Consider the following 55,223-nt stretch of genomic DNA (forward strand, 5'->3'; position numbering starts at 1 on the left):
CTTCGCGGCGATTTTTGAGACTGCGGAGATCAAGGACGAGATGACCCGCAGCCGCGCCTTGACGCGGTTCGAAATCGAATCCGCTGACACGGGGCGGGCGCCTTAGAATGAGCTGACACGTATCCTCCATGGCTCTCGGAGCTTTCAGATCCGCTTGAGGACACATGGCGGTCTTTCGACACTCCGGCCTGGGGTCAACACGCTGCAGACACCAGATCGCAGGCGAACCACAGGCGCATTGACTACGAAAAATCTGTCTCGTCAGCTGTGCGGCAGGGCCAGAAAGTCCTTTGCATCGTACCTGCGGGGGCGCACATGTCGCCGGTTGAACGTGCGGTGTCTGAACGAACCGTGCAGCTACCGCAACTGACAGACGACATCTGCATCGAATTGCTCCGGACAACCCACTCTACGACCGGCCAACTCGCTGAAGATGAAATCCGGAAACGCCTTCCGACGTCGGCCGAGCTTTCCAATTTGCCTTTGGCCGTTCTCGAGGGTGCATTCCGTGAGAAGACGACGATCGCTGTTGCGGACGCTCTCGCCCTCTCTGCTCAAAGGCTTCAAAAACCATCCGGAACCACTCTGAAAGACATCGTGCTCAATGCGGATGTGCGGGAACATGTCGACCGCTTGGTCCATGATGTTGCACTTTGGAAGGACGGGAACATGAATTGGAAAGACATCTCATCATCGATCCTGCTCTTCGGCCCGCCAGGAAACGGGAAAACGCTGCTTGCCTCCGCGTTGGCCGGGTCGCTCAATGCCGCATTCACCGCGACCAGCTACTCGGATTGCCAGAAACACGACCACCAAGGCGATATGCTGCGGGCCTTGTCGGACAAGGTTGAGGAAGCAATCCGGATGCGACCATCTGTGTTTTTCTTGGATGAACTGGACAGTTTTACCCATCGAAATGCACCGAAGCGGAATTCCGATTACATCGTCGGAGTGGTCAATGGCCTACTGGAGCACCTGAGCCGGCTGAATGAAATGCCTGGCGTAAACGTCCTGGGTGCCACGAACTATCCGGACACCATCGATCCGGCGGTCATCCGGCCCGGACGCTTCGACGTGCATCTCGAGATCAGCAATCCGGATAGAAGCGCGATTTCACAGATCCTTCGACATGTCATGGGCAAGGCCAACGTCCCCATTGATATGGGCAATGTGGCTGACAGTCTTCTGGGCTCTTCCGGCGCGCAGGTCGTTGCCCTCGTCAAGGAGGCCAAGGGGCTTGCCCGTCGCGAGGGGACCTCACTGGAAAATCGTTATCTCGTTGCAGTCGTTGACCGGATCCGCCGACCTTTGGATGGTGATACGGAATGGCGCAAAGCCGTCCACGAAGCCGGGCATCTTGTCGTAGCCCAATGCCTCGGCCTCCCTGCGCCCGTAAAGGCGACCATGTCGCGCTTCGGTGGTTTCGTTGATGTGGCATCCCGTCCTCTGGAAAGCAGACAATCCGCACGAGACCGCATCGCGGCTCTGCTCGGTGGTCGGGCGGCAGAAATCATCCTTCTCGAAGAAGCCATGAACGGGGCCGGAATCGGAGCGCAATCGGATCTCGCCTTCGCAACCAGGATTGCTGAAAAAACGCTGTTTGAGTGGGGGCTCGGCGATCAGCTGGCCTTCACATCGGTCGACCTCGCTAACCCTGCAGGCGTCGCACCGAGCGCGATCAAGGAAATTGATGCGCTCCTCCATGAGCAACAGGAAAGCGCAATCCGGATCGCAGACCAGCATCAGGATGACATTGTCAGGATCGGCGAGGCGCTCTTGAAAGAACGAGAGCTGTCAGCGGCAAGGCTTCGGGAGTTGCTCAGCCCGATCGAAAATTGCGAGACAAAACCTGATACATGTGGAAAACCGTCCAAGTGCGTTTGAGTTCCGGTTCTCCAAGACCTTTGTCGTCGGTCCAGACACCTGCACGACGAGACTTCCAATGCCCATCCGCGACAATCTGCGCCTGCTCACCGTTGAACAAGTTGCCGAGATTTTCGGCCGCGATCGCACGACCATCGACAGGTGGTGCCGTGAGCGCAAGGATTTCCCGCAGAAGGTTCAACTTCGACCTGTCGGCTCCCGCTTTATCGCCGAAGAGATCGAACACTATTTCCAGAAGTCCATCGATGATCGGGACGCAGGCACGTCCTAGCACCTCGCAACACCAACGTTTCAAGACACATCTGCCCGTCCGGCAGCACGGTCATTCACCGAGGGTTTCCGATAAAGCTGGGGTTTCCATCCCCGTTCATGGAAAGCCCGTGCCTCCAGCATGCGATGCAAAAAGTTGCCCCATGGTTGCCCCGAGGTCCAAATTACCCGCGAGGCACCATTACAAGTAAAGCTTGAGGGCCAGCTTTGATCAATCTTTTCAGATAGTTGAAATGGTGCCCGGGGGCGGAATCGAACCACCGACACGAGGATTTTCAAACGGTCTTGCAATCCGTGCGTACTGGCTCAGGGTCGCTCAATCCGTTGCGTAGGTGATTGAAACCTTTGATCTTTGAGCTTGGCAGATCGTCTCGGCCCATCTCACACCGGAGCAATCAAGCACACCGCTCCTGCTACCCGAGTGATACCCACAGAGTGTTTTGATGTCACAACCTTTTCAATCGAACTCAAGCCACGCGAAATCCCTGCAAACCGTCTAGGGTTGTCCCTGACGCAGCGCCTCTGCCCGTCTTATTGTGGCAGCATGATACGCAAACTCACATCCAAGTTCATCGAAGCCTTGAAACCCGATCCGTCGAAACGCCTTGAGTTTCGAGACGAGTTGATGCCGGGACGGGTCCTTCGCGTAAGTAAGACGGGCACCAAGACCTTCTGCCTACACAAGCGTGTCAACGGGAAGATGCGGCGACTGACCGTAGGTCGCTTTGGCGTGCTTTCGCTTTCAGAGGCACGGGAACAGGTGCGACAGGTCCTTTACGAAATCGAGACAGGGCGTTTTGAAGACCACACAGGGATTGAAGCCGACAGGAAACCCTCTTTGGGAGAGGTGATCCCCGACTACATCGAAAAGTATGCCAAAATTCACAACCGGGACTGGCAGCGCAAGCAAGCCCTGCTTGCCAAATTCACTGGCCTACATGGCAAGCGGATTGACGAGATCAAGCGCGCCGATGTCGTGAAAGCCTGCGACGTAGTCCAAGAAACCGCCCCCATCAGCACGAACCGCGCGCTCGCCCACCTAAAACATCTCATGGGTTGGTGTGTGGAACGCGGCATGATCGATGCGTCCCCCCTTTCTGGTATGAAACCGCCATCAGAGGAAAAATCTCGCGAACGGGTACTATCTGACGATGAACTGGGCGCACTATGGGCGGCCTGTGACACCGAAGGCTATCCTTTCGGGGATTGCATGAAGCTATTGATCCTCAGCGGCCAGAGACGCGCCGAGGTCGCCGAGATGCGCTGGTCGGAACTTGACCTTGAAAAACGCCTTTGGACCCTTCCGTCCCAGCGCGCCAAGAACGGCAAACAGCACACCGTACCGATCACGGACGAAATGCTGGACGTGCTGCGCAAAGTGCCAAGGTTCCTCAATTCGGATTTCGTGTTCACGACAACTGGCAAATCGCCAGTGTCGGGTTTCGGTCGCCTGAAAGAGCGGCTCGACAGGGCCATGCCCGAAGGCACAGAGCCCTGGATCAACCATGATTTGCGCCGTACGATGTCCACCAACATGGCGCAACTCGGCGTCCCACAGCCCGTGACTGAGGCGCTACTGAACCACAAAACGGGTGTGGTCTCAGGCGTAGCGGCAATCTACAGTGTTTATTCATATGCCGACGAAAAGCGCGAAGCACTCAGCGCATGGTCAAAGCACGTAATGAATTTAGTCAGGTCAAAACATGACGCAATCAGAACCGAAATTGCGAAAGCGTCAAATTGACCTTCTATTGCTCAGCATCATACGTGCTTATGAACATCCAGATGGCAAAAGCGAAGTGGACCGACTTGCTCAAGCGCGTTCTGCCATATTTGGCGAAAAGCGCGGCCGTGGGCGAACTGATGCCTTCGATGATTTGGCGCTCTTCAAAATACTAGACGAACACAGGAAGCGCGAACCCGACGGTTTGCGTGGTGCTATCGCGAAGAAGGACAAAGCGCTTCAAACGCCCGAATGGCATGACGAGATTGCTCGTGATCCCATGAAAGTTCGTGAAGCGGCGAGGCACTTCGCACAATTGGCCGGAACAAGTGGCAACGTGCGTGATGACGCTGTTGAAGACCGGCTGCGCCGGAAAGCTCGAACTCGACTTAGCAATCGAGAAATGGCTCAGATCGAAGCGCTGTTCGATCCTGACGCACCGCATACTCGAACAATTATCTCCATCCTCGAATTACTCGAAAATCTCGGTGTTCAGTCTGAAACGATCTGGGACGAAAACACCTGATTTGTGTCCCGCGACTGCGACCCATGTGCCTGCTAATCAGTAAGCACGAGAGGAAATGACCTCTCTTACAACACGATGGGGTCGACCCCTTCATCAAACCGATGGAGGACCATTATGAAACTCGAAGACGGTCGCAAGACCTTAGCTACGCGCAATGACTTGAAGCGCATGGGCATCAATGTGAGCAATACGTCCCTGTTGCGGTGGGAAAAGCAAGGACGCTTCCCAAGGCGTATCAGGATGGCTGGGACCACAGTTGCGTGGTTCGTGTCAGATCTTGAGGACTGGCTCGCTGACCGCGCCGATGAGCGCACCCGTACACATTACGCCGAATATTAAACGGCACTTCCCCTAAACGCCGCCACAGCTATGCCGCGCGCCTTTGCGTGCGCCTTGTGGCGTGCCCGCAAGAAAGAAAAGCCAATGATAAAATACACCTACAGGACTGAGTTTCCTTCACTAATGGCCGAAGGCGCTCCAAGGCATGAAGTTATTCACGACCAATATGATTTTCTCTGTGACCTCTGGCACAACCCCGGAAATGCGAGGTCCACAGTGTTCGGAAACCTCTGTTTTCGCCGCAAAGGCTCATCCAAGATGATCGACAAGTTCTTTCCTCTACGAGGTGTAGCCGATTTTGACCGCATTCTTCAGCGCTTCGACAGACATAGGTTCGACCAGTATTTCAGCCCGAACGTTTATTCGCGCCCCCGTAGGTTGGTCGATTGCGTCGTCACGACGCGCCTCGGCTGGTCTGATGTGGACGAAGCAGACCCCTTCGACTTCGATCCGAAGCCATCCTTGATATGGCAAACCTCGCCGGGTCGTACTCAGGCACTTTGGCATTGGGATCGCCCACACAGCGCAGCGCAGGCGTCCGCATTTTCCAAGGCTCTGGCCTATAGGCATGGCGGCGATAGCGGTAGCGCGGCCAACAAGCTGCTTCGGTTGCCGGGTTCATTCAACCACAAGCCCGGATACGACAAGCCTTTCATCCCACTTTTGCATTTCGACCCGACACCGATCACGGAACGTCCGAAACTACTTACTGAAGGCAACGAAACCCATGTGGCGGAACCGAAGGCGTTGGAAATGAATCCTCATGGGCATGACCGTATCTCTGTTTGGAAGAAATATAGACCAAAACTGAAAGTCACGACGGGCCATCTCTTGAGGCACAATGTGGCCCAAGCGCAGGATCGTTCGCGTCGCATCTTTGCCATAGTCGCAGGTCTGCATGAAGTGGGAGCGTCGATTGACGAAATCGCTGGTGCTGTTTGGACCAGTCCGTACTTCCGCGAAAAGTATGGAGACGACCTAGACGCCTTGGAGACAGAAGTTTCGCGCATCATCGCGAGAGTGGAGGCCGCGCAATGACGAAGAACGATATATTTCGTACGCTGGACGAGATCGCCGCCAAGGAAATCGATTGGCTTTGGGGATCGCTGATCCCTTAAGAGAAAACAACCATTCTCGAAGGTGACCCCGAACTGGGGAAATCATATCTATGTATGCACCTTGGCGCATTGGTGACTACAGGTGGAAAACTGCCCGATGGATCAAGGGTCGACAAAGGCAATGTCCTCTACATCAGTTCAGAGGATGACGCCGCCGACACCATTAGGCCGCGCATGGAGCAAATGGGGGCGGACCTTAAACGGGTCCGTGTCCTCGATGATTTTCTACTGTTCGACGACAAAGGTTTAGTACGGTTTCGCGAGAAGTTGGACGAGCACACCCCGGACCTAGTAGTGATCGACACGCTCTATTCCTTCCTCTCGGGCAAAGTCGATCTAGGCAAACCCACTTCCATCCGCGCCGCGCTTCATGAACTTGACCGACTGTTCAAGGAATATGGGCCTGCCGTTATCGCGATGAGGCATTGGACGAAAGGCGGCAAGGGTAAAGCCATATATCGCGGAGTCGGGTCAATAGACGTGATCGGCGTGGCGCGAACTGCGTTGGCGGTGGCAAAGCACCCCGAGAACGAAAACTTGCGCATCCTTGCGCAGGTGAAGAACAACATCGGCGCAAAACCAAAAAGCTTCGTCTACGAGATTGTCCCACAGCCCAAGGGCCTCCCGATCATTGAATGGCGCGGTACAACCCACTATTCCGCTGATGATCTGGAACGGCAGGGGCAGGACGACCAGAGCGAGGAAGCGTGCGCTGTAGAGTTCCTGCGGGAGGTGCTGGCAAAGGGGCCGTTGCCCTCATCCGAGCTAATCATAAGGGCGGCTGATGCGGACATTTCGCGTCCGACACAGAACCGTGCGAAGCGCGAGGCGGGGGCCAAGTCGGTAAAAGAGGGAAAGGCTTGGATTTGGAAACTCGACAAGTCCTGAACCCAAAGTTTCTCAAGCTGATCAACTTTCTCAGAAATATCGTGAGCAACATCGAAATCCAAGGTTGTCACCATTTTGATGAGAAAGATGAGAAGCTTGAGCATCTTCATTTCGGGTGGCAGCAGCGGCTCAGGGCCAAAAATCGCGGCAGTCGATATGACCCCTCGTCTGTCCGCAGGGTGCGCGCCGTTAAAAAAACGCCTCCCCCATCCCTCTGTGGTCGCCCGGTGCCAGTATCGCATCGGGCACCGCGCGGAACGCCTCAGACCGACACGGTGATCATGTATCAGTCTGTCGGGTTCGAGTCGGAGCCAAATCACCGAGTCTTTCCATGCAGTCCGCGTCGGCAGTGGTGTCCCACATCGCCCGCTGGGTTCCACTGGGGTAACAATCTGCTTGGTTAGGTGCACTCAATGTCATTCCTGCACCCAGCCCTTACGGTGATAGTGCCGCAGCACGATGGCACGATTGTACAGCGGGAAGCCGACCCAAAGGCCGTTGGCTGTGATCAGCGACAGGATCGCCCACAACCACATCCCCTTGAACAGGTAGTAGAGCGGGCCTAACAGCAGACACCAGAGCCGGTGCCAATTCCCCAAGATGGTTTTTGTCTGGCCGTTGCAGGCCCATGTCGCGCGTATCGTCATTACCGATTTCCTCGCTGGTTGGTTTCAATGCCAGCGCAATAAGATCGGAGACCGTCGCCCGTCAGGGTAATTCCCGCGCGGAGGGGAGAGACCACAGGGCGAAATATGCTGGGGACAACCGAGGGGCGCTACACTCAAAGTCGTTGCTCTCGACGCTCTGCGCGGCGCACAGGGGCCAGCACTGGCGTCAGCGGCGCGTTCGTCGCAACACGTCATTTGCCACGGTCATGAGGCCCTTTGGCTCAATGTAACGCCGCCGCGCGCGCCTTAGACTCTCTGCCCTCGGGGTTATTTACAGGTCACTCTGAGTTGCACGCGGGCAACCGACCATGGACGCGGACGAACTCCCAAATCAGCCGCCGCTCGGCATAGGCGATGTAGGGGCGTAAGATTTCCGGCTTAGTGTCGATACCATCCGGTAGGTGTACAGATACGAGCAGATCGGATGTGTCGCCGTTGAACACCCCGTGGAAGGTAACTCCACCAGCATGTCCTTTTAGTCCGGTCATGGCTGACCTATTGAACGTGCGGATACGGTTGCGGATTCCTTTCGCACCCCAAGTCCGCCCGATGTAGACCGTGTTGTCTGGATTGCCACGGGCGATGACGTAGACACCTGCACGATCTGGCAGGGTCTTGCGCTCAACCCAAGAAATGGGATTGGACAGTGAAAGCTGCAACGGTCCCCGATCCGCGAGCGCCCTCGCAATTGACTGGTGATCGGGGTGTTAGAAAACCGCACGTACACAGTCCCTGTGCCTTTAGCCGGGGCCTGTTGTATAACACAGGCACCCCGACCATAGGGTCAAAGGTGTTCAGCCGATTTCTCGACCTAGTACGTGAGGGGTTTCTAAGCCCCAACATGGCCGCGTCTGCCATGTCGATATCTGTGGTAGCACCAATGCGAGAAAAGCTAAAGACGTTCTGGGGTTATCCCTGACAACCCACTGGCGGGCGTCTTATCGATCTGCATCAGAAACTAGGAGATCGACATCACCGACATCATCACGCTGAAAGCCCTTTGCGAAGAACTCAAGCTCGAACCGCGAGAGGCCCGTGAACGCCTGCGCGCTGCCGCCAGTGATGCTAAGGCAAATCCAGAACTGGCTAAGGCACGCAAGCCGCGCTCGCCATGGCAGTGGGTGAAGGGGTCCACCGCCGAGAAACAAGCGCGTAGGGCATTGCAGCCAAAGATGCCTATATAGGCCTCCACCAGGAAACGGTCGACCGAAGAGAAGAGCGCTTATAGCGCTCTTTTTTGTTTCCAATTCCTGTGGATGAATTGCTGAAATTGGACCGATGCGATCCTTAGACGACGTCTCTATTACGAGGTAGCGCGTGGAATTTGCTTTAGGCGTCTCTTCCATTGGCACACTTGTTTTGTTGGTTGGTGCCCCGTCGATCAAACTTGGACAGCACAGCCTTAAGAACCTTGGGCTTTGCCTTGCTAGCAATCCAGCAAGTGTCTAGCGTGAGGCAAGCTGACCGCAAGGACGGCAATCCAAACGACCAAACATCATTGAAAAGGCTCACGTTTGAAAACTCCTGTTTTATCCGTACTGAATATGAAGGGTGGAGTTGGCAAGACCACCATTTCCGCACATGTTATGCGCGTCCTGTACCACCGCTGGCAGAAACGCATTCTTCTAATTGATTTAGACGCACAGTTTAATCTTACTCAAACCATCGTACGGCAGAGCGACTACGACACCTTGTTGGAGGAAGGGAAAAATATTATCGCAACCTTCGAACCAACGCCATCTAACGATTTCTTTCAAATAAAAAAGAGTGATCAACCACCACCACTACCATCCGCTATTGGAAAGCGCATAAGGCGTCTTGGCCGAAATGATGAGAGCCATCTTGACCTCATTCCGGGTTCTTTTGAACTTATGAAGTACTCGATGATCGACGACGGAAAACAATTAAAGTCGGCGGCGAACTATTTCTCAAGATTTATTTCGCAAGCCCGGGCACACTACGACCTAGTGATTTTGGACTGCAATCCGAGCAGTTCGTTTGTGACTAAGTGTGCTCTGGAAAACTCGACTCACGTAATTTCACCAGTTCGCCCAGACAAGTACTCGATACTTGGCGTTGGCATGGTGGACAAGCTTTTCACTCATCTTGGCGTGGACGTCGAACACATGGTCATCTTTAACGGGGTCCGCCGTAACGGGCCACGCACCACTGTAGAGAATGAACTCAGAACACACAGTACGTTCGGTCCCAAAACGCTCATCGGGCGACTCGTTACGAGCAACCTATTAGCTGCAGACCCCAGTTACACCGGATTTGCCACCGACAAGCAAAGGCCTTACAGTCATACTTTGCGGCGTGAGATCGAGGCGATATCCGACGAAATAGCGCAAAAGTTGGGCTTCCAAAGATGACAATACCAAGTAGATACCGAGGCATAACAGCTATCGCCCTTCAGAGACTGAGCGAACGAGAAATTCGATCTTTGCACGAAGAAATCTCATCAATGAGTCCTGGCGCATTTCTTGAGCTAGTAAGGGACGTAGAGGATGAGATCGAAAACTCTGTTGGTATAACTCTCCACCGCGCCCGCGAAAGTCACGCATTCTCAAGTAAAAATGAGAGCTTGTTTCGTGAGTTGGATGCTCTGAGAAAAAAGCTCAAAGTTCCGGTGTACAGGTTCGCAGACTTACTTACTGACAGCATCTCGAAGGTCGAACACATACGGGTTTCTGAAGTGCCGACTTTTGATTCACGTCGGGGGCTGCAAGCATGGATAAACAAGCTGTCGAAGAGTTTTCCCGAGCAATTGATCTATCATGCTGCGCTCAAATTAGATGATGAACTTGATAGCAACCGCGATAGTGAATGGAAGCTGCGATGAGCCAAGAAGCTTTTGAAGAGCTTATTGAGGCTGCTACAGCGCAACTACCGGACAGTTCAGCTATAGCAGAAAGATGCAAGGCAGAGCTTCAATTGCCCCTCTGTTGGACATCAAGATTTCTGTCCAATGGCACAGGCACCCACTGCGAAGTATTGTTGCGAGGCTGCTATGGTTCAGCGGTCGAAGCCGTTTCCTTGATCGCCTTGGGATTGCTTCGCCCCGCCGTTCTGTCGCTAAGATCTTACTACGAACTATCGCTTCAATTTCTATATTATAAAGATCATCCGGTCGAGTGGAGGAATGTTCTCGACTATCGCTCGCAGCCAACACTACCCGGCGTCAACAAAAAGTACCTAAAAGATAACTATTGTGATTTTGAGCTCCGCACAAAGGAATTGCTTAAAAAGAAACTGCGCGAGCACGATGATTGCTATGATGTGCTTTCAGGTGTTGCGCACGGAACTGCCTACAATTCCATTTCGCAAGCCGCGTCTCCCAAAGAATTGTTGGTATCTTGTGACACGCTAGAGCAATCAGAACAAATCTTCCTTTCGACTTCGGAATTTTTGAGTGATATTCATGTGGCATCTTTTGAGGGAAATTGGCTATCGCTCCCTGACGAGGTCCGAGGCAATTTGGAAACGCGTTTTGGGGCAGGTTCCGGCGCTTCGGTACTCAAGATGCAGTAATCCACTTAATAAAGTTTGAAAGATTAGAGACGAAATAAATTTGCGGAGTTTCCAACAAAACTATTCAGCGGCAACTTCTTCTGCGTCTAGTTCGGAAATTCGCTCTTTGACTTCGTCGCTGAGATAATCGACGTTAATTGTGCGCAAGTATCGAAGCGATTCTTTGTCATTAGCCTGATACTCAAGGCGGCGTTTGTAGAATGTCAGCCGTCCTTCGGCTTCTTGGATGATTTCACCCCAGGTCTTTGCCCAGACGCGAATTTTGATTGGGTCATCAAGCTCGAGCACCAAGCCGCGCGGCTTACCAGATTGTCGCGCTTCAAGCTCGGCGTCGTTAGTGAAACGATTAGCAACAGCTACAAAGTCCCATTCGACACTTGAGTGTTTAAATCGATCATCGAGTGCGACAGACTTGGCGTATTTCTTGATCTGGTTGATCACATCTTCGTTGAGGCTCTGGCTCGGCCGTTTCAGTTCGACAACGAGATGTTTGCGTTCTTCGTCCGTCGCCGTCGGAACTCGGCAGGATAGCATCAGGTCAACGATAGCAGCTTTTCCGTTTGCGTCTAAGACAGGCTCCCTCGGCGCTATCGAATCTCGGGCGGTGCCATCGTCGTTGTCGCTTCCCAGCAACTTGATATGGCTGCGCAGAACAGCCGACAAGTCTTCGTCATCGTTCAATAGATTGAATTGCTCACCAAAAATCCATGTTTCTTGGGCAATGATACGGTGAAGTTGGGAGCGTTCGAGCAATTGGCGTTTGGAGTTCGGCTCAAACACCAGAATTTGCAGGGCGCGCAAAAACTCGAGGCGATCTGTTACACTCTTTGCGGCATTGATGATGGAAGTCAGCGAAGTTTTCCGGAGAAGCTCAGCCAGTTCCTCTTGCTTGGCCTTTGGAAGATCAACGACACTTTCGAGAATAGCTGGCAGTGCGCCGGGACCGGACTCAATGGCTGCTTTGACGAGCTGAAGGATCAACTTCTGCTGTTTCGATGGGGCTTTCTCGAAATCAGGGCTGTAGTCTGCCAGATTCAGAGCGACGACATCAAACACCTGTCGTTCATTCATCTCGATGAGATCAGAAGCCTTACCTTCGTAAGGATAGATTTTCGCCTCTTTCCATTCGTGAATCTTGCCACGGGAGCGCTCTGCTTCCCGTTCGCGGAAGTGCTGACGCAACTTCGCCTTCGAAGCCTCCACGATTGCCATTGACGGCGGGTCAAGTTCAACCAATCCTTCGGTGTTGTCGTCTGCGAGTGATTGGAAATGATCGGCAGTCAAATAAGCGGTGAAGTCGAAACCTCGCGCATGAATGCCGGGAGCAATTTCGTTGAAACTAAAGCGGCCGGGAAGACAAAGCATCAGTTTCCGTTCAACTTTTCTCTTCCATTCGATGATTTCCAATGTCGCTGTGTATTCGTGACCGTCTTCGGTCATCGCGGTTACCTCATAAGGCGTTACAGCCCTGATGGCTTCTCGTGCGTCGATATGCACACCGTCGTAAATGATACAAAAATTGGGGTCTTCATAAAGTTGAAGAGCGAATACGTCGCGCACCTGTTCCGCGAAACCGTCTTCGGTCCAAATCTCAAAATCGCGAACAACATTTTCAATCTCGACAGTGCAGCCTAAGTTTGTTGCTGGTACAGTTTCGGAAATCGAGAACCGTTTTAAGTTCGACTTGTCGCCGCTAATCGAGAATTTCTTTCCCGCATTGTGCGATATCCAAGTCACTCGCTCACCGAGAGCAAATGCTTTGAAGCGGCCCTGACCCTTTTCACCGTGGATCGATCGGCCACTACTGGTCTTGACCGCGCGTTTTTTCCAAGAGCCGCCTAGCGACTGGAAGAACGTTTCTACTTCGTTTGCAGGAATTCCCGTCCCGTCATCGACAATTCGGATTAAGCCTAGCTTGTTAAGTTGGCCCTCTTCGAGTTCAACATATACTTCGCGCGCATCGGCATCATAGGCATTCCAAATGAGTTCTGAAATGGCGGCAAGCGGTTTTGCGGTGGTAATCCGCTGAATATGATCGTTTTCAACCTTAACTTCTATTTGCTGCACGGATGTTGCCTCGGTGAGCTTTCAATTCTTGGATTAGTCCCATGCACAGCAGACGTTTTCAACTGGAAAGGGTGCCTTGTCGGGTACCGCATGCAGATTATCACACTTCAAGCCATCGTTTCTGCGCGCTACTGGCCATCGCGAACAGACAACGAGCCTGAGCGGATGGCGCATCGCCTAGCATCAACGGAAATCGGCATACGAAACGCTACCCCAATGATACCCACAGCAAACCAAGCCAACGATACGCTATCACACGAACGTCGCAATCTTTTGTTTTCATTAAGTTTAAATGGTGCCCGGGGGCGGAATCGAACCACCGACACGAGGATTTTCAATCCACTGCTCTACCCCTGAGCTACCCGGGCACGGGTGAGGACGTATCCTCTGGGTAGCGGCTAACTAGGACAAGGGGCACAGGGTGTCCAGACGAAAAACGCACCTTGTGTTGGAAAAGACAGGGCGCGTTCTGCGCCCCGCCAAGTCAGGCGAAATCGACCGACCTTGCGAAGGGCATTTCCCGCAGGCGCACCCCTGTGGCCGCATAGATCGCGTTGCCGAGGGCGGGGGCGGCGGGGGGGACGGGCGGCTCTCCGATCCCACGCACGTGACCCAGAGTTTCCAGCCCGCGCACATGGATGCGCGGCGCTTGGGCATGGCGCAGCCCCGGATGATCCCAGTAGTTCTGCTGTTGCGCGGCTCCGCCCTCATAAGTGATTTCACTGGTCATGGCATGTCCCAGTCCCCAGATCACACCGCCGGAGACCTGCCCCTCGAACCCCACCGGATCCACCACGCGGCCCACGTTGGCTGCTGCCCAGACGTCCGTGATGCGCAGGCTTCTATCGGTTTGCCGTACCTCGACAATTTCTGCGCAAGGCACACCAAAAGACAAGCTGAAGGCCACGCCACGTCCCACACCCGGAGCGGGATTGGGACCGGTCCAATTGGCCATCTCTGCCACCGCCTCCAGCACATCGCGAGAGGGGGTATGGGACAACAGGCGCAGACGTTCGGCCACGGGGTCAAGGCCCCCCTCGACGCACAGTTCGTCCAAAAAGGTTTCCAGCGCAAAGGCGTTGGTCGTGGCCCCAACGGCTCGCCAACTGCTGATCCCCGCCAGTTCCGGCGCGCGGTGGCCCGTCACGCGAAAATGCGGCACGGCGTAGGGCTGTTCCCACAGCCCGGTGACGATGATCTGATCCGGTCCGGGCAACGACAGCCCCTGCCGCCCCATCTGGCTGGCGATCACCGATGGCATGGCGACGCTGGCATCCAGCGCTGTGATCCCGTTCGGCCCTACCTGCCCCCGCAGACGCGCCATACTGATCTGGCGTGGGGTGTCTTGGGCGAAATCCTCTTCGCGCTTGTAGGTCAGTTTGACGGGTGTGCCAGGCAGGGCCAAGGCGACTTGCACCGCTTGGCGCACCACCAGATCCTCCAGCCTGTGGCCAAAGCTGCCGCCCATGGGCAGGACGTGAATATGCACATCCTCTGCCGGGATGTTTGCCATATCCGCCACGGTGGATTGTACAAAGCGCGGGATCTGTGTGCCGGTCCAGACGTCCACGCGCCCGTCACCCACAAGAACGGTGGCGTTCACTGGTTCCAGCGGTTGGTGGGCCACATAGGGCATGCGGTATTCAGCGGTCAGCGGCGCAGTAAGGGCCGCATCCACGTCCCCGTCGTCCCGCTTGCGGCTGTCGGGGGCGGTGTCAAAGCTGGCCTCGAGCGCAGCCCAGTGGCCTGCCATGGTGTCGGGCATGGATACGGGGGCCCATTCGGCCACCACGGCCTCCGCCCCCTTGAAAGCCGTCCATGTGTTGTCCGCCACGACCGCCACGCCGCCTTGCACGGGCACGACCTGCGACACCCCCGGGATTGCCAGAGCGGCGCTGTCATCGTAGCGGACGATGCCGCCCCCTTGGGCCGGGTTCAACTTGACCGCCGCGTGCACCATACTGGGCAGAACCATGTCGATGCCGTAGCTTTGGGTGCCCGTGGATTTCGCAACGGCCTGAATGTTGCGGGTGGGTTTGCCGATATAGCGCCACTGGTCCGGCGCGCGCAGGGCCACATCCGTGATCGGGGTCAGCGCGGCGGCCCGCTGTGCTAAGGATTGATATGTCAGCCGCACGCCGCCCGGCGCGATCACTGCCCCGGCCTCGGTCCGCAGGTCAGCGCGGTCCACGCCCAACTGCTCGGCCGCGGCCTGCTTCAAGGTCTCGCGGGCACTGGCCCCTGCTGCACGCAACTTGTCCCAGCCATCCGCAACAGTGGTAGATCCGCCGGTGATTTGCAGGCCCATGAACTTCATCATCGCGTCCATGACCGTGCGGGTCGCTTCGGCAATCCGGCTGTCGTCGGTGATCGGGAACGGTGCGCCCTCGGCCGCGATGGCGGTGTTGTAGTAGGCGGGGGACGGCGGGCCGGGGTCGACGCGAATGGCGTCCAGATCCACGTCCAACTCCTCTGCGATCAGCAGGGCCTGCACGTGATACGCCCCCTGCCCCTTGTCCGCGCGCGGGGTGATCAGGGTCACGCCATCCGCGTCGATCCGCACGTACGGGGTCAGCGCCGCCTGCCCCGGCTCCAAGCCTTGGATCAGCGGGTTGGCGGGGTCGCGGTTGTAGGCATAGACCCCGAAGGCTACGCCCCCGACCACAGCCGCCGAGCCGACCAGAAACGTGCGACGTGCGATTTTTGCGATACCCATGGCCTATCCCTCCGCCAGGGTTTTTGCGGCTGTCTGGATCGCCGCCCGGATCGCCGGGTAGGTCCCACAGCGGCATAGATTGCCGTCCATGGCGGCGTCGATATCATCCGGGGTCGGGTCGGGCGTGGTGGCCAGCAGGTCCGCCGCTTGCATGATCTGGCCCCCTTGGCAGTAGCCGCATTGTGCCACCTGATGTTCGATCCACGCGGCCTGCAGTGCATGCAGGGCACCCGGCTGGCCCAGCCCTTCGATCGTGGTGACGGCGGCGCCAGCCACATCGGATACCGGCACTTGGCACGACCGCACGGCAACCCCGTCCAGATGTACGGTGCAGGCCCCGCAGGCCGCGACGCCACATCCGTATTTGACGCCCGTGATGTTCAACGCATCCCTCAGCACCCACAACAGGGGCATGTCGCCGGGTACATCCACGTCGTGGTCGGTTCCGTTCACGGTCAATCTCATTGCAGCGCCTCCGGCCAGTCTCATTTGTGCCTTTAAAGTGGGCCGCAGCCCGAGATTTGCAAACCCGCAATCCGCGCCTGACGGCCTGTGCGACGCGACGTTCCGCGAAGCCCGCGCGATCACCGGCCCATTGGTAATAAAAAAGGTAGCGTAAGGGCTTGGGGCAGCGGCCTCGCCCGTGATATCAGCGCAGCAGTAGGGAGACACTCATGACAAAACGCGAATTGCGCAGCCAGAAATGGTTCAACAACCCCGACAACCCAGAGATGACAGCGCTCTACCTAGAACGCTACCTCAACTACGGCATGACCCGGGAAGAGCTGCAGTCGGGCAAGCCCATCATCGCCATCGCCCAAACCGGTAGCGACCTAAGCCCGTGTAACCGTCACCATATCGAGCTGGCCAAACGGGTCCGAGACGGGGTGATCGCCGCCGGTGGCACCGTGATCGAAGTCCCTGTGCACCCCATCCAAGAAACCGGGAAACGGCCCACGGCCAGCTTGGATCGCAACCTTGCGTATCTGTCGCTCGTCGAGTCGCTCTATGGCTATCCGCTGGACGGGGTTGTCCTGACAATTGGCTGTGACAAGACCACGCCCGCGCTTTTGATGGCGGCGGCCACGGTCAATATCCCCGCCATCGCCCTGTCCGTGGGTCCCATGCTGAACGGCTGGCACGAGGGGGAGCGCGCGGGCTCCGGCACGGTTGTCTGGAAAGCGCGGGAATTGCTGGCAGAAGGCAAGATCAACGCCGAAGGGTTCATGGAAATGGCGGCCTCCAGCGCGCCGTCTGTGGGCTATTGCAACACCATGGGCACGGCCACCACAATGAATTCGCTGGCCGAGGCGTTGGGGATGCAACTGCCTGGGTCCGCCGCCATTCCCGCCCCCTACAGAGAGCGCGGCCAGATTGCCTACGAGACGGGCCGCCGGATCGTCGACATGGTGTGGGAGGATATGAAACCGTCCGACATCATGACCCGCGCGGCGTTCGAAAATGCGGTCGTCGTGAACTCTGCCATTGGCGGGTCCACCAATGCGCCGATCCACCTGAACGCCATCGCGCGCCACGTTGGCGTCGAATTGTCCAATGACGACTGGCAAGCTTTGGGCCACGACGTGCCCCTGCTGGTGAACCTGCAACCCGCTGGCAAGTATTTGGGCGAGGATTACCACCGCGCAGGTGGCGTGCCTGCAGTTGTGGGAGAGCTGATCCGGGCCGGCCGCCTGCCCCACCCGGACGCGCAAACCGTCAACGGCCAGTCTATTGGCGCCAATTGCGAGGCCGTCGTGACCAGCAATCCAGACGTGATCTGGCCTATGGACGCGCCCATGACCGCGGAGGCAGGCTTCTTGAACCTGTCAGGCAACCTGTTCGACAGCGCCATCATGAAAACCAGCGTGATCAGCCCAGAGTTCCGCCAGCGGTATCTGGAAAACCCCGACGATCCCATGGCCTTCGAAGGGCGGGCGATTGTGTTTGACGGGCCCGAAGATTTCCACCACCGCATAGACGACGAAAGCCTTGGCATCGACGAACACTGTATCCTGATCATGCGCGGGGCGGGTCCCATCGGCTATCCCGGCGCGGCAGAGGTCGTGAACATGCGGCCCCCGGCCTATCTGTTGAAAAAGGGCATCCATGCCCTGCCCTGCCTTGGCGACGGGCGGCAATCGGGGACCAGTGGCAGCCCCTCGATCCTCAACGCCTCGCCCGAGGCTGCGGCAGGTGGAGGACTGGCCTTGGTGCAAACCGGGGACCGTCTGCGCATTGATCTGGGCAAATGCAGCGCGAACATGCTGGTCGATGACGCGGAGCTTGAAGCGCGCCGCGCTGCCCTGCCAGAGCGTCCCCACACCCCCGAAAGCCAGACACCATGGCAGGAAATCTTCCGCGAAAAGGTTGAACCCCTGTCCCATGGCATGACCTTGCGCGGGGCGGACGCTTATCGTGGCATCGCGCAAAAAAGCCTGCCGCGCGACAACCACTGAAACAAAAAAAGGATGCACCCTCCCAAGTGCATCCTTTTCTAGCTCTCGCGGCACGTATCGGACCCCTCTCCGATACCCAACACGACTTTTGTCACGCAAAGCTAAAGCGCCAGTATCAGAGCCCCCATACACGACTCTGCTTCGGCGCTTGTCTTTGCAGCGAGGGGTGGCCGCCTGGACGCGCCACCCCTCAGTCCGACAATGTCGGAGGAAGCTTGGATCGAAGCCTCCCAGTCGCCGTCATCATCCTTGATTTGCTGAACCGAACGATGATCGCGACAAACATGTCTTGCCAAACAACAGCGAATGAATAAATTTCGAAAATATAAATCTGCCTGAAAGAAAGTGTATATCTGATGGACCCCAAATCTTTGGTACACTTGGCGGCGGTGGTTGAACTGGGCTCTCTGTCGCGGGCCGCGAACCGCCTGAACCTGACCCAGCCGACCCTGACGCGCACGATCAAGCAGATTGAAGATCGCGCCGGCGCCCCTGTTTTAAGGCGTGAACGCTATGGTGTGGTGCCGACACAACTCGGCGAAGTCCTGGCAGAGCGGGGGCGCGTGATCGCCGCCGAGATGGATGTGACGTTCGAAATGGTCAAACTTTGGCACGCTGGTTTGACGGATGAAATCAATTTGGCGATGACCCCATCGTTGTCGTTTCTGGTGGGGCGCGACTTTTTGGCCCTATCCCTGAAGGAAGACTGGCCATATTCGGTGGCCTTAACTGTCGGCACGTCGGCCTCGATCATGCAGCAGTTGGCCCAAGGGGACGTCGATTTAGCCATTTCCCGGTCGGGTGTGCGCACCGCCAACGAAGGGCTGGAGGCCTTGCCCTTCCTTCAAGACGAGGAAATTGCTATCGCGGGACGGTATTCAGCCTTGGCCGATCCCAATGCCGATGTCACGCCCAGCACAGTCCTTGAAGCCCGTTGGGTCAGCCAAGACGACAGCCCAGCCAGTCAGGACGGGGATTTGCGGTTCGTGTCCCAGTACGCGGGCCAAGCCGTCCGCCCGGTGGCGCGCATCCAAGGCGACATGACAACAATCCGATCCTTGTTAGAGAATACGGATGCCTGCGTCGTCCTGCCCCGACGGTTATGGCGCAGGCTTGGTCGGATCGAAAGATGTCGGGTCTTGCCCATTCAATCGGACCGCCAATTGCAAAAGTGTATCTGGCGGGTACGGTCCCAAGCCGATCGGCCCGAGGTGCAGCATTGCATTGACCGTCTGCGCTTTGTCCTGAAATCACAAATGCCAGAGTTACACGCCGACAGCTAGGCGCGTGGCCAGCGTGTTCTGGCGGCGGATCGCGTGACCGACATCAAATGTCGTGATCCGCCCGTCGGCCACCACGCGCGCCCCTTCGACAAACAGGTCGCGGACCTGCGTCGGGCCCGCCAGTAACAGCGCAGCCGGATCCCAACTGCCGGCAGATTGGAGCCCGCCCATGTCCCAAATCGCTAGGTCCGCGCGAAAGCCCTTGGTGATCTGTCCAAGGTGATCGCCCCGGCCTAGCACCTCTGCCCCGCCGCGGGTGGCCACGCGCAAAGCAGCGCGCGCAGACATGGCATCCGCGCCATAGGCGACCCGCTGCAACAACATGGCCTGCCGCGCCTCGGACACCAGATTGCCCACGTCATTGCTGGCGGACCCGTCCACGCCAAGGCCCACAGGCACGCCCGCATCCACCATCGCCCGCAGGGGCGCGATCCCGGATCCAAGGCGGCAATTGGAACAGGGGCAATGGGCCACGCCGGTGCGGCTGCGCGCGAACAGGTCAATCTCTCCGACATCCAGTTTCACACAGTGGGCGTGCCAAACGTCATTCCCGGTCCAGCCCAGATCCTCGGCGTATTGACCGGGGCGACAGCCAAACTGATCTTGGGAATAGGCCACATCCTCGTCGTTTTCGGCGAGGTGCGTGTGCAGCATGACACCTTTGTCGCGCGCCAGGATCGCGGCGTCACGCATCAACTCACGACTGACCGAGAACGGCGAGCATGGGGCGACGCCAACACGCACCATGGACTGGGGGCTGGCGTCGTGGTGGGCGTCAATCACCCGTATGCAATCGTTCAGGATCGCGGCCTCATCCTCTACCAGGGTATCCGGGGGAAGGCCCCCGCGCTTTGCCCGATGGACATGGCCCCGCGCGTGGGGTGGAACCGCAGGCCAACCGTGCGCGCCGCATCAATCGTGTCATCCAACCGTGCCCCATTGGGGTAGAGGTACAGATGGTCAGAGGTCATCGTGCAGCCCGACAACGCCAGCTCAGCAAGCCCGACTTGGGCAGAGACAAACATCTCTTCGGGGCCGAACCGCGCCCAGATCGGGTAGAGCCGTTGCAGCCACCCGAACAGCAGCGCGTCCTGTGCCCCGGGCACAGCGCGGGTCAGAGTTTGATACAGGTGATGGTGCGTGTTCACGAGGCCGGGGGTCACAAGGCAGCCGTCTGCAAGGACCACCTCCGCCCCGTTCACGGCAAGGTCCGCGCCAATCTCGGTGATCACGCCTCCGGAAAGCCGCAGGTCCATCAGCCCTTCGGCCCCGGCGTCGTTCATGGACAGAACGTAGGCCCCTTTAATCAGCGTGTCAGAGCGCATCGGACAGCACCTTTAGCGCGGCGGCATGGATTTCGGGATTGGCGGCGGCCAAGGCCCGCCCGCCCCCGTGCGCCGGACCACCGGTCCAATCGGTCACAATGCCCCCCGCCCCTTGGACCACGGCAATCGGCGCGCTGATGTCGTAGGGGTGCAACCCGGCCTCGATCACCAGATCAATTTGCCCGGCGGCCAGCAGCGCATAGGCATAGCAATCCATGCCGTATCGGGTCAGCCGACACTGGCGGGCAACGGCGTCGAACGCCGCACGCTCGGCTTGGGCACCCACTTCGGGGAATGTGGTGAAGATCGTCGCCTCTGCAAGGGATCGGGTGCCCCGGGTCGCCAGCGCTTGCGTCCCCTGGGGCCCGGTGCAGGTGGCCACACCCAAACCCGCCTCGAACCGTTCGCCGATATAGGGTTGATCAATGATGCCATAGATCGGCCCGGTCGCGTCCTGCAGCCCAATCAGGACCCCCATGTGGGCGTCCCGCTGATATAGCCGCGCGTGCCGTCGATGGGGTCCAGAACCCATGTCAGGCCAGAGGTGCCCGGTACGCTGCCATGCTCTTCGCCCAAAATGGCATCATCCGGGCGCAGCTGTGAAAGAACCGCCCGCATCGCGGCTTCGGCGTTTCGGTCTGCAATGGTGACAGGGTCAAAGCCACCGGCGTCCTTGTTGTCAGAAGACAATCCAACGGATCGAAAATGCCGCAAGGTTTCCTTGCGTGCAGCATCGGCCATTGCGTGTGCCGCGCCTTGCAGACTGCCCATCAGTTCTTGATCCATGATACCCTGTCCCATTACCCCGCCCGAAACAGGTGGCAGGCGTACAGGCATCGGTCAAGGCAAAGCGCTAGGCTGCGCTTTCGCTCAGCACTCGCGCCAGTTCAAACAATCGGCGGCGCTGGTTTTCGGGAATTGCGTAATAGGTGCGCACCAGCTCCAAGGCTTCCTTCTCCGCAAAAAGATCAGCCTGACCTTTGGGCGTCTCGGCTTTCTCTTCATCAAGTCCGTCAAAGAAGTAACTGACGGGTACGGACATCACGTCTGCTATGTCCCACAGACGAGAGGCGCTGACACGGTTCATGCCCGTCTCGTACTTCTGGATCTGCTGGAATTTGATCCCAACCTTTTCGGCCAGCTGCTGCTGCGTCATGCCCACCATCCAACGGCGATGGCGAATACGCTTGCCAACATGGGCATCCACGGGGTGTTTCATCTATTTTCCTCAAAAGGCGCAGTGCCCTGGTTCAGCATGTCGACGATACACCAGTTCCGCCGGCCTTACCTAGACAAAATGCATCAAAAGCGGCGTTAAGGCAGAGTTTGGCGTGTTTCAGGCCGGATATGGGACAACGCGGCCCCCGCCCGTGCGTCCCAACCGCACCTGTGTGCCCTGCGACTCACCCCTTGCATAAGCGGCCTTGGCGGTGTCACGTCACCCCATGCGTGCCTTTGTTCAATCCGCCCCCGATGCCGCTCTTGCATTACAAACGGTTGCCTCCACGGTCCCCGGTCCGGGACAGATCAAGGTACGCATCCATGCGTGTGGGTTAAACTTTGCGGACCTCTTGATGTTGAAGGGCAGCTATCAAGACACGCCCCCGACCCCCTTCAGCCCCGGGATGGAGGTCGCAGGCACTGTCGACGCCCTTGGCCCGGATACGGACGGCCCCGCCCCGGGCACCCGCGTCGCGGTGTTCGGGGGGCACGGAGGCCTTGCGGAATACGGCGTGTTTCCTGCGGATCGGGCTGTGCCCCTACCAGAGGCCATGCCCTTTGACATCGCCGCCGGGTTTCAGATCGCCTATGGCACCAGCCATGTGGCCCTGACCCACACCACGCACATCCGCGCCGGGGAAACTCTGCTGGTTCTTGGCGCTGCGGGGGGTGTTGGCTTGACGGCGGTCGAGCTTGGGGCGGCCATGGGTGCCCGCGTCATCGCCTGTGCGCGGGGGCAGGACAAGCTGGCCGTGGCCAAAGCCGCCGGCGCACATCACCTGATCGACAGCGCGCAAGAGGATATTCGGCAGACCGTCAAAGCCTTGGGCGGGGCCGATGTGGTCTTTGACGCCGTAGGCGGGGATCACTTCACCGCCGCCCTGCGGGCCACGAACCCCGACGGCCGTATCCTGTTGATCGGCTTTGCCAGCGGCACGGTGCCCCAGATCAAGGCAAACCATCTGCTGGTCAAGAATGTCTCGGTGCATGGGCTTTATTGGGGCGGCTACCTGAAATCCAAGCCCGGCATCGTGACCGACAGCATGTCCGCGTTGTTCAAGATGTACGAGGCCGGGCAGATCAAACCCCATATCAGCCACGTCCTGCCCTTCGACGACACGCTGAACGCGTTGGATCTGCTCAGGTCACGGCGCGCTACCGGGAAGATTGTCGTGCGGATGATCCCATAACCTCGGGGTAGATTTGACGCAGAAGGTAGGCAAGGTGATCCACCGCCGCCCCCTCGGCCCCGCGTCGGTAATACATGTTGATGTTGTAATCGCCCAAGTGGGGCAATACGCCACCGTGGGCAATCGGGGCCACGCCCTCGGGCGCCGTGCCCAGCAACAGGGCGTGCACGGCAAGATCAGCGGCCAACACAGCCTCGACCGCGCGCAAGGACTGGGTGTTCAGGGTGTTCACCCAAGGGATACCCGCCGCGTCCAGCGCCTCGACCGCTTGGGGCTTGAAGACGCACTGCTCTTCGAACGCCAGCGGGATCGGGCGTTGCCGCCACGCGGTCCCGTCCGGGGCCCCCACCCAGGTGATGGGCACCGTGACAAGGGTTTCGCCGCGCCGCCCCCGCCCCTGCTCCGTGGTCAAGATCAGATCGCAAGCGCCCTCTTCCACAAGGTCCAACAGGTTCAACGTCCAGGTGGTTGTCAACTCGACCCGCATGCGAGGAAATTCGGCGTTAAACGCCCGCAACACCAGCGGAATAGCGCGCGGGACGATGTCATGGGGCACGCCCAAGCGGATCTCGCCCTCGTATTCCTGAGCGGTCAGCTTTTCGATCGCCTCGTCGTTCAGGGCCAACATGCGGCGGGCGTAGGACAACAACTGCTCTCCTTCTGCGGTCAGGGCGATCCCACGGCCAGATCGGTCCAACAGGGCCACATCCAACGACACCTCCAGACGTTTGAGCTGCATTGAGACCGCCGATTGGGTCAGGTTCAGCACCCCTGCGGCGCGGGTCACGCCGCCTGTTTCGGCAACAACCGCAAAGGCCCGCAGGGCTGTCAGATCCAAGTTTCGCGGCATATCACAATTCCTGATGTCTCATTTCAAAATCATTCGTTTTAAAAATGTACTGCAAGGGTCCATATACATCAACATCGAAGATCAAAAGGGAACAACAGTTCACAAAACGCGAAGGATTATCCCATGGCCATGCTCACCACCTCCTCCATCCACATCACCCCCCGTCGCCAAGTCAACCTGCTTGGCTTTCTGAGCAAAGCCGTAGCGGTCGCGCGTCAACGGCGCGCCCTTGCAACCCTTGACGCCCGCATGCTTGCAGACGTTGGGATTTCCGCCCGCGACGCCGATGCCGAGCAAAACAAGCCATTTTGGGATATCCCCAACACATGGCGTGGATAATCCCACATTCGTGATAGAAAAAATCAATCGCAATTGGCCTCATTGAATGGCTTTGCGTGCTTGAAATATGCCCCCGTCGTGACGATATTCCTAACAATCGCGGCGGGGGTATTCCGTTCGCGGCCCAAACATTAACGCTTGGAGGATTCCATGGCACAATACGAACAGCTGCGGCAGGTCGGCATCTCAGGGGCCCGCGCCGCCGAAATCGATCAGGGCCTGCGCGCCCACATGAACAAAGTCTACAGCACCATGTCCGGTGGCATGCTGATCACAGCGGCCGCCGCTTGGGCTATCGCGGGTCTGGCAGTCACGTCTGATCCGACCGGGGCGACCGTTGCCCTGCGCGAGGGTCAGTATCTGACCGGTCTGGGCGAGGTGATCTACACCACGCCCCTGCGTTGGGTGATCATGTTCGCACCGTTGGCCTTCATCCTGTTCGGCTGGGGTGCCTTGATGCGTCGTGGGTCGGCAGCGACTGTCAGCTTGGGCTTCTTCGCCTTTGCGGCGGCCATGGGCCTGTCCATGTCCTCGATCTTTCTGGTCTACACCAGCGTGTCGATCGTACAGACCTTCCTTGTGACGGCCATCGCCTTTGCAGGGCTGTCCCTGTACGGCTACACCACCAAGAAAGACCTGTCCGGCATGGGCACGTTCTTGATGATGGGCGTGATCGGCCTGCTGGTCGCTATGGTCATCAACATCTTCCTGCAGTCACCTGCTATGATGTTCGCCATCTCGGCCATCGGCATCCTGATCTTTGCCGGTCTGACAGCGTTCTACACGCAAGACATCAAGAACACCTACGTGGCCCATGCCGCGCACGGCGACCAAGACTGGCTTGAGAAAGCTGCTATCGACGGAGCCTTGTCGCTCTACATCAGCTTCCTGAACATGTTCCAGTTCCTGCTGATGTTCATGGGCTCGCAAGAGTAACACTGTCGAAGTCGTGCAAAAGGGCCGTCCCTCGGGGCGGCCCTTTTCTTATGTGCAACCGGTCCCTAATGTCCCCGGTGTAACGGGAGGATACACCATGACACACCCAACGGGCCTGCGTGCCAGAATGCTGAACGGCGACGTACTGGCTGGCACATTTCTAAAAACACCGAACCACACCGTGATCGAAATCATGCGCGACACCGGGCTGGATTTTTTGTGCCTTGACGCGGAACACGCCCCCTATGACCGCGCCGCCACGGACGCCTGCATGGCCGTAGCGCGCGCGCAGGGCACACCGTTGATGGTCCGCGTGCCCTCGGGCAGCGCCTCGGACATTCTGAACGTCATGGACATGGGGGCCACGGGCATCGTCGTGCCCCACGTGGACAGCGTCGAGAAGGCGCAAGCCATCGCCAAGGCCGCGCGGTTTGGCCACGGCGGGCGCGGCTATGCCGGGTCCACCCGTTGGGCCGACTACACCCGCTCCAACATGCCGGCGCTGCTGGAAAAGTCGGCGTCCGAGACTATCGTGCTGGCCCAGATCGAAGAGCCAGAGGGCGTGGAGGCCGCCATGGACATTGCCGCCGTCGAGGGCATTGACGGGTTGTTCATCGGTCCTGCCGATCTGACTGTCTGCTATGGGCACACCAGCCTGGACAACCCTGACCTTGCCGCGGCGATGAAATCTGTGGGCGCGGCGTGCCAGGCCAACGGCAAGGCCTTTGTCACATGGGTCCCAAACCCCGAAACCGCCGCCCAATGGATCCGACACGGGTTCAATGTGTTTTTTGTGGCGTCAGAGCAAAGCTGGATGATGGCCTCGGCCAAATCGGTCGCGACTGGTATCCACGACTTGGGCTAAGTCCTTCATACGCCGTAGGTGTTAACGCTCCCAAGGGTTGCAATTGCTGCAACGCGGCATTGCACTCTTGGCGGTGGTTCAGCGTCGCGCCATGCCCCACATATCAGTCATCAACCCAGAGGACTGACCATGCAACATATCGACGTCACCGCCATCGAAAACGAAGCCCGCCGCCTGCGCGCCGAAGCCCTGCGCAACGCCTTTGCCAAACTGTCTGCCCGGATCAACTCGCTGTTCACCGCGGCGCCCAAGGGCACGACAGCGCACTAAGCGCCTTTCCCATTGGCCCCCGGCCTGCTACCGGGGGTCATGGATGAAACGACCCTCCCCCTCCGCCTGAAACCCAAAGCGGATGCCAAGCGCCTGCGCCATGGCCACCCTTGGGTGTACTCCGATGATCTGGTTCTGGACCGCCGGTCCAAAGCCATCGCGCCCGGCACGATTGTCGCGCTGCAAGATGCAAACCGCGAACCTCTAGGCCTTGCGGCCGCCAACCCCGCCAGCCGCATCGCCGCCCGCGTTCTGGACCAGGACAGCACCGCCACAATCGACGACGACTGGCTGCGCACCCGCCTGACCCGCGCGCTGGCCTTGCGCGAGACGCTCTTTGATGCCCCCTTCTACCGATTGATCCATGCCGAGGCGGACGGCCTGCCCGGTGTCATCATCGACCGCTTTGGCGACACGCTGGTCCTGCAACCCAACGCCGCCTGGTCCGACATCCGCGCGGACCAGATTGCCCGCATCGCCACCGAGGTCACGGGCTGCGCCCATGTCTGGAAGAACGCCCAAGGCCGGGCCCGCACGCAAGAGGGATTGGACGACGTCTCTGCCCCCCTGCTGGGCACGCCACCCGACACGGTGCAGGTGCCCATGAACGGTGCGATCTATATCGCGGACCTGAAGGGCGGCCAGAAGACCGGCCTGTTCTACGACCAGCGCCCGAATCACGCCTTTGCCGCCCCCTTGGCGCGCGGAGGCACTGTGTTGGACGTGTTCAGCCACGTGGGTGGCTTCGGCCTTGCGGCACTGGCCGCAGGGGCGCGCCATACGACCGCTGTGGACGGATCGGCCCCTGCCTTGGACCTAGCCGCACAAGGGGCCGCCGCCATGGGCCGTGCAGAGGCCTTTAGCGCACGCCAAGGCGATGCTTTCAAAACCATGGAAGCCCTCGCCGCCGAGGGTGCAACCTTTGATCTGGTCGTCGCGGATCCCCCGGCCTTTGCCCCCTCCAAGACCGCTATGACCCAAGGTCTGCGCGCCTATGAACGGGTGGCGCGGCTGGCGGTGCCTTTGGTCAAGCCGGGCGGGTTCCTCGTGCTCTGCTCCTGCTCTCACGCGGCGGACTTGGGCCGCTTCCGCGCGGCATCCATCCGCGGCATGGGTCGTGCGGGGCGTCCGGGACCGCTGGTCCATACGGGCTTTGCCGGGGCAGATCACCCGACCCATCCCCTGTTGGCCGAGTCGGGCTATCTGAAATCGCTGGTGTTCCACTGCCCATGAAGGCGCTGTTGGACGCCTGTGTTCTGTACCCCACGGTCCTGCGGGAAATCCTGCTGGCCGTGGCACAGACCGGCGCCTACCGCCCCTATTGGTCCCCGCGCATCCTAGAGGAATGGGCCCGCGCCGCCGCCCGCAATGGGATCGAGAGCGAGGCGCGGGCCGACATCGCCCTGTTGCCTGTGCGCTTTCCAACCGCCAGCCGTGCCGCAAACCCGGGCACTGAGGCGCGCCTGCACCTGCCCGACCTGAACGATATTCACGTGCTGGCCGCCGCTCTGGATCACGGGGTGGATCGGCTGATCACGCACAACCTACGGGACTTTCCCAAGGGCGAGTGCCGCATCCACGGGGTGCTGCCGCAAAACCCGGACGCTTTTCTGATGGACCTGTGGCTTAGGGACGCGGACCCGGTCGAGCAGGCCGTCATCGCAACCCATGCCACCGCGCAGGCCATTGCAGGACAGGACATCCCCCTGCGTGCGTTTCTGAAACGCGCCAGCCTGCCACGACTGGGCAAGGCCCTTGGCGCGCTGTGACGTGACGTGACCGTGGCCCGAACCTTAAGCTCGGGCCGCTCGTTTACTGAAGATTGGTTTCCAACCACTGTTCCAGCCAGTGGATGGTGTAGTCCCCGGACAGCACCGCCGGTTCCTCCAGCAAGGCATGGAACAGGGGCACGGTCGTGTCCACACCGTCGATGATCAGCTCCCCAAGCGCGCGCTTCAAACGGGCCAGCGCCTCGGGCCGGTCGCGGCCGTGCACGATCAGCTTGCCGATCAGGCTGTCGTAGTAGGGCGGAATGGAATAACCATCATACAGCGCGCTGTCCATCCGCACGCCAAGACCGCCGGGGGCGTGGTACTGAGTGATCCGCCCGGGACAGGGGCTGAAGTTCGGCAGCTTTTCGGCGTTCAGACGCACCTCTATGGAATGGCCGTTAATGATCAGATCGTCCTGCGTGAACGACATGGGCAGGCCGGCGGCCACGCGGATTTGTTCGCGCACAAGATCCACGCCAAAAATCGCCTCGGTCACGGGGTGTTCCACCTGTAGACGGGTGTTCATCTCGATGAAGAAGAACTCGCCATCCTCATACAGGAACTCGATGGTGCCCGCGCCCGCGTAGTTGATCTTGGCCACAGCATCGGCACAGGTCTTGCCGATCTGGGCGCGCATCTCGGGCGTGATGCAGGGGCCGGGCGCCTCTTCGAACACCTTTTGGTGACGCCGTTGCAGGGAACAATCTCGTTCCCCCAGATGCACGGCGCCGCCTTTGCCGTCCCCGAACACCTGCACTTCGATGTGGCGAGGGCGGCCGAGGTAGCGTTCGATATAGACCTCGTCATTGCCAAAGGCCGCCTTGCCCTCGGCGCGGGCGGTGCGGAACGCGGTCTCCAACTCTGACGCATCCTTGGCCAGCTTCATGCCGCGCCCGCCGCCCCCGGCGGTGGCCTTGATGATCACCGGATAGCCGACCTCTTCGCAGACTTTCTGCGCGGTCTCGTAATCGGGCACCCCCGGCAGAGCCGGGAACGCAAGGCACCCCGAGGTCTTTCATCGTGTCCTTGGCGGTGATCTTGTCGCCCATCACCCGGATGTGTTCCGCCGTGGGGCCAATGAAGGTCAGGCCGTGATCCTCGATGATCTGCACGAACTGCTGGTTCTCGGACAAAAAGCCGTAGCCCGGGTGGATCGCCTCGGCCCCCGTGATCTCGCAGGCAGAGATGATGGCAGGGATCGAAAGGTAGCTGTCCGTGCTGGACGCAGGCCCGATGCAGATCGATTCGTCCGCCATGCGCACATGCATGGCATCCGCGTCGGCCGTGGAATGGACCGCCACCGTGGCCACGCCCATTTCGCGCGCAGCCCGAATGACACGCAGGGCAATCTCGCCCCGGTTCGCAATCAGAATTTTCTTGAACATCAGGCCTACTCCAAAATGATCAGAGGGGCACCGAACTCCACCGCGCTGGCGTCTTCCACCAAGATGCGTTTCACCTTGCCCGCACGGGGGCTTGGGATCTGGTTCATGGTCTTCATCGCTTCGATGATCAGCAGGGTCTGCCCTTCGCTGACCGTATCACCCACGCTGACAAAGTTGGCGGCACCGGGTTCGGCGGCCAGATAGGCCGTGCCCACCATGGGCGAGGTCACGGCACCGGGGTCTTGCGCGGGATCACTTGTCCCCGTGGGGACAGCGGCGGGCGCAGAGGCGGCGGCAACTGGCGCAGGCGCTGCCACTGGGACGGCTGCTGGGGCAGCACCGGCCACAACCGTGCCATTCACCTGCCGCGAAACCCAGACGTTCAGACTGTCATCCTCGCCGTAGGACCGTTTGACCTGCAATTCCATCAGGTCATTGTCCTGCAGCACCGCAGCCAGCGCCTTGATGAAGGCAACGTCGTTGTCGTGTTTGGTCTCGCCCATGTCCCCGTTCCTTTGTCTGTTGTGGCCCGTGGTCCGGACCTGATCTAGGACCCATATACGTCAGGCGGCGGGCAGTGAAAAGAACCCCTGAGGCCGTTCCCATGACTTAACGGCATCCCCGCGTCGCACCACGGTCGCAAGGGGGCGCTCAAAAAATGGCGTGCGGCGCAGCCGCTCCGTTGGGTCAGACCGCTGACAGAGGCGCCGGGTCTCCCGCGCCTTGCGCCCCCACCCGCTCAGCGCCGCAAATGAAGCAGCGTCATCAACCGCGACTGGCGGGCAAAGGGATCGCGCGGCGGGGCCTCGCCGCCTTGGGCAATGACCCGCAGGGCCAGCCAACAGGACAATCCGCCAAAGAACACGCCCCCCACCGCCTGTCCGATCAACACCCCCGGCGCGCCGAACCACGCGGCGCCGAGGGCCACAAGGGGCACGGTGCCCAACGTGTGGCGGCCCCAATTCAGCCCCGTGGAATAGAACGGACGCCCCAGATTGTTGAACGCCGCGTTCGAGACAAACAGCATCCCGTTGAAAAAGAACGCCAACGCCAGCGGCCCGCAGAACAGATACACCAGCGTCAGCGTCACCCCCTGGGCCCCGAACAAGGCCCCAATATAGGGCCGCGTCAGGAACAGGATCAGGGACACAAGCGTGACCACAAGGGCCGTGAACAGCAGCCCGTCCAGAAAGGCGCGGCGTACCCGGTCCAACTTTTGCGCGCCGAAGTTCTGTCCGATGATCGGCCCCACAGCCCCGGACAGGGCAAAGATCACGCCAAAGGCCACGGGCGTCAGGCGGCCCACGATGGCCATGCCCGCCACGGCCTCTTCGCCGAAGGCGGCCATGGACCGGGTGACCCACGCCTGCCCCACTGGGGTCGCCAGTTGGGTCAGGATCGCGGGCAGCGCGATGGCGAACAGGGGGCGCGCGTCGCGCACGAAGGCCCCGGCATAGGGCACCTTGAACCCGCCGTAGTGGCGCAGGATCGGCTGCATCGCCACCAGCGCGATGGTGATCCTTGCCGCGACAGAGGCCAACGCCGCCCCCGTCAGTTCCAGATCAAGGCCAAAGATCAGGATCGGGTCCAGCACCGCGTTGACCACCGCGCCCCAGATCGTTGCCATCATGGCCCGGCGTGCGTCCCCGTGGGCGCGCAGGATCGCGCCCCCCATCATGCCGACCATCAACAGGGGCAAGCTGGGCACGATGATCGCCAGATAGCCGACCGCCAGCGCCTCGGTCTCGCCGCTGGCCCCCACCAGCCGGACCAAGGGCCCCAGGTTGACCCAGACCAAACCCGCAAAGATCGCGCCGAACACTGCGCCCCAGACAAGGGCCGTGGTGGCCCGTTGGCGTGACAGGACCTCGTCCCCGCCGCCCACAGCGCGCGAGACCAAGGCCCCCGCAGCAATCGCCATGCCAATCCCGAAGGAGGTGGTGAAAAACAGGATCGCGCCCGCGTATCCGATGGCCGCCGCCAGCTCTGCCTTGCCCAGCATCGCGATAAAGATCATGTCCACGAAATCGACGATGAACACCATCATCAACCCAACCGAGGCGGTCAGGCTCATGACGCTGACGTGGCGAAACAGGTTTCCTTCAAGGAATTTTGCTTGGGGTTGGGCCATGGGCTCTCCGATCTTGCGACGTGGTACGCCCTATGACCGTGATTGCCTAGACCTATCGGACCGGGGCCCGCGCGGCGTCGATGGCCGACAGCACCGCGTCCGGGGTCAAAAGTTCTGGCAAAACAATACCTTGGGGCGCGCCGGGGCCGTAGACGATGTTGAACGGGATACCGTAGCGCCCGTTGGAATTCAGGAACGCCTTGATCGCGGGGTCGGGCCGGGTCCAATCCGCCTGCAACAGGGTGACCGTGTCCAACGCCTGCGCCACCTCGCCCCGGTCCAGCACGAGGCGTTTGTTGGCGATGCAGGTGATGCACCAATCGGCGGTGACGTCCACCAGGACCACCTCCCCCCGGCCCACACGCACCGGGATAGCAGCCGCATCGAACACGCCCCAATCGGTGCTGCTGGCACCGACGGAAGGCGCGGGCGGCACGACCATTAGCGCGCCGATCAGGGCGGCGGCAGCGACAGGGGCCACGGCCACAGAGGCCCCGCGCCACAACACGACCGACAGGGCCAGCGCCGCCACACCGGCCACGGCGACGGACCAAAGCCCCCCGTGATCCAAAGCACAGAGGCCAGCCAAAGCGCCGTCACCAGCAAGGCGACCACCATCCCCCGCTTGACCCAGACCATCCACGGGCCGGGCTTGGGCAAGCGGGCAATCCACGCAGGCCGCGCGGCGATCAAAAGGTAAGGCGTGGCTAGCCCAACCCCCAGGGCCGTGAAGATCGCCACGACCTCGCCCGGGCCGCTGGACAGGGCATAGGTCACGGCGGTGCCAAGGAAAGGCGCGGAACAGGGGGTGGCCATAACGGCGGCAAAGGCCCCGGTCAGGAAATCCCCCGCGACCCCGTCCCGCCCCTCGGCCTGCGCCATGCGGGTCGTCCAGGCTTGGGGCAGTGTGATTTCGAACAGGCCAGCGGTGTTGGCCGCGAACAGCAGGATCAGCGCCAGCATCACGCCCAGAAACACAGGCGACTGGAACTGCACGCCCCAGCCCACGGACCCGCCCCCGGCCTGCACCGCTAGAATGATCGCCGCCAGAACCCAGAAGAACACCATGACCCCGGCGGCAGACGCGAGGAACCCCGCCCGAACCTGCCCGCGCGATTGGCCGGCGGCCGACAGGGCCGCGGTCATCTTGATCGACAACACCGGCAACACGCAGGGCATCACGTTCAGGATCAGCCCGCCCAGCAGCGCGATCAGGATCATCGGCCACAGGCCCGGCGCATCGGGGGCCGCAGGGGCCGCGCCCAAGGGGGCCGCCATGGTCGCCGCACGCGCCCCGTCCGTCAAGGTCAGGGTCAGGGCGCCCTCGCCCGCCGACAACACCGGGAACGCGGCCCAGACGGTCAGGCGGTCACCGGACAGGCGGATGTCGGGTTTGCCGTAGGCGGCCAACGCGCCCCGTTCGGGAAAGATGTCAGGCGCGGTGAAGGGCGTGTCTGACGTGACCGCAACCTGCAACATGTCGCCCGCGACACCGGCCTGCGCTGTCATGCCCGCCTGTTCGCCCGACAGGGGCACCTTGCGCAACCACGTTGCGATCAGGTCCGCGTTGCCCGCGTCCGTGGCCCCTGTCCCCATGGGGACACTCAGCGACAGGTCAAAGGTCTCGGGGATGCAGACGTCGGCGCAGACAAGGATCGTGACCTCCCCCACCAGCCGCACGGGCGCACCGGGGGTGGTCAGTTGCACTGACAGCGGAAAGACCACCTCGGTGCCATAGCCGAAATTCTCGATCTCGAAGGCGGTGAAGCGGGTCGGTGCGGGGTAATCCAACACCACATCCGCCACGTTTTCGGATCCGGCCCACAAGATTTCGGGCGGCAAGCCGACCTCGCCGGGGCTGCGCCAATAGGTCTTCCACCCCTCCTCAAGGGTGATGTGGATGCCCGCCGACAGGATCGCAGCGCCCGGGGCCACACTGTCTTGCACCGTGATGATCCGCGCGGCAGAGGTCGGCCGCTCCACCCACGGGCCGGAGGCCGCAAGCCCGGCCACAGCCGTCGCACACACAAGGATTATCGCCAGACAGAGTCGCTTCATCCCGCATACCTACGCCACCGCCCTGCCCGCGCAAAGGGCCGCCCGCGCCGCACACACGCAACTGTGAGCGACCGCGGCACCCATTCTCCCCTTGCCCCGCCATGCCCCACCCTGTTCAATAGGAGAACCCCTATGACCGGAGCATCCCATGTCCATCCTGCGCCCCCTGCTGTTGTCCACCACCCTGGCCCTGACGCCCATGGCCCTTGCTGCGCAGGAATTGACCGATGATCGGATCAAGCAACTGGCCCTTGAGGCGATCCTCGAAAACCCCGACATCGTGATGGAGGCCGTCGCTATTATCCGTGCGAGAGAGGAGGCCGCCGCCGCCGCAGCAGCAGAAGCCGCCCTGTCGGACGAGCGCAACCTGCTGGAAAACGACCCCAACGCCCCCGTCATCGGCAACCCGGACGGGGACGTCACCATCGTTGAATTCTTTGACTATAATTGCCCCTACTGCCGCCGCGCGGGCGAAACCGTAACCGAAGTTTTGGCGGCGGACACCAACATCCGCGTGGTGTTCCGCGAGTGGCCGATCCTGGGCGAAGGGTCCGTGTTCGCGGCCCGCGCGGCCCTCGCCGCCCGGGAACAGGGCAAATACGAAGACCTGCACATGGCGATGATGTCCCAGCGGGGACGCTTGGACGAGACCAGCGTGTTGCAACTGGCCGCCGAGGTGGGCTTGGACGTTGCACAATTGCAGGCGGACATGGGGGACGAGGCGGTGACAAACCACATCGACACCTCGATGGAGTTGGCCACGACACTTGGGTTCAGCGGCACGCCCGCCTTTGTCATCGGCAACGCGCTTGCGCCGGGGTTGGTGTCCGCTGAACAGATGCTCGACATGGTGGCCGAGGCGCGCGGCACACCGGAGTAAGCGTTTCAGGCGTCCAGGAAAACCCGCACGGCGGCCTCGAACTCACGCGGTTTTTCTGCGTGTAACCAATGGTTTGCGCCGGGTATCTTGGCAAATCGGGCGTTCGGGAACAGGGCGCGGATGTGGCCCCGGTGTTCGGGCAGGACGTAAGCGCTGTCCCCACCCGACAGGAACAAAGTCGGCCCGTCATACTGCGCCGCGACCTCTGGAAAGCCCAGAATGTGATCCATGTTGGCGGCCAGCGCATCCAGGTTGAACCGCCACCGCTGCCCGGTAACATCCAGAGATTGCAGCAAAAATGCGCGCACCGCCGCCTCGGGGATGGTGGCGCTTAGGGCGGCGTCTGCTGCGCTGCGCCGGGTGATCCCGGACAGGTCCAGCGCGCGCATCGCCTCGATCAGGTGCATCTGCGTGTGACTATATGTGACCGGCGCAATGTCCGCGACCACAAGGCGGCGCACCTTTTGCGGCTGCGCCAGGGCCAACATCATGGCGGCCTTGCCCCCCATGGAATGGCCCACCACGTCCCACTGCTCGGGCACAACCTCGGCCAGATCCGCCGCAAGGTCGGCGTAGGAATGGCTGTCTTTCCAGTCACTTAGACCGTGGTTGCGCATATCCACCGTGGCCAGCGGCCCGCGATCGGATAGCCGCGTGGCAATGACGTTCCAGTTGCGGGCAGACCCGAACAGGCCGTGGGCGATCAAAAGGGGCGTGGCCGCACCATCGGACGGGTAGTGTGTTGTGGCAAGCATGCCCCAACATCTAGCCGATCCGCCCCAGCGGGACCAGACCCGTTGAGTGTGCGGCCCGCGCAGCCTATGGTCGCAGCACAGTCCCCGGAGGCCCCATGCAGCCCGCAATTGTACGCGAAATGATCGAGAAAGTAGACGCCCTGCTGGCAGAACGTCTGGACGCCAAGGGCAAGGATGTCGAGGCGAAATTTGCCAGCGTTCGCAAACAGATGCCCGGTCGCGTGCGCCGCGAGATGGAGTTTCTGGTCGACACATCCAAGCGGGTGGAGCACCCCAAGCTGGCCCTGAAAACCGACCCCGCCAAAGTCTCTGCCAGCTATGGTGTGGTGCGGGACCATCTGGAAAGCATCCGCCCCAAGAAGATCAAGAAGCGCAAGCAGTCGTCCCTGATTGCCACCGTGGCGTGGCAAATCCTCGTGGTGATTATCCTGCTGTTAATTGTTCTGCGCTGGCGCGGATTTATCTAGGGCGCGACTCGTGCATGATCCTGCACGTGTCGCGCAAAAACCGTGCAAGATGTCGCGCAGGTCGGCAATTTTGCCCTAGTGCAGCCGATCATCGGGCGGCGTTTCACCGGGGTCCGGCGTCTCGTCCGTTTCCACCGCATAGCTACCCGTCATCCAACGCCCCAAATCCACATCGGCGCAGCGTTTGGAGCAAAAGGGCCGATAGGTGGGGTCGGTCTCTTTCTTGCAAATCGGGCACGTCATAGCAGGTCCCGGACCGGGCGGCGTTCGCGTTTGCGCTGCAACTCGAACAGGCCAAGGGTTGTCCATCCGACCAAGGCGGTGTCGATGGGGTCTTTGCGAAACGCACCGCGCAACGCCTCTTCAAAAGCGCGGCGGTCTTTCTTTGGCATGGGCGCCGGATCGATGACGATCTGGCCGCCAAGGCCGCGGGTGCGCAGCGCCCGGGGCAGCGCGCGGGCCAAGGCCAGGTTCGCCTTGAGCGCCGCCGCCGGTGACGTGTCGCGCCCGGTGTTCACATCCACCGCAACCAAGGCGCGGGTGGGTTCGATGTAGGCGTCGGCGTCGCCAAGGGGCACGCGTGGCGAGGTCAGGGCCGCGATCATGTCAGTGATGCCCGCCGCCTCGAACCCGGTCGTCAGGATTTCGTCGGGCTTGGGGTCCACCCAGTCGCGCCATGCGAGCGTCTGGGCATCAGGGGCGTCCAACAGCCGTTCCGGCCCAGTGCCGGGATCGGCCATGATGCCGGCGGCAAGGGCCCAAGTCTCGGCCACGTCGTCTGCGATATCCTCGGGGGCCGCGTCCGCGCAGGCGCTGCGCAGAATCATGCCCATACCGTCTTGCTCCTCTGGCAAACCTTCGTGCGCTGCGGCCAGAATGGTTTCGCGCAGATCGTCATCGCGGACGGAGCGCGCCACGTTGATCCCCTTGGCGCCGGGGGTGACGATGCAGTACCGGCTTTTAAATAGGATTTTATCGGTGACAGGCACGGCCTTGCCGTCCTGGGCGTGGCCTGTCACCTGCACCAGAAAGACAGCGCCCTGTGCAAGGCCCTTGGCCTGACGGAAAAAGCCGGTCGTGCCCGGTTCCAATTTCAGGAAAACACCGCCCTGCCCTTTGACCGGACGGTCCACCTTTGCGCGAAAAATCGTGCCCGGGCCGGGAGCATCGGTTGTATCGTCCAGCAGGAAATCGTCGAGCTGGCCGTCAATGACGCGGGCCGCGGCGGGCTGGCCGTTCCAATGGCCCAAAACGATCGAGCAGCCTTTCATGATGTCCCCTTCGGCCTGTAGCCCACGGCGCGCAACAGGGCGTCGGTTTCGGCCAAGGGCAGACCGACGACAGCGGTAAAGCTGCCCTTGATCCAAGGCACGAAGGCACCGGCGGGGCCCTGAATGGCGTAGCCACCGGCCTTGCCCTGCCAGTCGTTGGTGTTGAGGTATCCCTCGATATCCCGGTCGGACAGGCGTTTCATCTTGATCGTCGTCTCCACGGTGCGGCGCAGCTGTTTGGAGGCGGTGCGCACGGCCAGCACGGTAAACACGCGGTGCCGGCGCCCGGACAGCAGACGCAAAAACGCCTCTGCCTCAGCCCGGTCGGCGGGTTTGCCCAAGATGCGACGGCCCACTGCGACGGTGGTGTCCGCGCACAGGACCACTTCGTCTACGGCGCAGGGGATGGCCGCGATCTTTTGCGTGGCGATGCGTTCGCAATAAGCACGGGGCAGTTCGCCCTTGTGACAGGTTTCGTCAATATCAGGGGGGCGCACGGCATCGGGGATCAGCCCAAGCTGCGCCAATAGGTCAAGACGCCGAGGCGAGCCGGATCCCAGTATCAGTTTCATCTGATCAGACGGCATCGCGCATATGCCAATTCGGCCCGGACAGACCTACCGCAGCGCAGAACACCCCGATCACGGACTTATTTGAAACGGTAGTTGATCCGACCTTTTGTCAGATCATAGGGGGTCATTTCGACCTGCACCTTGTCACCTGCCAGAACACGGATGCGGTTCTTGCGCATCTTGCCTGCCGTATGTGCGATGATGGTATGGCCGTTTTCCAGCTCGACCAGGAATGTCGCATTGGGCAGAAGTTCCTTCACGACACCGGGGAATTCGAGCAGTTCTTCCTTGGCCATGTTCACTCCACACTAAACACCCACCAATTGTGGGCGCGCTTTAGATGCGCGCAAAACCTTTCTAATTCAAGTCAAAAGCGCATGGGCTCCAAAGACAGGACCGCGCTCACGTTCGACCTTGGGTCAAGGACTGTACCGACTTGCGCAATTCGGCCACGGCCTGTGTCGTCGTGACGGCGTGTCCATTGTTGGATGTGGCCATATGGGCCAGCTGATCGGTTTGATCTGCCATTTTGGACAGGGCACCGTTGATGCGTTCCATATCCTGCGCCTGACCTTGCGTGTCGCGGTTGATATCGACGCATTTCTGGGTGGCGGTGCCCACAGCCTCTTGGATGCTGTCCAATGCCTCGCCCGCCTTGGCGACGAGGGCGACGCCTTGGGCCACTTCCTTGGTGGATTGGGCAATCAGGCTATCAATCTCTGCGCTGGCCTTGGCAGAGCGTTCGGCCAGCGTGCGCACCTCGGAAGCGACGACAGCAAACCCGCGGCCCGCCTCGCCCGCACGTGCGGCCTCGACCGAGGCATTGATCGACAGCATGTTGGTTTGGGTGGCGACCCCCTCGATCACGCGGGTGACGTGGTTCACGTCCTTGGTCAGCTTTTCGAGTTTGCGCATGGATGCGATCGCTTGGGCCACAACCTGGGCCGCATCCACCGACCGCTCTGCCGCTTGGGTGATCTGGTCCTCGCTGCCCGCAGCCATGGTCGAGATATGGCCCACGGACCGGGTCACTTCGTCCACGGTTGTGCGGATCGATCCGATCCCCTGGGCCAGATCCTCGGCCCGTTGACGCAAGGAAACCGCGTTCTGGGACAGGCCCTGACCCGTTTGATCCAGTTGATCAGACCGGTCTTGCAGCCCCGCAAACAGGCGTGCGAACTTGGTCATCATGTGGTTGAAGGAGTCCCGGATCGGTGCGTAATCCCCGGCCAGCGTGTCGGGCAAGCGGTGGGACATGTCCCCGCGCACCAGCGCGTTGATCCCGTCCATCACGGCAGACTGTCCGACCTTTTCCGCTGTGCAATCGGCGGCCAGCTTGAACGCGCCCACAAGTTTGCCGTCGTCATCATACAGCGGATTGTAGGTGGCCGTGATCCAGATATCAGACCCATCCTTACGCTTGCGCCGGTAGGTGCCCGAGAAGGTTTCGCCCTTGGAAATACGGTCCCAAAACCCGCGATATTCGGCGGTCGGAATATCCTCGGGCGGCATGAAAATACGGTGATGGCGGCCCACAATCTCGGACAATTGATACCCTGTGGCTGCCAGAAAATTCGGGTTTGCCTGCACAATCGTACCATCGGGTTTGAATTCGATTGTCGCGTAAACGGCGCTGAGCGCCTTGAGAATGCGCTGTTCCGGCGTCTGTGCACGGCGGTCCACGCCATCCCATTGACCCACAATTTTACCCGCATGTGCGTTCATGTCCGTTCCTCACAATGACACCATCTGCGCCATGTTTACGGACAAGGTTGTAAAGGTTCCGTTACCTGATCGGCCCAAATCGCTCCAGAATACGCGATTGTATCTGATCGCGGGCCTGCCGGTAGCTGTCGAGCTTGTGATCCCGGGTTTCGCCCAGCCCCGTTGGGTCCATGATGGGCCAGTATTCCACGTCGAGGCTGAACACCCGGGTCAATTCCAGCGCCATGCGCTGGCTTGCGGGGCTGAGTGCCACGATCAGATCAAAGCCGGACAGGTCGTCGCCCCATTCCTGCATCTCGGCAAAGGACCGGCTGCGGTGGCGGCTGAGTTCCACGTCGATCTCTTCGCACACGGCAATGGCAAAGCCGTCGATCTCAAGGTCATTCTTGACCCCCGCCGATTGCACATAGATCGAGGTGCCGCAGAGTTTCTTCATGATCCCTTCCGCCATGGGGGATCGGACCGCGTTGTGATCGCAGCAAAACAAGACCGATTGCAGGTCCTCGTCCCTCATGCGCCGAAGTGCAGCACGCAGATCAGGGTAAACAAGCGACGGGCGGTGTCGATGTCGATCGTCACCTTGCCCTCCAGACGTTCTTGCAGCACCCGGGCCCCTTCGTTGTGGATGCCGCGACGCGCCATGTCGATGGTCTCGATCTGGCTGGGGGGCAGGCGTTTGACCGCGTCGAAATAGCTTTCGCAGATCTGAAAATAATCCTTCACCACCTGCCGGAACGGGCCAAGGGCCAAGATCAACTGCCCCGCCTGCTGGTGGTCCTCGGTGGCCACGTCAAAGACCAGACGCCGTTCGCGGATCGCAAGGCCAAGCCGGTACGGCCCGGGGGGCGCATTGGCCGCCTCAAGGTGAAAGGAATTGTCTTCCAACAGGTCAAAGATCGCAACCTTGCGTTCCTGCTCGATCTCGGGGGTTGGCGTGGGAAGACCGGAATCGTCGATATCTATGTGACTTATCTGGGCAGACATGTGGCGTCCTTGGTGTGGTTGCGCTTCCCTCGGGGTCTTTCTAGCGCGCAGGTCCACCGCATGCCAGCGCCGCGAGGGATTGCGTCAATCGGCCCTGTTCAGCCGGTCCAGCCGCGCGGACACGGACAGGCCGTGGGCCTCCAGGCTTTCGGAGGTCGCCAGCGTCACCGCCGCGGGACCAATGGCGCGCAGAGCCTCGGGCGTCATCTGGGCCAGGGTCGTGCGTTTGACGAAATCCATCACCGACAGGCCAGAGCTGAACCGCGCAGAGCGCGCCGTGGGCAGCACATGGTTCGGCCCCCCGATGTAGTCGCCAATAGCCTCGGGCGTCCACTGACCCAGGAAAATCGCCCCCGCATGGGTGATCTGCTGCGACAGGGCAACCGGGTCAGCCACGCAGAGTTCAAGGTGCTCGGGCGCGATCCGGTCCGACAGGGCCGCCGCCTCGCTCAGGTCGCGCACCACGACAATCGCGCCATAATCCCGCCAGCTGGGCCCGGCAATGGCGCGGCGTTCCAATGTCTCAAGGCGCTTTGCCACCGCCTGCTCCACCGCGCGCCCAAAGGCGGCGTCATCGGTGATCAGGATGGACTGGGCGCTTTCGTCGTGCTCGGCCTGGGACAGCAGATCAACGGCGATCCAATCGGGGTCATTGTCCTTGTCGGCAATCACCAAAATCTCGGACGGGCCGGCGATCATGTCGATCCCGACCTTGCCAAACACGCGACGCTTGGCGGCGGCGACAAAGGCGTTGCCGGGGCCGGTGATCTTGTCCACGGGGGCGATGGTTTCGGTGCCATAGGCCATGGCCGCCACGGCCTGCGCCCCGCCGATGCGATAGACGGTGTCCACCCCGGACAGGTGCGCGGCCAGCAGGACCAGCGGATTGGCCACCCCGCCGGGCGTGGGCGCACACATGGTCAGGCGCTTGACCCCGGCCACCTGGGCCGGAATCGCATTCATCAACACGCTGGACGGGTAGGACGCCAAACCACCGGGCACATAGAGCCCCGCCGCATCCACAGGCCCCCAGCGCCAGCCTAGGCGCGCGCCGGTCTCGTCTTCCCACATCTGGTCTTGGGGCATCTGGCGGGCGTGATAGGCGCGGATCCGCGCGGCGGCCAACTCCAGCGCGTCGCGCTCCTCCGCGGGCACTTGGGCCACGGCGGCGGCAATCTCGTCTGCGGAAAAGGCTAGCGTGTCGGGCGTCAGGGACATGCGGTCAAACCGCTGCGTCAGTTCGATCACAGCCGCATCGCCCCGGGCGCGCACGTCCGCGATGATCGCGGCGACCGTGTCGTCCACATCGGGCGCATCCTCGCGCTTGGCGGTCAGCAGTGCGGCGAAGCCCGCCTCAAAATCCGTGTCGGTGCTATCGAGAAAAACAGGCATCGGCCCCTCCGTTTCACGCCCTCCTACCCCGGGGGGCAGACAGCCTCAAGATCGCGCTTTACGCGCCTTCAAGTTAGGGCGTCATTAAGGTTAACGCGGCCCCCGCACCCGAAAACAACGCCCGCCCCCAGCGCATCGCCCTCCCGGCTTCATTGGGTCAAAAATACCCGCCGCCGTCAGATGTCGTGCGCAGGTGTCTGACCGGAGGGGGCGTGATAAGGCCGCGTGACGTCGCGCAAGGACACCTCCAGACACTCTACCTCCAGCGCCAGGGCCCCGTCCCCGGCAAAGGTGATCTCGATCCGGCCCGTGCCATCGGCCCCCGGGGTCCAGGCCATGGACAGGATCGACAGGATGGTGTCGGCGTCCCGGGATATGCCCTGACTTGCGACCTTCATCACGTCCTCAAAGGCCAGAACCGCCTGCACCCGCTGGACCGTGCGATCTGCGTTTTCCCAGCGAAAACGGTTGACCAGCAGGGCAAAGCGCCGCGCGCGGGCGTCCCATGTCATCTCTGACCCGGGCAGCACCGCGTCTTGGATCAGGGCCGATATGGCCGCCAAATCCTCTGGGTCCCGCGCGATCAGGCGCAGGGGCGCCTCGTCGGCATCCTCGAAACGCGCGTCACTCACCGCTGACCCTTTCGATGGTGGCCCCGACACCGCCCAGCTTGCGCACCACGTGTTCATAGCCGCGATCCAGGTGGTAGACCCGGCTGACCCGTGTCTCGCCCTGCGCCGCCAAACCGGCCAGGATCAAAGAGACAGAGGCGCGCAGGTCCGTGGCCATCACGGGCGCGCCTTTCAAACGCTCCACCCCGGTGACCTTGGCCGTGCCGCCTTGGACGTCAATCTTGGCGCCCATGCGGATCAGCTCGGGCGCGTGCATGAACCGATTCTCGAAGATCTTTTCCTCCAGCACCGACACACCCTCGGCCGTGCACAGCAGCGCCATCATCTGGGCCTGCAAATCCGTGGGAAAGCCCGGGAAGGGTTCGGTCACCACGTCCACGGCACGGATGCGGTCGCCGGTGCGGCGCACGGTCAGCCCCTCGGCGGTTTGGGTGATCTCGACGCCCGCGGCCTCCAGCTTTTGGCAAAACGCCTCCAGCAGGTCGCGCCGCCCGCCGGGCAGGGTCACCTGCCCGCCCGCAATCACCGGGGCCAGCATGTAGGTGCCCAACTCGATCCGGTCCGTGACCACCGGGTGGGTGGCCCCGCCCAGACGATCCACGCCTTCAATGGTCAGAGTAGACGTGCCGTCCCCGTCAATCTGCGCCCCCATGCGGCGCAGACATTCCACAAGGTCGGTGATCTCCGGCTCGCGCGCGGCGTTGGTGATCACGGTCGTGCCCTTGGCCAGAACCGCCGCCAGCAGGGCGTTTTCCGTCGCCCCGACCGAGACGAGGGGGAAGTCGATCTTGCCGCCCTTCAACCGCCCCCCGGAGCCTTGGCGTGGACGTAGCCGTCGCGCAATTCCAGATCCGCGCCCAACGCCTCCAGGGCTTGCAGGTGCAAATCCACCGGACGCGCGCCGATGGCGCACCCGCCCGGCAAGGACACAATAGCATGGCCAAAACGCGCCAGCAGCGGGCCCAGCACAAGAATCGAGGCGCGCATCTTGCGCACAATTTCATAATCCGCCGTGTGGTTGTGGATGTCGTGGGACGACATGGCCAGAACCTGACCATCGGCCAGACTGGACACCTCGGCGCCCAAGGACTGCAACAGGGTGGTCATCGTGCGGATGTCCGACAGGCGCGGGGCGTTGGTCAGGGTCAACGGCGCGTCGCTGAGCAAGGTCGCAGGCATCAGCGTCAGACACGCGTTCTTGGCCCCCGCAATCGCGATCGACCCGTTCAGTGCGGCCCCCCCGTGACGTGAATGCTATCCATCTTTACTGTCCTTTTGTGCCTCGGCCCCGCCTTTACGCGCCCGCTGTTGCGCCTTGCGTTTGGCCATATTGGCCTTGAGCGCGGCCTTCAGCCGGTCTTCGCGGGCGCCCGGTGCGGATTTCGCGGGTTTGGGTGTTTTGTCTGTCATCGTGGGGGCGGTGTAGCCTGCTATGCAAAAAGCGTCCAGATAGGCCTTGCGGCCTTTCTCAATCCGGTCTAATCCCCGCTCACGCAGCGGGCTGCTGTAGCTCAGAGGTAGAGCACTCCCTTGGTAAGGGAGAGGTCGAGAGTTCGATTCTCTCCAGCAGCACCACTCTTCCCCCTTTGCACTCAATCGCGGATCCTCGGTTACAAAGGGTCACGGCCTGTGCGGTTTGGCTTGACCCCCGGGCCCCAGTGTTCTTTTACTTTGCGCGATGGTTCTCGGGTGCCAAAGGCCGATGAGATGAAAAGGGAACACGGTGAGGAGGAGCCAACGCGCGCCGAATCCGTGACTGCCCCCGCAACTGTGAGCGGTGAGCGATTTCGCACAAGCCACTGGCCCCAAGGGTCGGGAAGGCGCGGAAAAGCCCAGACCCGCAAGTCAGGAGACCTGCCATCACCGCGGCCCTCGGCCAGCGGCCCTTTAACTTTGACAGGCGGGGTGCCTGGTCAGGAGCATATGATGGCACAGCGGAACCTTTCGCCGCGACATGGTTCTTTGCACACCCGCCCTTTTCGGCGGGGTGACCGATGGAACACAGAATCACAATTTGCACGTCCTGCAAACACAAGGGCAGCCAGTGCCGCCCGGGCTATGCGCTGATCGAGCGGTTGCGCCGCGCCATTGCGGCGGCGGGCGACAGTGTCACCGACACCTTCGAGGTGTCGGGGGTGGCCTGCATGGCGGGCTGCGACCGGCCCTGCACCGTGGCCTATCACGGCACGCAAAAGGCGACCTATCTGTTCGGGGACATTGATCCCGACACGGATATCGAGGACCTGCTGACCTTTGCGCGCGACTACGCCGCGCTTGAGGACGGGTGGTGTTCGTCCGTGGACCGGCCGGGCAAGCTGCGCACCGCGACGCTGGCCCGGGTCCCCTCGGCCATGATCGCCATAGAGGCCACAAAGGCGCGCGCATCATGACCGCCGCCCTACAGGTGCGCGACCTGTCCTGGGGGCCGAACCCGCGCGCAGTACCCCTGCTGCACCCGGTCAGCTTTGATCTGGCGGCGGGGCGGGTACTGGGCATCGTTGGCCCAAACGGGGCGGGCAAGACGACCCTGCTGCGCATGCTCTACCGTTACCACAAACCCGCCACCGGGCAGGTGTGCATCGACGGGGCCGACATCTGGTCCCTGCCCGCCCGCGACGTGGCCCGGCGCGTGGCGGCGGTGTTGCAGGAACAGCCCAGCGATTTCGCCCTGACCGTGCGAGAGATCGTGTCGCTTGGCCGCACGCCCCACCGCAAGGGCTTTGGCGGGACGGACGGGGCGCGGGACCGGGACGTCATCGACGCGGCCCTGCAGCGGCTGGACCTGACAGGCTTTGCCCACCGTCACCTGTCCACCCTTTCGGGCGGAGAGCGTCAGCGGGTCATGGTCGCCCGGGCGCTGGCCCAGGAACCGGGCCTGTTGATTCTGGACGAGCCGACAAACCACCTCGACATCCGCCACCAGTTGGAGGTGCTGGACCTGATCCGTAAGCTACCGCTTACGATTGTCACCTCTTTGCACGACCTGAACCTTGCCTCGGACGTCTGCGACGACCTGCTGCTGCTCAAGGACGGGCACTGTCAGGGCTACGGCGCGCCTGCGGACGTGCTGTGCGCCCGCACCGTCGCCCATGCCTTTCGCGTGGAGACGCGACGCCACCAACTGGCCCCCACGGGGACCGATCACATGACCTTCCACCTACCTCACGAAAGACCACACCCATGAAGACACCGCTCCTTGCAACGGCCCTCATGCTGACCACCACCGCCGCCTTTGGCCAAACCACCGTGCAAAGCTGCGACCGCACCGTCACCTTCGACGCGCCCCCACAGCGCGCGATCTCGAACGACGTGAACCTGACTGAGATGATGCTCGTCCTGGGCTTGGCCGACCGGATGGTGGGATACACGGGTATTTCGGGCTGGCACAAACTGGACGAGACGATCCGCGCCGGGGTCCAAGCCCTGCCTGAGTTGTCCGCGAAATATCCCAGCAAAGAGGTGATCGTGGGCGCGGACGCAGACTTTTTCTTTGCGGGCTGGAACTACGGCATGAAGGTGGGCGGCGAAGTCACGCCCGAAACCCTGGCCCCCTTTGGCGTACAGGTCTACGAGCTGACCGAAAGCTGCACCCACATCATGGACAAGGACAAGGCCAGCATCGAGGACATGTACACCGACCTTTCCAACCTCGGCCAGATCTTTGGCGTTGCGGACAAAGCCACCGCGCTGATTGACGGCTACAAGGCGGACCTTGCGGCCTTCAGCGCGACCCTCGACACCGGCACCCCCCGCGCGTCTTTGTCTATGACAGCGGCGAGGACACGCCCTTTACCGCCGGGCGTTACGCCATGCCCACCGCCCTGATCGAGGCCGCGGGCGGCACCAACATCATGGACGACTTCGAGAAAAGCTGGGCCACCGTCACATGGGAAGAGGTCGTGGAACGCAACCCCGAGGTCATCGTGATCGTGAACTACGGCAACGTCACCGCCGAGGAAAAGCGCGCCTTCATGATGTCCAATCCCGCCTTTGCGGACATTGACGCGGTCAAGAACGACCGTTTCGTCACCCTCGAATATGTCGAGGCCACACCGGGCCCCCGCAATATCCGGGCCATCAAGACCCTCGCCGCCGCCTTCTGGGGGCAGTGACCATGTCCCAGATCACAGGCCCATGGTCCCACAGCACGGGCGGACGCGTCTGGCTGGTGCTGGTGGGGCTGGTGGCGCTTGTGATCTCGACCTCCATCGCGGTGTCCGTAGGGGCGGTGTCTGTCCCCGTGGGGACAGTCTGGGGCGTCTTGGCCAACAAGGTCGCCCCGGGCACGGTCGAGCCCACATGGTCACAAGGCCGCGCCGCGATTGTCTGGGAGATCCGCTTTCCCCGCGCCCTGCTGGCGATGATGGTGGGCGCGGGGCTGGCCGTGGTCGGGGCCAGCCTGCAGGCGGTCACGCGCAACCCGCTGGCCGACCCCCATCTGTTGGGTATCTCATCAGGCGGGGCCTTCGGCGCAATCCTTGCCCTGTTGCACACGGGGCTGTTTCTGGGCCTGCTGACCGTGCCCCTGTTGGCCTTTCTGGGGGCTTTGGCCGCAACCCTTGTGGTGCTGGCCGTCAGCCGCTTTGCCGATGCCACCAGCGCGGACCGGCTGGTGCTGGCCGGGGTGGCGGTGTCGTTCATCATCATGGCTTTGGCCAATGTGCTGATCTTTCTGGGGGATCCGCGCGCAACCCATACGGTGGTGTTCTGGATGCTGGGGGGTCTGGGCTTGGCACAATGGAGCCAGCTGATCTACCCCCTTGTGATCCTTGTGGCCTGTGGCGCGTGGCTGATGACCCGCGCAGGCGCGCTGAACGCCATGACCGTGGGGGACGAGACCGCCTCGACCCTTGGCATCCCCGTGGCGCGGTTCCGGCTGGCGGTCTTTGTGGTGGGCGCGCTGATCACCGGGGTGATGGTGGCGTTCTCGGGAATCATCGGCTTCGTGGGCCTGATGGTGCCCCATGTGGCCCGCATGATCGTCGGCGGGGATTACACCCGCGTCCTGCCCGCCTCGGCCCTCATCGGGGCGATCTTTCTGCTGTGGGCCGACATCGTCGCCCGCACCATCATGGCACCCGAGGATATGCCCATCGGCATCGTCACAGGGCTGGTGGGCGGTGTGTTCTTTGTCTGGCTGCTGGGGCGGCGACGCTAGCCCCCCCGCGCGCGCCGCGCACCGCAAACCGCCCCAAAGCTGCCCCGCCTCAAGACAAACGACACCGCCGCTGGATTAACAGAGCCGATCCGCGTTACCGTCACCCGAACCGGACACTCCCAGATCGACGGTAGACACCGATGAACGCAGTCGAGATCGAACAGGCCATCAGGGACCTGGCCGACGCCCCCTATGATGGCGCGGCGTTTCCCGTTGCCTTCCTCGAATGTTTCGACACCTCCACCGCGCGATCCAGAAAGCTGCGCTCGGGCACGTCCAACAAATCCGACATCGGCGGCGTCCTGCAAGCGGGGTCCATCCACATCTAGACCTGCGCCCCGGGCGACATGCCCGCCACACTGACCGCCGTCAGGGACGGCAAGGCGACCCAGACCAAGCGCAAAAAGGTCCGCTTTGTCATGGCCACGGACGGCCAGCAGATCGAGGCGGAGGATCTGGTGACCGGCGAACCGCTGGGCTGCACCTACACCAACCTGCCAAACCACTTTGTCTTCTTCTGGCCCATCGCGGGTCTGTCCAATTGGGCCAACCAGTTTCCCTACGTCAACGGCCGGCTGCTCAGCGGCTCACACGAGACGCCCAAATTCTCTCTGATCGCGCAGCGCTACCTGATCCAGATCGGCGGGCTGCCGTGGGATCAGATCAACCCCGACATCTTTGGGTCGATGGTTCAGGCCGTCGCGGACGAAGAGGAGCGATCGAAACTGGGGATGCACTACACCTCGGTGCCGAACATCCTGAAGGTGTTGAACCCGCTGTTTCTGGACGATTTGCGCGACCTTGACATCGACCTGATCGACAGCTTCAACCCATTCGGTGAAGCCTATAACATCGTTGCCAAGTCGATGACCGAGGAGAGCCTTAAACAGGTAGCCTCGGTGATCTCGGCCAAGCGCAGTCCGATCACGCCGGAAGACGCGATCAAATGGGCCCAGCGGGCCGGCCGCTTCAAGAAGGAAAACGGTCGTGGAGCGCATGTAACCGCCGCCGGCCCTTATGAAAAGCTGATGGCCGAAGGCGCCACGGCCTTCATGCGGCTCTGCAAGGAGGGTTGCCATGAATGATGATCTCGACGATCTGGCCGCCGACCTCGCCGACATGGACGCCAATGCCGCCGACATCACAACCCTCAAGCATGTGCGCCCTGTCGCGGAAAAACGCGCGGCAGAAGAGATCGCCAACCGAGAAACCTGCTGCGACTTCGACACGTTCAAACCGCTCTTTGACAAGGTCCAGTCTGATCTGGATGCGGGCCTTCGCACAACCAGGCCACCTGAGACGAGCGCCGAGGGCAACCTGCTGATGCGCTCGCTCCACCGCGCCATGAGCAAAGATGCCACCAGCCGCACGATCAGCGATCCCGTGGCGGGGCCGCTCTTCTCTGACGCGAAAGCCGATGGCGACGAGGCCAGCGGGATCATCTATGTCTGACGTTCAAAGTCAGACTTGCCCATCGTTGCCGACAACCGTGACCTGCTGCGCAAGATCGGCGTCACAGGTGGCAGTGTCGAACGCAGGATCACCAATGCCAGGCTCGACCCGACGTTCCTGATGGCGGATGTTGAGATCGTCACGACCTACGCCCTTTACAACATCAACCGAGTGAAACTGGAAAACCTGTTGCACCGCGTTTTCGAAACCGCCCGTCTGGAGATCAAAATCCCCGGTCCCTTCGGCCACCCCGTGACACCGAGAGAGTGGTTCCTTGTGCCACTCTTCGCCATCGACGATGGCTGTGGAACGGATAAGGGATGGAAGAATTAAAGATGTCCACTCTGACAGGCACAGCGCGTCCTTTGTCGAAGGGTAACGCTGGTGATGTTGGCCGTGTCATTCGGCGCGCATCTGTGGGCAAAGTGAGGGGTCACGGCTGGCGACGTGCGGTTGACCCTTACGCGCAAAAGGTCGGCCTGTGACGTGTGGACCCTGCGCCGACGCGTGCACGCAGCAGGTGATCCAGACCGTCCACGTCTGCATTGGCATACTTTCGAATGAACCCTGATCCATCACACCATCGGCGCATACAGCCATGCGGGCGTGTGTGCCGCCGATATCCGCTATAGGCCCTATGGCCTAATTCAGACGCTCGCCGGTTTCGGGTGCGAAATAGGACACCTTGCCGAGGTCAAACGTAAGGTTCAGGTTTTGCCCCGCAACGGCAGAGGTTTCGGCGTGCAGGCGTGCGGTCACGTGTTTGCCGCCCAATTGCATCACGGCGTAGGTATCGGCCCCCGCAGGTTCCACGATGTCGATCAGGCAATCGGCTTCTTGGCGACCCTCGCCACCCCGCAAAGAGGCATCGGCGATATCCTCGGGGCGCACGCCCAAGATGACATTCTGGGGCAGGTCCTTGTTTTTCGTGTCGATCAATGTGATCGGGCCGCCGGTTTCGCGGGCGATTTCAACCTCCAGCCCTTTGCCATTCTGCCGTGTCTTGGCGGGGATCAGATTCATGGCGGGACTGCCCATGAAGTCGGCCACAAACAGATTGGCGGGGTGGTTGTAGATTTCCGCCGGTGTGCCGATCTGCTGGATCACGCCGCCTTTCATGACCACGATCTTGGTGGCAAGGGTCATCGCCTCGATCTGGTCGTGGGTCACATAGACCATGGAGGCGCCGAGGCGTTGGTGCAGGGCCTTGATCTCGGTGCGCATTTCGACACGCAGCTTGGCGTCGAGGTTGGACAGCGGCTCATCAAACAAGAACAGCTTGGGATCGCGCACCAGTGCACGGCCCATGGCCACACGTTGACGCTGCCCGCCGGACAATTGGCCGGGCTTGCGCTTTAGCAGCGGTTCAATCTGCAACTGCGCGGCCACTCGCTTGAGCTTTTCGTCCTGCGTGGCCTGATCGACGCCGCGCACCTTCATGCCGAAGGTGATGTTCTTGGCGACGGTCATCGTGGGGTAAAGGGCGTAGGACTGGAACACCATGGCGATGTCGCGGTCCTTGGGGTTCACATGGGTCATGTCACGCCCACCGATGCTGAGCGTGCCGCCGGTGATCGGCTCCAGCCCTGCGATACAGTTCAAAAGCGTGGATTTACCGCAGCCCGACGGGCCGACGAGTACAAGGAAGTCGCCCTGTTCGATGGAGACGTTGATGTCTTTGAGGATTTCAACGGACCCATAGCTTTTGAACAGGTTGTTGATTTCGAGGATGGGAGCCATGGGTTTAGCCTTTCACGGATCCAGCGGTCAGACCGCGGACGAAGTATTTGCCAGCAACGACATAGACAACCAAGGTTGGCAGGGCCGCGATGATCGCGGCGGCCATATCCACGTTGTATGCTTTGACGCCAGTGGTTGAATTGACGATGTTGTTGAGCGCAACAGTCACAGGTTGCGTGCCCGCCTGAGAAAAGGACACGCCAAACAGGAAGTCGTTCCAGATTTGGGTGAACTGCCAGATGACGGTCACAACGATGATGGGCAGCGACAGCGGGAGGAAGATCGACCAGAAGATGCGGAAGAACCCTGCCCCATCGACCTTGGCGGCCTTGGTCAGCTCGGCCGGGATCGACACGTAGTAGTTGCGAAAGAACAGTGTCGTGAACCCAAGGCCGTAGATGACATGGACAAAGATCAGCCCCGGGATCGTGCCCGCCATCCCCATCAGGCCCAGCATCCGCGCCATGGGCAGCAAGACGACCTGAAACGGGATAAAGCACCCAAACAGCATCAGCGCGAAGAACAGGTTGGCCCCTTTGAACCGCCATTGTGCCACGACGTAACCATTCAGCGCACCGATCAGGGTGGAAATCAGAACCGCTGGGATCGCGATCAGAACCGAGTTCCAGAAGAACGGACGCACGCCTTCGCATTGGATGCCGGTGCAGGCGCCCGACCATGCCGTGCGCCAGGCATCCAGCGTGACCTCGCGCGGCAGGGACATCAGATCGCCTGTGCGAATTTCATCGAGGCTTTTGAACGATGTCGTGATCATCACGAACAGCGGCATCAGGTAGAACAGGGCAAACAGACCCAGCAGGATATAGAGCGTCCAGCGCAGGACAATCTTGGCCGCCCGGTTGCCCGATTGAGGAGCGGTGTAAGACATATCACTCATCTTTGGTCCTCAATTCTGAATAGAGGTAAGGCACCACAATGGTGAACACGACAGCCATCATGATCATCGCGGAACTGGCCGCCTGACCGATGTCACCGCGCGAAAACGCCATCGTGTACATGTAGGTCGCAGGAAGGTCGGTCGCGTAGCCGGGGCCACCGCCTGTCAGTGCAATCACCAGATCGAAGCTTTTGATCGCAAGGTGGGACAGCACGATGAAGGCGGACAGGAAAATCGGGGCCATGGCGGGAATGATGATGGCGGTGTAGACGCGCCATGTGGGGATGCCATCGACTTGGGCGGCCTTGATGATCTCTTGGTCCACCGACCGCAGACCCGCCAGAAACAACGCCATCACAAAGCCGGAGCTTTGCCAGATCGCGGCGATCACCACGGTGTAAATCGCCATGTCGGGGTTCACGAGCCAGTCGAAGGTGAAATCTTCAAACCCCCAACCGCGTACCGTGGCCTCTAGGCCCAGACCGGGGTTCAGGATCCATTTCCACGCCGTCCCGGTCACAATCATCGAAAGCGCCATGGGGTAGAGATAGATCGTACGGATCGCGCCCTCGGTCCGGATGTTTTGGTCCAGCAGAATGGCAAGGATCAGGCCAAGGATCATCGCAATCACGATGAACAAGAACCCGAAGACAAACAGGTTGCTGAACGCCGTATCCCAACGGGGGAGGCGAACAGTCGGTCATACTGGATGAAGCCGTCAATCTCGTATCTTGGCAAAAGCCGCGACCGCGTCAACGACACCCACGCCGTCCAGGCGATGAAGCCATAGACGAAGACCAGGACCACGATAAACGAGGGGGCCAACACCAATTTGGGCATGTGTTCTTCAAGCCACTTGGTCATTGGATATTCCTTGAAGGGTCCTCCCCCACGCGCGCGCGGGAGAGGAGGGAGGAAGCGTTTACATGCTGTTCGCGATGGCGTTGGCCAACATCTGAACGGCGTCATCAGACGACATATCAGAGTTGAAATGCGCGGTCACAGTGTCGGTGATCGCACCAGCCTGCGCGCCGCGAAGGGCCATGCCGTGGGCGTAGGATGGCAGCAGGGAACCACCTTCGTTGCTGGCGGCCATGTCGCTGGCAGACAGAACCGCGCAGCTGTCAAAGTTGTCCAACGCGACGTCTGTGCGCACAGGGATCGAACCTTTGTTCAGGTTGAACACTTCCTGAAAGCTTGCGCCGACGATCAACTCGGCCAACAGGGCTTGGCCTGCTTGCTTGTTGTCACCGTCCACGGCGAACATCGCAAAGCTGTCGACGTTGTAAAGGAAGCCTTCGCCCGGCGTGGAGGCACACAGGAAGTCTGTCCCAGGCGCCTTGCCCGCAGCCACGAATTCACCCTTTGCCCAGTCCCCCATGATCTGGAAGGCGGCTTCGCCGTTCATGACCATTGCGGTGGCCAGGTTCCAGTCACGACCTGCAAAGTTGCCATCAACAAATCCACGCATGGTGCGCATCTGGTCGAACACGGCCTTCATGTCGTCGGACTTGATGGTGTCCATGTCCAGTTCCACAAAGGCTTTGCGGAAACCGTCAGCGCCCAGAATGCCCAGGGCGACCGCTTCAAACACGGTCGCGTCCTGCCAAGCCTGACCACCATGTGCCAGAGGGATGATGCCAGCCGCTTGCAGCTTTTCAGCGGCGGCGTTGAACTCGTCCCATGTGGTGGGCATTTCGATGCCATTGGACGACAGGACTTCGGCGTTGGCCCAGATCCAGTCCACGCGGTGCACGTTGACCGGTGCCGCACACCACGTGCCCTCACATTTCATGTGGCCTGCGATTGCGGCGGGCAGGATATCGGACCAGTTGTTGGCCTCAGCAACAGCCGAGATGTCAGCCAGAACGCCCTCTTCATACCATTCCTGGATCGCCGGGCCCTTGATTTGCGCAGCCGTCGGGGCGTTGCCAGCCAGAACACGTGCGCGCAGGGCAGAACCGGCTGCGTCACCGCCGCCACCGGCCACGGGCATGTCGGTCCATGTGCCCCCGCCTGCGGCAAACTCTTCTTGCAGAACGGCGACGGATTTCGCTTCGCCGCCAGAGGTCCAGTAGTGCAGAACTTCGGCTTCGGGTGATGCGTGGCCATCGGCAAATGCAGCGGACGCGGCGACGATCGCCATGCCGGACACGGCACCAAGAAGTTTGAGTGTCATTTGTGATTTCCTCCCAGAAATTATGTCACCCCATAGTGGGACGTGGACCAAATACGCCTTATTCCGACCCACCATTGCAATTGACGCATAGCGGGTATTCCAAGCGGAAATACGATTAGTCGTCGACTTCGTTACACGATGTTACGTTGGACTCGATTCTGTTGCACGTTGTTACATAGGTGGTGATACGATCGGTTAAGGTACGTCCACCTCGCAGCACAGAAAGGCAGATCATGGCGATCCCGCGCATCCTTGTCGTCGACGATGATTCTGACATGCGTCAGATGATGACACAGTTTCTGCGCCAGAACGGAACGATTGCCCTGCCCGCCTCGACCGAGCGCGAGGTGCAGTCCCATCTGGACGGGGGACGCGTTGATCTGATCTTGCTGGACGTGATGCTGGGGGATGAAAACGGGCTGCACATCTGCAGGCGCTTACGTGCAGAACAGGATGTGCCAGTGATCATGGTGTCCGCCCTTTCGGCTGATCATCAGCGGATGGAAGGCTATGCGGTTGGGGCCGACGATTACATCACCAAACCGTTCAATCCCGATTTGCTGTTGGCACGGGTCAAGGCGGTGTTGTCGCGCGCGCGGCGGTCGTCGTCTTTGGTGCACCGTCGCAACACCAAGACATTCCATTTTGCAGGCTGGACCTACCGCGCCAAGACCGACGAGGTCCTGTCCCCCAACGATGTTCAAGTGGCCCTGTCACAGCGCGAAACCGCGTTGTTGCAGGTCTTGCTGGCCAACCCCCATATTCCCCTGACCCGGGCCGAGATTGCAACCGCCCTTGACGTGACCGGCAGCGCGTCCCAATCCACCGAGGCTATCGGGCGCTCCATTGACGTTCTCGTTGGACGTTTGCGCAACAAGATAGAGACCAACCCCAAAGCCCCGCAAATTCTCAAGACGGAACGCGGCATGGGATACGTCTTTTCCGTCGATGTCGTGGCCGAGGAAGGTTAAGCCCGGCCGTGTCGAACCTGCGGTCCATTGGCCTGATCTTTGTCAGCGCAGCCTTTCTGGCCGGCGGGCTTTCGGTTTGGCTTTGGATGCATTCTTCGGCCAGTTGGCGCGCCCATCAAAGTGGCGCCTATATCGCCGGTGTCACGCTCTATGACGCCTTGCAAAATGGCACGGCGCCGCCCCCGGGGTGACCCTTGTGGCGCTCTCGGCCCGAGATCAATCGCACGCTGCCGCAGGTCAGTTTCGCCAAATCACAGGGGCCAGTTCCGCGTCGCGCCTCACGATCATCCCGGTCTCCGCCGATGTCACACCGCAACGGATTGGCTTGCCCCTGAC

57 protein-coding genes, 2 tRNA genes, 6 pseudogenes and 1 riboswitch (2 of these 66 running past the window's edge) are annotated in these 55,223 nt (G+C 60.8%); of the genes and pseudogenes, 34 read left to right on the forward strand and 31 right to left on the reverse strand.

What is annotated here, in order from left to right:
• The 8 genes from ACZ1G0_RS11525 to ACZ1G0_RS11560 all read left to right on the forward strand — a co-directional run.
• Positions 1-106 carry the 3' portion of a hypothetical protein gene (locus tag ACZ1G0_RS11525; RefSeq protein WP_472737071.1) on the forward strand. 41 nt of this gene lie to the left of the window's left edge, so only the last 106 of its 147 coding nucleotides appear in the window; the start codon falls outside the window, past its left edge; the stop codon is at positions 104-106.
• A gap of 209 nt (positions 107-315) precedes the next feature.
• On the forward strand, positions 316-1,884 hold the full coding sequence (locus ACZ1G0_RS11530; protein WP_472737072.1) for an AAA family ATPase: 1,569 nt from the start codon (positions 316-318) through the stop codon (positions 1,882-1,884).
• Between the two features lie 58 nt (positions 1,885-1,942).
• On the forward strand, positions 1,943-2,155 hold the full coding sequence (locus ACZ1G0_RS11535; protein WP_472737073.1) for a helix-turn-helix transcriptional regulator: 213 nt from the start codon (positions 1,943-1,945) through the stop codon (positions 2,153-2,155).
• A gap of 543 nt (positions 2,156-2,698) precedes the next feature.
• On the forward strand, positions 2,699-3,898 hold the full coding sequence (locus ACZ1G0_RS11540; RefSeq protein ID WP_472737074.1) for a tyrosine-type recombinase/integrase: 1,200 nt from the start codon (positions 2,699-2,701) through the stop codon (positions 3,896-3,898).
• Positions 3,858-4,403 carry a hypothetical protein gene (locus tag ACZ1G0_RS11545; protein WP_472737075.1) on the forward strand — a complete coding sequence of 182 codons (546 nt, stop codon included), beginning with the start codon at positions 3,858-3,860 and terminating at the stop codon, positions 4,401-4,403. Before ACZ1G0_RS11540 ends, ACZ1G0_RS11545 begins: the two co-directional genes overlap by 41 nt.
• Before the next feature lie 114 nt (positions 4,404-4,517).
• Complete coding sequence (locus tag ACZ1G0_RS11550) at positions 4,518-4,742, forward strand: helix-turn-helix transcriptional regulator (RefSeq protein ID WP_472737076.1); 225 nt, start codon at positions 4,518-4,520, stop codon at positions 4,740-4,742.
• A 258-nt stretch (positions 4,743-5,000) separates the two neighbouring features.
• A complete protein-coding gene (locus ACZ1G0_RS11555) occupies positions 5,001-5,780 on the forward strand; it encodes a DNA-primase RepB domain-containing protein (protein WP_472737077.1) in 780 nt (259 codons plus the stop codon).
• Positions 5,781-5,872: 92 nt separating this feature from the next.
• Positions 5,873-6,748 (forward strand): AAA family ATPase, encoded by an 876-nt coding sequence (locus ACZ1G0_RS11560; protein ID WP_472737801.1) that lies wholly within the window; start codon positions 5,873-5,875, stop codon positions 6,746-6,748.
• Positions 6,749-7,164: 416 nt separating this feature from the next.
• Here ACZ1G0_RS11560 and ACZ1G0_RS11565 read toward each other — a convergent pair whose 3' ends face one another.
• Positions 7,165-7,395, reverse strand: a complete 231-nt coding sequence (locus ACZ1G0_RS11565) for a hypothetical protein (RefSeq protein WP_472737078.1) — start codon at positions 7,393-7,395, stop codon at positions 7,165-7,167.
• A gap of 299 nt (positions 7,396-7,694) precedes the next feature.
• Positions 7,695-8,075 carry a hypothetical protein gene (locus ACZ1G0_RS11570; protein WP_472737079.1) on the reverse strand — a complete coding sequence of 127 codons (381 nt, stop codon included), beginning with the start codon at positions 8,073-8,075 and terminating at the stop codon, positions 7,695-7,697.
• A gap of 855 nt (positions 8,076-8,930) precedes the next feature.
• Between ACZ1G0_RS11570 and ACZ1G0_RS11575 the strand changes: the two genes are divergently transcribed.
• The 3 genes from ACZ1G0_RS11575 (at position 8,931) to ACZ1G0_RS11585 (ending at position 10,947) form a co-directional block, all read left to right on the forward strand.
• Complete coding sequence (locus ACZ1G0_RS11575; protein WP_472737080.1) at positions 8,931-9,788, forward strand: ParA family protein; 858 nt, start codon at positions 8,931-8,933, stop codon at positions 9,786-9,788.
• 71 nt (positions 9,789-9,859) lie between these two features.
• Positions 9,860-10,258: a hypothetical protein gene (locus ACZ1G0_RS11580; protein ID WP_472737081.1), complete on the forward strand. Its 399-nt coding sequence runs from the start codon at positions 9,860-9,862 to the stop codon at positions 10,256-10,258.
• Complete coding sequence (locus ACZ1G0_RS11585) at positions 10,255-10,947, forward strand: hypothetical protein (protein ID WP_472737082.1); 693 nt, start codon at positions 10,255-10,257, stop codon at positions 10,945-10,947. Before ACZ1G0_RS11580 ends, ACZ1G0_RS11585 begins: the two co-directional genes overlap by 4 nt.
• A gap of 60 nt (positions 10,948-11,007) precedes the next feature.
• Here the strand turns inward: ACZ1G0_RS11585 and ACZ1G0_RS11590 are convergent, their stop codons facing one another.
• The 4 genes from ACZ1G0_RS11590 to ACZ1G0_RS11605 all read right to left on the reverse strand — a co-directional run bounded on the left by ACZ1G0_RS11590 (position 11,008) and on the right by ACZ1G0_RS11605 (position 16,195).
• Positions 11,008-13,014 (reverse strand): ATP-binding protein, encoded by a 2,007-nt coding sequence (locus ACZ1G0_RS11590; protein WP_472737083.1) that lies wholly within the window; start codon positions 13,012-13,014, stop codon positions 11,008-11,010.
• Between the two features lie 293 nt (positions 13,015-13,307).
• Positions 13,308-13,382, reverse strand: a tRNA-Phe gene (locus ACZ1G0_RS11595).
• Between the two features lie 116 nt (positions 13,383-13,498).
• On the reverse strand, positions 13,499-15,730 hold the full coding sequence (locus ACZ1G0_RS11600; protein ID WP_472737084.1) for a xanthine dehydrogenase family protein molybdopterin-binding subunit: 2,232 nt from the start codon (positions 15,728-15,730) through the stop codon (positions 13,499-13,501).
• Positions 15,731-15,733: 3 nt separating this feature from the next.
• Positions 15,734-16,195, reverse strand: a complete 462-nt coding sequence (locus ACZ1G0_RS11605; RefSeq protein WP_472737085.1) for a (2Fe-2S)-binding protein — start codon at positions 16,193-16,195, stop codon at positions 15,734-15,736.
• Positions 16,196-16,404: 209 nt separating this feature from the next.
• Here ACZ1G0_RS11605 and ACZ1G0_RS11610 point away from each other — a divergent pair, with 209 nt between their 5' ends.
• Together ACZ1G0_RS11610 and ACZ1G0_RS11615 are read left to right on the forward strand one after the other, a co-directional pair.
• Positions 16,405-18,186, forward strand: coding sequence for an IlvD/Edd family dehydratase (locus ACZ1G0_RS11610; RefSeq protein WP_472737086.1), 1,782 nt, complete (start codon positions 16,405-16,407; stop codon positions 18,184-18,186).
• A gap of 356 nt (positions 18,187-18,542) precedes the next feature.
• The gene (locus ACZ1G0_RS11615) at positions 18,543-19,469 is read left to right on the forward strand and encodes a LysR family transcriptional regulator (RefSeq protein ID WP_472737087.1); all 927 of its coding nucleotides are present in this window, start codon (positions 18,543-18,545) and stop codon (positions 19,467-19,469) included.
• Here ACZ1G0_RS11615 and ACZ1G0_RS11620 read toward each other — a convergent pair.
• The 3 genes and pseudogenes from ACZ1G0_RS11620 to ACZ1G0_RS11630 all read right to left on the reverse strand — a co-directional run bounded on the left by ACZ1G0_RS11620 (position 19,452) and on the right by ACZ1G0_RS11630 (position 22,013).
• Positions 19,452-20,794 (reverse strand): annotated as a pseudogene (locus ACZ1G0_RS11620) (8-oxoguanine deaminase). The gene ACZ1G0_RS11615 and the pseudogene ACZ1G0_RS11620 overlap by 18 nt on opposite strands.
• A pseudogene (hisN, locus tag ACZ1G0_RS11625) lies at positions 20,784-21,580 on the reverse strand (histidinol-phosphatase). Before hisN ends, ACZ1G0_RS11620 begins: the two co-directional pseudogenes overlap by 11 nt.
• 67 nt (positions 21,581-21,647) lie before the next feature.
• Positions 21,648-22,013, reverse strand: coding sequence for a helix-turn-helix domain-containing protein (locus ACZ1G0_RS11630; protein ID WP_472737088.1), 366 nt, complete (start codon positions 22,011-22,013; stop codon positions 21,648-21,650).
• A 226-nt stretch (positions 22,014-22,239) separates the two neighbouring features.
• Between ACZ1G0_RS11630 and ACZ1G0_RS11635 the strand changes: the two genes are divergently transcribed.
• A complete protein-coding gene (locus ACZ1G0_RS11635; protein ID WP_472737089.1) occupies positions 22,240-23,205 on the forward strand; it encodes an NADPH:quinone oxidoreductase family protein in 966 nt (321 codons plus the stop codon).
• Here ACZ1G0_RS11635 and ACZ1G0_RS11640 read toward each other — a convergent pair.
• Positions 23,171-24,055: a LysR family transcriptional regulator gene (locus tag ACZ1G0_RS11640; RefSeq protein WP_472737090.1), complete on the reverse strand. Its 885-nt coding sequence runs from the start codon at positions 24,053-24,055 to the stop codon at positions 23,171-23,173. The two genes, ACZ1G0_RS11635 and ACZ1G0_RS11640, sit on opposite strands and share 35 nt — an antisense overlap.
• Before the next feature lie 123 nt (positions 24,056-24,178).
• Here ACZ1G0_RS11640 and ACZ1G0_RS11645 point away from each other — a divergent pair, with 123 nt between their 5' ends.
• From ACZ1G0_RS11645 to ACZ1G0_RS11670, 6 genes are all read left to right on the forward strand, one after another.
• Entirely contained in the window at positions 24,179-24,394 is a 216-nt protein-coding gene (locus tag ACZ1G0_RS11645; RefSeq protein WP_472737091.1) for a DUF1127 domain-containing protein, read from the forward strand.
• A gap of 150 nt (positions 24,395-24,544) precedes the next feature.
• On the forward strand, positions 24,545-25,330 hold the full coding sequence (locus ACZ1G0_RS11650) for a Bax inhibitor-1/YccA family protein (RefSeq protein WP_472737092.1): 786 nt from the start codon (positions 24,545-24,547) through the stop codon (positions 25,328-25,330).
• 97 nt (positions 25,331-25,427) lie between these two features.
• Positions 25,428-26,195: an HpcH/HpaI aldolase family protein gene (locus tag ACZ1G0_RS11655; RefSeq protein WP_472737093.1), complete on the forward strand. Its 768-nt coding sequence runs from the start codon at positions 25,428-25,430 to the stop codon at positions 26,193-26,195.
• Between the two features lie 129 nt (positions 26,196-26,324).
• Positions 26,325-26,465 carry an RSP_7527 family protein gene (locus tag ACZ1G0_RS11660; RefSeq protein WP_472737094.1) on the forward strand — a complete coding sequence of 47 codons (141 nt, stop codon included), beginning with the start codon at positions 26,325-26,327 and terminating at the stop codon, positions 26,463-26,465.
• 39 nt (positions 26,466-26,504) lie between these two features.
• Positions 26,505-27,698 (forward strand): RSP_2647 family RNA methyltransferase, encoded by a 1,194-nt coding sequence (locus ACZ1G0_RS11665; RefSeq protein WP_472737095.1) that lies wholly within the window; start codon positions 26,505-26,507, stop codon positions 27,696-27,698.
• Positions 27,695-28,234 (forward strand): RSP_2648 family PIN domain-containing protein, encoded by a 540-nt coding sequence (locus ACZ1G0_RS11670; protein ID WP_472737096.1) that lies wholly within the window; start codon positions 27,695-27,697, stop codon positions 28,232-28,234. The genes ACZ1G0_RS11665 and ACZ1G0_RS11670 overlap by 4 nt, the downstream gene beginning before the upstream one ends.
• 43 nt (positions 28,235-28,277) lie before the next feature.
• On the opposite strand, the pseudogene accC reads toward ACZ1G0_RS11670, so the two are convergent.
• The 5 genes and pseudogenes from accC to ACZ1G0_RS11695 all read right to left on the reverse strand — a co-directional run bounded on the left by accC (position 28,278) and on the right by ACZ1G0_RS11695 (position 33,811).
• Positions 28,278-29,622: pseudogene (gene accC, locus ACZ1G0_RS11675) on the reverse strand (acetyl-CoA carboxylase biotin carboxylase subunit).
• Between the two features lie 5 nt (positions 29,623-29,627).
• Complete coding sequence (accB, locus tag ACZ1G0_RS11680; RefSeq protein WP_472737097.1) at positions 29,628-30,125, reverse strand: acetyl-CoA carboxylase biotin carboxyl carrier protein; 498 nt, start codon at positions 30,123-30,125, stop codon at positions 29,628-29,630.
• Positions 30,126-30,361: 236 nt separating this feature from the next.
• Positions 30,362-31,753: an MATE family efflux transporter gene (locus tag ACZ1G0_RS11685; protein WP_472737098.1), complete on the reverse strand. Its 1,392-nt coding sequence runs from the start codon at positions 31,751-31,753 to the stop codon at positions 30,362-30,364.
• 52 nt (positions 31,754-31,805) lie between these two features.
• Positions 31,806-32,294, reverse strand: coding sequence for a thioredoxin family protein (locus ACZ1G0_RS11690; RefSeq protein WP_472737099.1), 489 nt, complete (start codon positions 32,292-32,294; stop codon positions 31,806-31,808).
• Positions 32,207-33,811 carry a cytochrome c biogenesis protein CcdA gene (locus ACZ1G0_RS11695; RefSeq protein WP_472737100.1) on the reverse strand — a complete coding sequence of 535 codons (1,605 nt, stop codon included), beginning with the start codon at positions 33,809-33,811 and terminating at the stop codon, positions 32,207-32,209. The genes ACZ1G0_RS11690 and ACZ1G0_RS11695 overlap by 88 nt, the downstream gene beginning before the upstream one ends.
• A gap of 148 nt (positions 33,812-33,959) precedes the next feature.
• Between ACZ1G0_RS11695 and ACZ1G0_RS11700 the strand changes: the two genes are divergently transcribed.
• Positions 33,960-34,691, forward strand: coding sequence for a DsbA family protein (locus tag ACZ1G0_RS11700; RefSeq protein ID WP_472737101.1), 732 nt, complete (start codon positions 33,960-33,962; stop codon positions 34,689-34,691).
• Between the two features lie 5 nt (positions 34,692-34,696).
• Here the strand turns inward: ACZ1G0_RS11700 and ACZ1G0_RS11705 are convergent, their stop codons facing one another.
• Positions 34,697-35,446, reverse strand: a complete 750-nt coding sequence (locus tag ACZ1G0_RS11705) for an alpha/beta fold hydrolase (protein ID WP_472737102.1) — start codon at positions 35,444-35,446, stop codon at positions 34,697-34,699.
• 119 nt (positions 35,447-35,565) lie between these two features.
• On the opposite strand from ACZ1G0_RS11705, the gene ACZ1G0_RS11710 reads away from it, so the two are divergent.
• The gene (locus ACZ1G0_RS11710; protein WP_472737103.1) at positions 35,566-35,913 is read left to right on the forward strand and encodes a hypothetical protein; all 348 of its coding nucleotides are present in this window, start codon (positions 35,566-35,568) and stop codon (positions 35,911-35,913) included.
• 75 nt (positions 35,914-35,988) lie between these two features.
• Here the strand turns inward: ACZ1G0_RS11710 and ACZ1G0_RS11715 are convergent, their stop codons facing one another.
• The 11 genes and pseudogenes from ACZ1G0_RS11715 to ACZ1G0_RS11765 form a co-directional block, all read right to left on the reverse strand.
• Positions 35,989-36,156, reverse strand: a complete 168-nt coding sequence (locus ACZ1G0_RS11715; RefSeq protein ID WP_472737104.1) for a DNA gyrase inhibitor YacG — start codon at positions 36,154-36,156, stop codon at positions 35,989-35,991.
• Entirely contained in the window at positions 36,153-37,184 is a 1,032-nt protein-coding gene (locus ACZ1G0_RS11720; RefSeq protein WP_472737105.1) for a ribonuclease E/G, read from the reverse strand. The genes ACZ1G0_RS11715 and ACZ1G0_RS11720 overlap by 4 nt, the downstream gene beginning before the upstream one ends.
• Positions 37,181-37,756 (reverse strand): Maf family protein, encoded by a 576-nt coding sequence (locus ACZ1G0_RS11725; protein ID WP_472737106.1) that lies wholly within the window; start codon positions 37,754-37,756, stop codon positions 37,181-37,183. The genes ACZ1G0_RS11720 and ACZ1G0_RS11725 overlap by 4 nt, the downstream gene beginning before the upstream one ends.
• 77 nt (positions 37,757-37,833) lie before the next feature.
• Positions 37,834-38,052, reverse strand: a complete 219-nt coding sequence (gene infA, locus ACZ1G0_RS11730; RefSeq protein ID WP_008186030.1) for a translation initiation factor IF-1 — start codon at positions 38,050-38,052, stop codon at positions 37,834-37,836.
• 106 nt (positions 38,053-38,158) lie between these two features.
• Positions 38,159-39,481, reverse strand: coding sequence for a methyl-accepting chemotaxis protein (locus tag ACZ1G0_RS11735; RefSeq protein ID WP_472737107.1), 1,323 nt, complete (start codon positions 39,479-39,481; stop codon positions 38,159-38,161).
• Between the two features lie 61 nt (positions 39,482-39,542).
• Positions 39,543-39,995 carry an arsenate-mycothiol transferase ArsC gene (locus ACZ1G0_RS11740; protein WP_472737108.1) on the reverse strand — a complete coding sequence of 151 codons (453 nt, stop codon included), beginning with the start codon at positions 39,993-39,995 and terminating at the stop codon, positions 39,543-39,545.
• Positions 39,992-40,465 carry a UPF0262 family protein gene (locus ACZ1G0_RS11745; protein WP_472737109.1) on the reverse strand — a complete coding sequence of 158 codons (474 nt, stop codon included), beginning with the start codon at positions 40,463-40,465 and terminating at the stop codon, positions 39,992-39,994. Before ACZ1G0_RS11745 ends, ACZ1G0_RS11740 begins: the two co-directional genes overlap by 4 nt.
• A gap of 84 nt (positions 40,466-40,549) precedes the next feature.
• Positions 40,550-41,857: a histidinol dehydrogenase gene (gene hisD / locus ACZ1G0_RS11750; protein WP_472737110.1), complete on the reverse strand. Its 1,308-nt coding sequence runs from the start codon at positions 41,855-41,857 to the stop codon at positions 40,550-40,552.
• A 176-nt stretch (positions 41,858-42,033) separates the two neighbouring features.
• The gene (locus ACZ1G0_RS11755; RefSeq protein WP_472737111.1) at positions 42,034-42,489 is read right to left on the reverse strand and encodes a DUF2948 family protein; all 456 of its coding nucleotides are present in this window, start codon (positions 42,487-42,489) and stop codon (positions 42,034-42,036) included.
• Positions 42,482-43,751 (reverse strand): annotated as a pseudogene (gene murA, locus ACZ1G0_RS11760) (UDP-N-acetylglucosamine 1-carboxyvinyltransferase). Before murA ends, ACZ1G0_RS11755 begins: the two are co-directional and overlap by 8 nt.
• Positions 43,744-43,899: a hypothetical protein gene (locus ACZ1G0_RS11765; protein WP_472737112.1), complete on the reverse strand. Its 156-nt coding sequence runs from the start codon at positions 43,897-43,899 to the stop codon at positions 43,744-43,746. The pseudogene murA and the gene ACZ1G0_RS11765 overlap by 8 nt, the downstream one beginning before the upstream one ends.
• A 90-nt stretch (positions 43,900-43,989) precedes the next feature.
• Here ACZ1G0_RS11765 and ACZ1G0_RS11770 point away from each other — a divergent pair.
• From ACZ1G0_RS11770 to ACZ1G0_RS11810, 9 genes and pseudogenes are all read left to right on the forward strand, one after another.
• Positions 43,990-44,064 (forward strand) — tRNA-Thr (locus ACZ1G0_RS11770).
• 87 nt (positions 44,065-44,151) lie between these two features.
• A riboswitch (cobalamin riboswitch) is annotated at positions 44,152-44,365 on the forward strand.
• Positions 44,366-44,483: 118 nt separating this feature from the next.
• Entirely contained in the window at positions 44,484-44,879 is a 396-nt protein-coding gene (locus ACZ1G0_RS11775; protein ID WP_472737113.1) for a DUF1636 family protein, read from the forward strand.
• Complete coding sequence (locus ACZ1G0_RS11780; protein WP_472737114.1) at positions 44,876-45,673, forward strand: ABC transporter ATP-binding protein; 798 nt, start codon at positions 44,876-44,878, stop codon at positions 45,671-45,673. Before ACZ1G0_RS11775 ends, ACZ1G0_RS11780 begins: the two co-directional genes overlap by 4 nt.
• Positions 45,670-46,601, forward strand: a pseudogene (locus ACZ1G0_RS11785) (ABC transporter substrate-binding protein). Before ACZ1G0_RS11780 ends, ACZ1G0_RS11785 begins: the two are co-directional and overlap by 4 nt.
• A gap of 2 nt (positions 46,602-46,603) precedes the next feature.
• Entirely contained in the window at positions 46,604-47,647 is a 1,044-nt protein-coding gene (locus ACZ1G0_RS11790) for a FecCD family ABC transporter permease (protein WP_472737115.1), read from the forward strand.
• 140 nt (positions 47,648-47,787) lie between these two features.
• On the forward strand, positions 47,788-47,976 hold the full coding sequence (locus ACZ1G0_RS11795) for a hypothetical protein (protein WP_472737116.1): 189 nt from the start codon (positions 47,788-47,790) through the stop codon (positions 47,974-47,976).
• A gap of 18 nt (positions 47,977-47,994) precedes the next feature.
• Positions 47,995-48,732 (forward strand): type IIL restriction-modification enzyme MmeI, encoded by a 738-nt coding sequence (locus tag ACZ1G0_RS11800; protein ID WP_472737117.1) that lies wholly within the window; start codon positions 47,995-47,997, stop codon positions 48,730-48,732.
• On the forward strand, positions 48,725-49,099 hold the full coding sequence (locus ACZ1G0_RS11805; RefSeq protein ID WP_472737118.1) for a hypothetical protein: 375 nt from the start codon (positions 48,725-48,727) through the stop codon (positions 49,097-49,099). The genes ACZ1G0_RS11800 and ACZ1G0_RS11805 overlap by 8 nt, the downstream gene beginning before the upstream one ends.
• Before the next feature lie 15 nt (positions 49,100-49,114).
• Entirely contained in the window at positions 49,115-49,432 is a 318-nt protein-coding gene (locus ACZ1G0_RS11810) for a GIY-YIG nuclease family protein (RefSeq protein ID WP_472737119.1), read from the forward strand.
• Positions 49,433-49,741: 309 nt separating this feature from the next.
• Here ACZ1G0_RS11810 and ACZ1G0_RS11815 read toward each other — a convergent pair whose 3' ends face one another.
• The 4 genes and pseudogenes from ACZ1G0_RS11815 to ACZ1G0_RS11830 form a co-directional block, all read right to left on the reverse strand.
• The gene (locus tag ACZ1G0_RS11815; RefSeq protein ID WP_472737120.1) at positions 49,742-50,839 is read right to left on the reverse strand and encodes an ABC transporter ATP-binding protein; all 1,098 of its coding nucleotides are present in this window, start codon (positions 50,837-50,839) and stop codon (positions 49,742-49,744) included.
• Positions 50,840-50,843: 4 nt separating this feature from the next.
• A complete protein-coding gene (locus ACZ1G0_RS11820) occupies positions 50,844-51,737 on the reverse strand; it encodes a carbohydrate ABC transporter permease (RefSeq protein ID WP_472737121.1) in 894 nt (297 codons plus the stop codon).
• A pseudogene (locus ACZ1G0_RS11825) lies at positions 51,730-52,601 on the reverse strand (carbohydrate ABC transporter permease). Before ACZ1G0_RS11825 ends, ACZ1G0_RS11820 begins: the two are co-directional and overlap by 8 nt.
• A 58-nt stretch (positions 52,602-52,659) precedes the next feature.
• Positions 52,660-53,916 carry an ABC transporter substrate-binding protein gene (locus ACZ1G0_RS11830; RefSeq protein ID WP_472737122.1) on the reverse strand — a complete coding sequence of 419 codons (1,257 nt, stop codon included), beginning with the start codon at positions 53,914-53,916 and terminating at the stop codon, positions 52,660-52,662.
• A gap of 233 nt (positions 53,917-54,149) precedes the next feature.
• On the opposite strand from ACZ1G0_RS11830, the gene ACZ1G0_RS11835 reads away from it, so the two are divergent.
• The 3 genes in view from ACZ1G0_RS11835 to ACZ1G0_RS11845 are tightly spaced (at most 8 nt apart) and all read left to right on the forward strand, a layout consistent with a single transcriptional unit that may run on beyond the window.
• Entirely contained in the window at positions 54,150-54,887 is a 738-nt protein-coding gene (locus ACZ1G0_RS11835) for a response regulator transcription factor (protein WP_472737123.1), read from the forward strand.
• 8 nt (positions 54,888-54,895) lie between these two features.
• On the forward strand, positions 54,896-55,078 hold the full coding sequence (locus ACZ1G0_RS11840) for a hypothetical protein (protein WP_472737124.1): 183 nt from the start codon (positions 54,896-54,898) through the stop codon (positions 55,076-55,078).
• Positions 55,075-55,223, forward strand: the 5' end (the start) of a protein-coding gene (locus ACZ1G0_RS11845; RefSeq protein ID WP_472737125.1) for a sensor histidine kinase. 1,111 nt of this gene lie beyond the right edge of the window; the window shows 149 of its 1,260 coding nt (coding positions 1-149); its start codon is at positions 55,075-55,077; its stop codon lies beyond the right edge, outside the window. The genes ACZ1G0_RS11840 and ACZ1G0_RS11845 overlap by 4 nt, the downstream gene beginning before the upstream one ends.

The organism is Thalassobacter sp. HA4-2, assembly GCF_055693705.1.

Bases quoted from the DNA above. Each gene is read 5' to 3' on its own strand.
- ACZ1G0_RS11605 (WP_472737085.1), bottom strand. From the start codon at position 16,195: ATGAGATTGACCGTGAACGGAACCGACCACGACGTGGATGTACCCGGC.
- ACZ1G0_RS11705 (WP_472737102.1), bottom strand. From the start codon at position 35,446: ATGCTTGCCACAACACACTACCCGTCCGATGGTGCGGCCACGCCCCTT.
- ACZ1G0_RS11820 (WP_472737121.1), bottom strand. From the start codon at position 51,737: ATGAGTGATATGTCTTACACCGCTCCTCAATCGGGCAACCGGGCGGCC.
- ACZ1G0_RS11660 (WP_472737094.1), top strand. From the start codon at position 26,325: ATGCAACATATCGACGTCACCGCCATCGAAAACGAAGCCCGCCGCCTG.
- ACZ1G0_RS11630 (WP_472737088.1), bottom strand. From the start codon at position 22,013: ATGAAACACCCCGTGGATGCCCATGTTGGCAAGCGTATTCGCCATCGC.
- ACZ1G0_RS11775 (WP_472737113.1), top strand. From the start codon at position 44,484: ATGGAACACAGAATCACAATTTGCACGTCCTGCAAACACAAGGGCAGC.
- ACZ1G0_RS11835 (WP_472737123.1), top strand. From the start codon at position 54,150: ATGGCGATCCCGCGCATCCTTGTCGTCGACGATGATTCTGACATGCGT.
- ACZ1G0_RS11830 (WP_472737122.1), bottom strand. From the start codon at position 53,916: ATGACACTCAAACTTCTTGGTGCCGTGTCCGGCATGGCGATCGTCGCC.
- ACZ1G0_RS11565 (WP_472737078.1), bottom strand. From the start codon at position 7,395: ATGACGATACGCGCGACATGGGCCTGCAACGGCCAGACAAAAACCATC.
- ACZ1G0_RS11545 (WP_472737075.1), top strand. From the start codon at position 3,858: ATGACGCAATCAGAACCGAAATTGCGAAAGCGTCAAATTGACCTTCTA.
- ACZ1G0_RS11600 (WP_472737084.1), bottom strand. From the start codon at position 15,730: ATGGGTATCGCAAAAATCGCACGTCGCACGTTTCTGGTCGGCTCGGCG.
- accB (WP_472737097.1), bottom strand. From the start codon at position 30,125: ATGGGCGAGACCAAACACGACAACGACGTTGCCTTCATCAAGGCGCTG.
- ACZ1G0_RS11710 (WP_472737103.1), top strand. From the start codon at position 35,566: ATGATCGAGAAAGTAGACGCCCTGCTGGCAGAACGTCTGGACGCCAAG.
- ACZ1G0_RS11780 (WP_472737114.1), top strand. From the start codon at position 44,876: ATGACCGCCGCCCTACAGGTGCGCGACCTGTCCTGGGGGCCGAACCCG.
- ACZ1G0_RS11815 (WP_472737120.1), bottom strand. From the start codon at position 50,839: ATGGCTCCCATCCTCGAAATCAACAACCTGTTCAAAAGCTATGGGTCC.
- ACZ1G0_RS11610 (WP_472737086.1), top strand. From the start codon at position 16,405: ATGACAAAACGCGAATTGCGCAGCCAGAAATGGTTCAACAACCCCGAC.
- ACZ1G0_RS11665 (WP_472737095.1), top strand. From the start codon at position 26,505: ATGGATGAAACGACCCTCCCCCTCCGCCTGAAACCCAAAGCGGATGCC.
- ACZ1G0_RS11535 (WP_472737073.1), top strand. From the start codon at position 1,943: ATGCCCATCCGCGACAATCTGCGCCTGCTCACCGTTGAACAAGTTGCC.
- ACZ1G0_RS11540 (WP_472737074.1), top strand. From the start codon at position 2,699: ATGATACGCAAACTCACATCCAAGTTCATCGAAGCCTTGAAACCCGAT.
- ACZ1G0_RS11735 (WP_472737107.1), bottom strand. From the start codon at position 39,481: ATGAACGCACATGCGGGTAAAATTGTGGGTCAATGGGATGGCGTGGAC.
- ACZ1G0_RS11555 (WP_472737077.1), top strand. From the start codon at position 5,001: ATGATCGACAAGTTCTTTCCTCTACGAGGTGTAGCCGATTTTGACCGC.
- ACZ1G0_RS11745 (WP_472737109.1), bottom strand. From the start codon at position 40,465: ATGTCTGCCCAGATAAGTCACATAGATATCGACGATTCCGGTCTTCCC.
- ACZ1G0_RS11720 (WP_472737105.1), bottom strand. From the start codon at position 37,184: ATGAAAGGCTGCTCGATCGTTTTGGGCCATTGGAACGGCCAGCCCGCC.
- ACZ1G0_RS11765 (WP_472737112.1), bottom strand. From the start codon at position 43,899: ATGACAGACAAAACACCCAAACCCGCGAAATCCGCACCGGGCGCCCGC.
- ACZ1G0_RS11635 (WP_472737089.1), top strand. From the start codon at position 22,240: ATGCGTGCCTTTGTTCAATCCGCCCCCGATGCCGCTCTTGCATTACAA.
- ACZ1G0_RS11795 (WP_472737116.1), top strand. From the start codon at position 47,788: ATGAACGCAGTCGAGATCGAACAGGCCATCAGGGACCTGGCCGACGCC.
- infA (WP_008186030.1), bottom strand. From the start codon at position 38,052: ATGGCCAAGGAAGAACTGCTCGAATTCCCCGGTGTCGTGAAGGAACTT.
- ACZ1G0_RS11650 (WP_472737092.1), top strand. From the start codon at position 24,545: ATGGCACAATACGAACAGCTGCGGCAGGTCGGCATCTCAGGGGCCCGC.
- ACZ1G0_RS11640 (WP_472737090.1), bottom strand. From the start codon at position 24,055: ATGCCGCGAAACTTGGATCTGACAGCCCTGCGGGCCTTTGCGGTTGTT.
- ACZ1G0_RS11615 (WP_472737087.1), top strand. From the start codon at position 18,543: ATGGACCCCAAATCTTTGGTACACTTGGCGGCGGTGGTTGAACTGGGC.
- ACZ1G0_RS11805 (WP_472737118.1), top strand. From the start codon at position 48,725: ATGAATGATGATCTCGACGATCTGGCCGCCGACCTCGCCGACATGGAC.
- ACZ1G0_RS11550 (WP_472737076.1), top strand. From the start codon at position 4,518: ATGAAACTCGAAGACGGTCGCAAGACCTTAGCTACGCGCAATGACTTG.
- ACZ1G0_RS11700 (WP_472737101.1), top strand. From the start codon at position 33,960: ATGTCCATCCTGCGCCCCCTGCTGTTGTCCACCACCCTGGCCCTGACG.
- ACZ1G0_RS11530 (WP_472737072.1), top strand. From the start codon at position 316: ATGTCGCCGGTTGAACGTGCGGTGTCTGAACGAACCGTGCAGCTACCG.
- ACZ1G0_RS11790 (WP_472737115.1), top strand. From the start codon at position 46,604: ATGTCCCAGATCACAGGCCCATGGTCCCACAGCACGGGCGGACGCGTC.
- ACZ1G0_RS11800 (WP_472737117.1), top strand. From the start codon at position 47,995: ATGCCCGCCACACTGACCGCCGTCAGGGACGGCAAGGCGACCCAGACC.
- ACZ1G0_RS11685 (WP_472737098.1), bottom strand. From the start codon at position 31,753: ATGGCCCAACCCCAAGCAAAATTCCTTGAAGGAAACCTGTTTCGCCAC.
- ACZ1G0_RS11655 (WP_472737093.1), top strand. From the start codon at position 25,428: ATGACACACCCAACGGGCCTGCGTGCCAGAATGCTGAACGGCGACGTA.
- hisD (WP_472737110.1), bottom strand. From the start codon at position 41,857: ATGCCTGTTTTTCTCGATAGCACCGACACGGATTTTGAGGCGGGCTTC.
- ACZ1G0_RS11695 (WP_472737100.1), bottom strand. From the start codon at position 33,811: ATGAAGCGACTCTGTCTGGCGATAATCCTTGTGTGTGCGACGGCTGTG.
- ACZ1G0_RS11725 (WP_472737106.1), bottom strand. From the start codon at position 37,756: ATGAAACTGATACTGGGATCCGGCTCGCCTCGGCGTCTTGACCTATTG.
- ACZ1G0_RS11670 (WP_472737096.1), top strand. From the start codon at position 27,695: ATGAAGGCGCTGTTGGACGCCTGTGTTCTGTACCCCACGGTCCTGCGG.
- ACZ1G0_RS11645 (WP_472737091.1), top strand. From the start codon at position 24,179: ATGGCCATGCTCACCACCTCCTCCATCCACATCACCCCCCGTCGCCAA.
- ACZ1G0_RS11715 (WP_472737104.1), bottom strand. From the start codon at position 36,156: ATGACGTGCCCGATTTGCAAGAAAGAGACCGACCCCACCTATCGGCCC.
- ACZ1G0_RS11585 (WP_472737082.1), top strand. From the start codon at position 10,255: ATGAGCCAAGAAGCTTTTGAAGAGCTTATTGAGGCTGCTACAGCGCAA.
- ACZ1G0_RS11740 (WP_472737108.1), bottom strand. From the start codon at position 39,995: ATGAGGGACGAGGACCTGCAATCGGTCTTGTTTTGCTGCGATCACAAC.